Genomic DNA, 50,147 nt, shown 5'->3' with positions numbered 1-50,147 from the left:
AGCGATTGGCTTTGACACCTCCTCTCCTACTCGCGTCCGCGCCTGCACCCCTTCAGCAACACGCACCCCAAACGCAACATCCGCACCTATCCGTGCAACCTCTTAGCGAAGCCGGAGGCGGTCGGCGACGACCACCTCGACCGGCCTTTCGAAGCACACCAGAGCCTGCTCACCGAGCGGGGCACTGGCGCCCGCAGCCATCGGCGCCGGGACGATCTGAGAGGTGAAGCACGCCATGGCGCGAGTCTTGGCGGCCACCGCGGCGGGAGGCGGCTGATGCTGCCAGAGATCTGACCAGGGTAGGTCTTCCGGCGGAGCGGTTTGCCACAACTGAACGGGCATCTCCACGAGCAGGGCGCCGAGCCCAGCCGCGACTTTGGCCGCCGCCGCACCGACCGATTCCTGAGCGGGCGCGCCGTCGAGGCGATAGGGCGCGAAGACGAGTTGCGCCGGGGCGAGATCGGTCACGCTCGCGAGCCGGTCGGCGATTTCGCCCTCATTGCCGGCAAGTGCCTCGACGGGCAGTTTGAGGTAGATCAGCCGGGACGCCGGCAGCAGGATGTCAAGCGCCGACCGATGTTCACGCAGCCGGCGGGTTGCCAGACCGATCTCATCCTCGCCGTATGCCGCTGCGGCGCGCACATCGCCCGCGCTGAGGGTGACGACGTCCACCGCGCATCCGCGTTCAGTGAGGCCGGCCAACAGTCCACCGATGGCGAAAATGCCCTCGCCCGGCACGGTGTCCAGGACCAGCGCGCGGGCGGGCGTGCCGAGGCTCTGCCAGGTCAGTTCGGGCAACGCGGCGTTCGCGAGGGCGGCTCGCCACTCTGCCTCGCTGGTGCGGCCGGCAACCGGCCCGGGGATGGGGGGCAAAAGCGCCATCGTGGGCGATTCCTCCTCGCGGGTGTCCACACTGTCACCCGCGACTTACCCAGCAACCGCCTCGGCTATACCCCCCCGACAGGTCACGATCGGGACACGGTCAGACCCGCAGATAGCGCCACAAGGTGATCGTGGACGTCACGATGCCGAGCAACAGCGCGGTGCCGCCGAGGTAGGGGGCGATACTCCAGACATCGCCCGCGCCGATGGTCGCCTGGTTGAGGACGACATTGCGCGAGTTGCTGCCCACCAGGGCCTTGACGCAGGCGACGAGCAACCCGAGCGCCAGCCCGGCACCGACGAGAGCCGCGATCAGGGTCTCGGCGATGAAGGGCAGACGGATGGCCATATTCGACGCACCGACCAGCCGCATGATGCCGATCTCGCGCCGCCGACTGAACGCCGCCTGCCGGATCGTCGTGGCCATCAGCAAGGTGGCACAGACCACCATCAAGCCGGCGAGCAACACCGAATACCGGGTGAACCGGTTGAGGATCGTGAACAGCTTCTCCAGCACCTTCTTTTGGTCCTGGACCGAGGCGACCCCCGGAGCATTCTCGAAGGTGCTTGCGACGACCTCGAACTTCGCCGGATCGGACAACTGGACGCGATAGCTCTGCGGGATGTCGCCGACCTTGACATTGCCGACGAGCGGGGTGTCCTTGAATTGCTCGCTGAAGCGCTTGAAGGCGTCCTCTTCGGACTCGTAGAAGACGTCCTTGACCAGCGGACGCAACTGATCGAGCTGGGTCTTGATATTGGCCTTCTGGTCCTCGGTCACCGCGCCCGCACAATTGGGCTGTCGAGAGTCCTTGGTGCACAAGAAGATCGAGACCTGAACGCGGTCATACCAATAGCCCTTCATGACATCGGCCTGGCGCTGCGCGAGCAGACCGAGACCGAGCAGGAAGAGCGAGATCATCGTGACCAGGACCACCGAGATTGCCATAGACAGATTGCGGCGCAGGCCGACCCAGACGTCGCCGAGGAGAAAACGCAAGCGCATGGCCTAGTCCTCCCCACGCACGACGTCATCGGCCCAGGTCTCCGGGGGCGTCCACAGGTCGTTCTCGTCGAGTTCGGTGGGCACCGGCCGGGCGGGGACATCGGGTCGCGGGACATACGAACCCTGGGCTTCATCGCGCATGACCTTGCCGTCGGCGAGTTCGATGACGCGCCGGCGGAACTCATCGACGATGACATTGTCGTGGGTAGCCATCAGGACGGTCGTTCCGTTCGCATTGATCGAGGCGAGCAGGCGCACGATGTCGAGGCTGGTGACCGGATCGAGGTTGCCGGTCGGTTCGTCGGCGAGCAGGATCGCCGGCTTGTTGACCACGGCCCGCGCGATCGCGACCCGCTGTTGCTCACCGCCGCTGAGCTCGTGGGGCATCCGCCGTCCCTTGCCTTCGAGCCCGACCAACTCCAAGGTCTCGGGCACGACGTGCTTGATGACCCGATTGGGCTTGCCCAGCACCTGCAGGGCGAAGGCGACGTTCTGGCCGACCGTCTTGTTGGGCAGCAGGCGGAAGTCTTGGAAGACCGTGCCGATCTGCCGGCGCAGGCGCGGCACCTTGCGCGGCGCGAGCAGGCCGAGGTCGTGACCGGCCACGAGCACGCTGCCCGAGGTCGTCGGCTCCTCCCGGATGACCAGGCGCAGCATCGTCGACTTGCCGGACCCCGAGGGGCCCACGACGAAGACGAACTGGCCCCGCTCGACCTCCAGGCTGACGTCGTCGAGGGCGGGACGCGTTGAGCGCGGGTAGGTCTTGGTGACGTTCTCGAAGCGAATCATGAAGGCAGGAGGCGAGCTTTCGCATCAGTACAGGACGGTCGACGGATGCCGGCCGGGTGCTCAAGCATAAGTCGCGCGGTTGTGGTCACTTGGCGCGTCCCGGGCCGCGTGTCGCACCCTTCGGTCGGTTAGGTTGGCCCCTTGCCAGTGCCTGGCTGTTGTTGTGAAAGGTCCCCCCATGCCTCGTCCCCAGCCCGTATGCCGTTCGCTGATTTGGGCGTTCGCGCTCCTCGCCGGCGCCCTCACCCTCCCCGCCGCCGCATCCGCGCCGCTCGCCGGCGCGGCAGTCGCCGGTGCGGCAGGCGCCGACCCGGCCCTGCTGCGCGTCGCCGACCGGGCGGCGATGACCATCACCACGGACGCACTGAGCGTGTCGACGGTGAACGGTTCGACGACCTACTCCTATGACCCGGCGACGAGCGCCGTCGGCTCGGTCCTCGCCGACCGGCCGGGGTCGGCCTATGTGCGCTGGGCGCCCGGGGGGGATGTGTCCATCGAGGCAACCGCCACGGCGTGGATCACCCGGGATCGCACGGGCGCCCAAGTCGCGACCTATCCGCGCACGGCGGGCAGCCTCGCCCCGGCGTGGTTCCCGACCGGCGACGGCTTCATCGAGCAGGCCCCGAGGGCTACCACCGCGCAGTCGACGACGGCCGGGCGGGTGTGGCGCCAGCCGGTCGCGGGTGGGCGGACGGCATACGGCTCGTTCGCGATGAGCCCCTATGGCAGCGAAGCGGTCGTCCGCACGACCAATGGCACGATCTCGAATCTGCTCCTGGTCTCGGCGCGCGGGCCGATGACGTTGGCCGGGCAGCCGGAGCGCTTCCCCGCCAAGGATTATTTCGTCTCCTCCTATCGGCCCGGCGATCCGGACATCGCGCAGGAGCCGGGCAAGGGCGTGCGCGACGCCTCGGCCCGCACCTTTGTCGCCTTCCTGGGCGTCGAGCCGGGCACCACGAAGGCATCGCTATTCGTCGATTATCAGGACGGGCGGTTGCTGACCGCGCCGTTGCAGCCGACCGCGGTCGTCGAGGCCGGTATGCCGTGCACCACGGTCGCGCCCGCCTTCAGTCCCGATCGCCGCCAGATCGCCTATCTCGTCGGCGTGGCGCCGGGCACGGCCCCCTGCACGCAGATGGCGGTGCGGGTGGTCACCATGGGCGCCTCGGGGACCTATGACCCGGCCACGGCGAAGACGCTGGTGACCTCGCCGGCGGGCACGCCCTATACGTCCATCTCGTGGCGCGCCAAGACGGCGCCCGCGCAGGTGGTGCGCATCGGCGGCGCGGATCGCTACGAGGTCGGCGTCAACGTCAGCCGCAGCGTGTATGCCGCTGGCGCGGCCGGCGGAGTCGTGATCGCCGGCGGCGAGGCGTATGCGGATGCCCTCGCCGGATCACCGCTGGCGGCCGCCCTGCGCGGGCCACTGATGCTGAGCAAGCGCGACAGCCTCGACCCGCGGGTGCTTGAGGAGGCCATCCGCGTGTTGGCACCGAATGCGCCGATCTATGTGCTCGGCGGGCCGGCAACCATCTCCGAGGCTGTGCTGACCGCTCTCCGCGGCACCGGGCACCCGGTGACCCGGCTCGGCGGGGCGAACCGCTTCGCCGTGGCCACCGGCGTGGCCGACACCATCGGCGCGGTGCGCGGCACGAAGCCGGCGGCGGTGTTCGTCGCGAATGGGCGGGTCTTCCCCGACGCCCTCGTGGCGAGCCCGGCGGCAACGGCCACCAAGGGCGTGATTCTGCTCTCCGAGGACGGCTATCTCCCCACGGAGACCAAGGCCTGGCTGGACGCGGCGACGAGCACGCCGATCTACGGCATCGGTGGTGGCGGCAGCCGCGCGGTGGCGGGCTATCCCGGCGTCGAGGCGATCAGCGGCGCCGACCGGTATGAAGTCGCCCGCCGGGTGGCCGACCGCTTCTTCACCGGTGAGTGGATCGCGACGATCGTCTCGGGTCTGAACTGGCCGGACGCTACGACGGGCGGCGCGCTGATCAGCCAGTGGCAGCAGCCGATCCTGCTGACCAAGGGCACTAGCCTGCCGACCTGGACCAGCGGCCGGCTCAACCAGTCGCGCTCGGCGACCGACCTGGTCGCCGCCTTCGGCGGGCCTGCGTCCGTCGACCCCGCCGCCTTGAGCCAGGCCGCGAAGATCGCTGGCTACCAGACTCTCTACTTCGGCCCCGACGCCCCCCGCTGACCCGTCTGGGTCCCACGCTGCGTGGGAGAGGCCGGTTCAGCCCCGTCTGGGTCCCACGCTCTGCGTGGGAGAGGCCGGTCGGCCGGTCTGCCGGGACCGGCCGTCAATGCCTACTCGGCGTCCGCCCCACCGGCGCGTCGCCAGCGTACGCCGGCCTCGATGAAGTCGTCGATGTCGCCGTCGAAGACTGCTTGCGGGGTGCCGACTTCGTGACCGGTGCGCAGATCCTTGACCATTTGATACGGCTGCAGGACGTATGACCGCATCTGGTCGCCCCAACTCGCCTTGATGTCACCCGCCAGTTCCTTCTTGGCGGCGGCTTCCTCGGCCTTGCGCTGCAACAACAGGCGTGACTGCAGCACCCGTAGGGCCGCGGCGCGGTTCTGGATCTGGGACTTCTCGTCCTGCATCGAGACGACGATGCCGGTCGGGATGTGGGTCATCCGGACAGCCGAGTCGGTCGTGTTGACACTCTGTCCACCCGGGCCACTGGAGCGGAAGACGTCGACCTTGATCTCATTCTCGGGGATCTCGATGTGGTCGGTGCTCTCGATGATCGGGATGACCTCGACCGCGGCAAAGCTCGTTTGCCGCCGCCCCTGATTGTCGAAGGGACTGATCCGCACCAGGCGATGAGTGCCACCTTCCACCGAGAGGTTGCCATAGGCATACGGCACGTCGATCTCGAAGGTCGTGCTCTTCAGCCCGGCTTCTTCGGCGTAGGACGTGTCCAGGAACTTCACGGGGTAGCCGTGCCGCTCGGCCCAGCGGGCATACATCCGCGAGAGCATGTGGGCGAAGTCAGCGGCGTCGACACCACCGGCCCCGGAGCGGATGGTGATGACCGCGCCCCGCTCGTCATACTCCCCCGAGAGCAGCGTGCGCACCTCCAACTCGCCGACGGCCTTGGTGATCGAGGCGAGCTCGCGCTCGGCTTCGGCCATGGTCGCCTCATCGCCCTCCTCGGTGCCGAGCTCCACGAGCACCTCAAGGTCGTCGATCCGCGAGTCCATCTCCAGGATGCGGTCGCGCTCGGCGATCGACCGCGAAAGCGCCGACGTCACCTGCTGGGCCGCCTCGGGGTCGTCCCACAGATCGGGCGCGCCCGCCTTTCCCTCCAACTCGGTGATGCGGGCGGCCAACTTCTCCAAGTCGGTAACCTCGCGCACCGACGCCATCGTGGTGCGCAGGTGCGAGATCTCGGTCGAAAAGTCGGTGGCCACGAAGGGACAGCCTACGTCAGCGCCTACGGCGCACCTGCCCGATTCAGTGCGCCCGCCAAGGTGTTCGGACCCATCGCACGCGAGAACTAACCTTTCCGTATGCCGATCACCACCTCCCCCTCCTTCGTCGACTTGCTCAGGGCGCAGGTCCGCAACGAGTTCACGGCGAGCCACCAGTACGTCGCCATCGCGATCTGGTTCGACGATCACGACCTGCCGCGGCTGGCCGCAGACTTCTACCGGCAGGCGGTCGAGGAGCGCAATCACGCGATGATGTTCGTGCGCTATCTGCTCGATCGTGACCTCGAGGTCGGGATCAGCGGGGTCGATGACGTGGTGTCGGGTTTCAGCACGCCCGAGGAGCCCATCGCGCTCGCCCTGGAGCAGGAGAAGCAGGTCACCGCGCAGGTCGAGGCGCTGTTCCGCGCGGCGCGGGCTGAGGACGATGTGCTCGGCGAGCAGTTCATGATGTGGTTCCTCAAAGAGCAGGTCGAGGAGGTCGCCTCGATGAACAGCCTGCTGACGATCGCCAAGCGCGCCGGCACCGACTGGTTCCAGATCGAGGAGCACCTGGCCCGCGAGTCCGTGGCCGAAGGCGCCGACTCCACCGCCCCGCCGGCGGCGGGCGGCGCGCTCTGATGAGCACCACCACGATTCCGCCCGGCGGTCGAGTGGTCGGCTCACCGGCCACTCGACAGGGCTGAACCGGCCACTCGACGGGGCTGAACCGGCCACTCGACGTGGAGGGGGATCGATCAGGTGGTGAGGGCGGGGAGGAAGGTCAGGGTGGCGGCCAGGACCTCGGTCGGGGTGCGGCCGAAGGAGTGGGTGCCGGGCACGCCGGCCACCCAGCTGGGATCCGCGAGTTCGGCCCGCACTTCGTCGGGGCCACCGAAGGGATCACGCTCGCCCTGCACCACCCGGACCGGTAGGCCGTGATCCCCCGGCGCACGCAACTCCCCCGCGCGCGACGCCTCGGGCTTGCCCGGCGGGTGCAGCGGGAAAGACAGGCACAGCACCCCACTCGCCCCGACCTCGGCGGCGGTCCGACAGGCGACGCGCGCGCCGGCGCTGCGCCCGCCGACCGCCAGCGGGCCGACGATGCCCAAGGCGGCGATCATCGGCACCCAGGCCGCATCCAGGGTCGGTGGCCGGCCGGCGATCTTTCGGCCGGCGACCTTCCAGGGTTGCTCGATCAAGATCACCCGGTAGCCCCGCTCGGGCAAGGCCCGCGCGAGCAGCACCAAGTCGGACGCGCCGAGGCCACCGCCGGCCCCGTGGCCCAGGACCACCGTCGCGAGCGGATCCGGACCCGACGCGGCATACGTGAAGGCGCGGCCGGGACCGCCGGGCGTCTCTATCTGTCGGGCCTCGGGCATACCTGACCGTAACGCGCGGCGGCTCCAACGGTCCGCCCACGAGATCGTCCGTCCTGGCTGCCCGTCGCGGCCACGGCCGACCGGCTCGCCGCACTAGGCCGCTTTAGACAACGCCGTAAAGAGCGCGGACGGCGTCGCGATACCGGCCGACGATCTCGGCACCGGCATCGGGTGCGCCGGGCTCTGCGCGCACGTCCAGCGAGATCTCCCACGGCGGCGGCGCGTCCGCCCCGGAGAGAGTCCACGCCGCCTGGCGCGCGGCACCCAGACCGACATACTCCCCCGCGGCCGGCACCACGACCGGCAGCCCGAAGAGCTGGCACGCAATGTCTTGCACCGCCACGGAGGCAGAGGCCCCACCGATCAGCAGAATCCGCTCGACAGCGACGCCGTGGTCACGCAAAGCTCCTACTCCCGCAACGAGATTGAGCAGCATGCCCTCGACATGTGCCCGGGCGAGATTCTCGGGCGTGGCGTTGGCGCGGGTCAGCCCGAGGAGGGTGCCGGTCGACTGCGGAAGGTTCGGTGTGCGCTCCCCGTCGAGATAGGGAATCAGCGTCAGCCCGCCGGCCCCTGGTGCGGCTGCCAGCGCGAGCCGGTCGAACTCGGCATAGTCCACGCCCAGCATCGCCGCCCCCGCATTGAGGACGCGGGCCGCATTGAGGGTGCACAGCAGCGGCAGGTAGCCACCCTCAGCGTCGGCGAACGACTGCAAGGCGCCGCTGGCGTCGACAACGGCTTCGGTATGCCGCGCGAACACCGTCCCCGACGTCCCGAGCGACACCACGACGTCGCCAGGGAGCAAGCCGAGCCCGAGCGCCGCGCCCATATTGTCGCCGGTGCCCGGCGCGACGATCATCCCCGACGCGGTGCGTCCCGCGACCTCGTGGGGAGCCAGCACCGTCGGCACTTCGACGGTTCGGCCCATCGCCAGGTCCATCACATCGGCGCGATAGTCCTGGCTGTGCGCCGACCAGTAACCGGTCCCCGAGGCATCGCCGCGATCGGTGACCCAGCGCTGAAAACCGTTGCCGTCCTTAAGGATCTGGCCGGTGAGCCAGTCGTGCGGCAGGACGCAGGTCCGTGTCCGAGCCATGCTGTCGGGCTCGTTCCGTGCCAGCCACCGCAGCTTGGTCGCGGTGATCGCGGCCACCGGAACTACACCGATCTGCTCGGCCCAGGCCTGGGCTCCGCCGAACTCCTCGACCAGGTCCGCCGCGGCACCGGCGGAGCGGGTGTCATTCCACAACAGGGCCGGACGGACCACCTCGTCACCATCGTCGAGGGTGACCATGCCGTGCTGCTGGCCACCGACCGCGATGGCCGACACGCCGTCGAGCAAGCCATCCGCACCGGCCTGCTCATAGGCGGCCCACCAGTGCCGCGGGTCCACCTCGGTCCCGTCTGGGTGGGGGGCCCGGGCGGTTCGGACGATCGCCCCGGTCTCGGCATCGCAGACCACGATCTTGCATGACTGGGTCGAACTGTCGACCCCGGCCACGAGGGTCTGTGCGCTCATGGGCATCTCCTCACGACTCAACTGTTGCCATCCTGGCACGGGCGCACGAGCGCCGGGGCCAGGCTGATTTGCCCGACCCCGGTGCGCATGCGCCCTCGGGGGTACTTAGCCGGCGGCCGCGTTCTCCAAGGTGGTGCGGGCCCCCACGTCGTGCAGGCTCGCGAGATGGCGCCGGTAGGCGCCAGTGAATCGCTCGTCGTCGGCGAGGTCGCCGAAGAAGTCGCGATCCCGGATGAAGGCGAGGTCATCGCCGGCCTGCGCGGCCGCCGCGGCCATCACCTTCTCCTTGAACCGGTCCACGACCTCGATCGGCTCGCCTTGCTCGTCGCGCCCCTCGGCATACCGCGCCCAGGAGGCGACGATCAGCGCCGAGCGGTCGATCTGCCCGCCATTGGCGAGGTTGATCTTGATGACCGGGACCAGCCACTTCGGGATGCGGTCCGAACTCTCCGCGCATAGCCGCGCCAGCGTGTCGCGCACCTCGGGGTTGGCGAAGCGCTCGATGAGCTGATGGCGGTAGGCGTCCAGATCGACTCCGGGTACCGGCGGCAGCGTGGGACTGCCTTCGTTCTCCATGTAGTCGAGGAGGAACTCCACGAAGAGCGGATCCTGACAGACCTCGTGCGCGTAGCGATAACCGCTGAGGTAGCCCAGATAGCACAACGCCTGGTGGCTGGCGTTGAGCAGCCGGAGCTTCATCAGCTCGTACGGCACGACGTCCTCGACGATCTGGACGCCTACGTTGTCGTATGCCGGTCGGCCGGCGGCGAAGTGATCCTCCAGCACCCACTGCGTGAAGGGTTCGCAGACCACGGGCCATTGATCGGCCACGCCGAAGCGTTCGGCGAGATCGTCGATATCCGCGGGCGCGGTGACCGGGGTGATCCGGTCGACCATGCAGTTGGGAAAGGGGATGTTCGCGCGCATGTAGTCCGCCAGGTCGGCGTCCTTCATCGCGGCGAACGCGAGAATCATCTTCTTGGCGACATCGCCATTGCCCGGCAGGTTGTCGCAGGACATCACGGTGAAGGGCGGTATGCCGGCATCCCGCCGCATGCGCGCCGCCTCGGTGATGAACCCGAAGACGCTCTGCGGCGGACCGCCGCCCGCGAGATCGGCCTCGAGAGCCGCTCCCTTGGGGTCGAACTCCCCGGTCACCTGATTGACGTGATAGCCGCCCTCGGTCACCGTCAGCGAAACGATTCTGGTGGCCGGATCGGCGAGCCGGTCGAGTACGGCCTGCGGGTCGTCGGGCGCGAAGAGGTAGTCGATCATCGAGCCGATGACCGTCGCATCCCGCGAGCCGTCCGGATGCTTGACGACGAGTGTGTAGAGGCAGTCCTGCGCCTGCATGGCATCCCGCATCCGGGCATCGCCGGGCATGGTGCCCACGCCGACGATCCCGAAGTCGAGATTCTCGCCGTTGTTCATCAAAAGATCGAGATACATCGCCTGATGCGCACGGAAGAAGCCGCCGACGCCGAAGTGCACCATTCCCGGTGTGACGGCGGAACGGTCGTATGCCGGCCGGGCCACCTCGGCGGGCAGCCCGCCGAGGGTGGCCGCGGACAGCGGGGTGGGGTCTGACATCGTCAGCGCACCGCCCCCATCGACAGACCCTGGACCAGCTTGTCCTGCGCCGCGAACCCGGCCACCAGTACCGGCAGCGACACCACGAGCGAGGCCGCGCAAACCTTGGCCAGGAAGAGGCCCTGGCTGGTCACGAAGCCGGTCAGATAGACCGGAGCCGTCTGGCTGACCGTGCCGGTCAGGACCCGGGCAAAGAGCAACTCGTTCCAGCTGAAGATGAAGCAGATCAGCGCGGCCGAGGCCAGACCGGGCATGACGACCGGGGCGACGACCTTGCGCAGGGTCAAGATCAACCCGGCGCCGTCTACCTCGGCCGCCTCCAGCATCTCCGAGGGGACCTCGGCGAGGAAGGAGCGCAGCATCCAGATGGCGATCGGGAGGTTCATCACCGTGTAGAAGATGATGAGCAGCCAGATGTTGTCCAGCAGCCCGACCTTCTTGGCGAACAGGAAGATCGGCAGCAGGCCGGCCACGACCGGCAAGAACTTCGTCGACAGCAGGAAGAAGAGCACGTCCGACCACTTGCGCACCGGGCGGATCGAGAGCGCATAGGCGGCGGGGAAGGCGAGCGCCAACACCAGGAGGGTGGAGACGACACTGGCCATCACCGAGTTGATCAGCGAGGGCCACGGCCCCGACGCGAAGAACGACCGGTAGCCCCCCAGGGTCAACGGTGCCGTGAAAGACGGCGGGTTCGTTGCTGCCGCCGATTCGGAGTGGAAGCTCGTCAGGATCATCCAGAGAACCGGCGCGACGAACAGAAAGCCGACGATCCACGCGGCTGCCGAGAGCAGCAGGGAAGAACGCGGCGGCTTGCGGAAGTTGACCTGCTGCCCGTTGGACAGGGTCACCGTTTTCGTGCTCATCGCTGGTCCTCCCGGAAGATGCTGAAGACCGTCCGCAGGGCGATCGTCGAGACGATGATGGTCAAGATCACGACCACCACGCCGGCCGCCGACGCCAGGCCGTAGTCCTGTCCGGTGTAGAAGGTCTCGTAGATGTAGTACGGCAGGTTCGCCGTGCCCAGACCGCCACTGGTGATGGTGAAGACATGGTCGAAGTTCTGGACCACGTAGATCGTGCCGAGCAGGCCGGCGAGCTCGATGTACTGACGCAGGTGCGGCAGCGTCATAGTGGTGAAGATCTGCCATGGGCTGGCGCCATCGATGCGGGCAGCCTCGACGACATCCATGGGGCGAGACTGCAGGCCTGCCAGCAGGATCAGCATCATGAAGGGCGTCCACTGCCAGACGATCGCGAAGATGATGGACCACATCGGGTGCTCACTGATCCAGTCCGGTTGCGGGGCACCCTTGCCGAAGATCTTGGTCAGCATCCCGTTGAACAGGCCGTACTCGGGGTTGTACAACGCGTGCTTCCACAGCAGCGCCGCCGCGACCGGGACGACCAAGAAGGGAGTGATCATCATCGTGCGGACGATGCCCTGGCCGAGGAACTTCCGGTCCAGGAGCAGCGCGATGACCAGCCCGAGGAAGAGCGAGATCAACACGACCGACGCGGTCAGCAAGACGGTGACCCAGATGGCCTTGCGAGCCGCCGGGTCGGTGAGCACCGTCTTGAAGTTGGCGCCGGCATTGAAGCCGCGCTCATCGGGATAGTAGGCATTCCAGTTCATGAACGAGGCGCCGATCGTGAAGACGAACGGCAACTGCGTCACGAAGAAGACCAGGACCATCGCCGGGAGGAGAGGCATCCTGCGCGCCCAGTCACCTGAGCGCGCGAGGCTGCTCCTCTTCGGCATGGCTGCCCTGGCCCCCTTGGTGGGGGTGGCAGCCATGGGTCTACTTCTTGTACTTCGCGGCGACGTCCTCGGCGAGCTTCTGGCCCTGGTCGAGGGCCGCGCCGACGGTCGTCTGGCCGGCGATCGCGCTGCTCACCAGCTGGCTGACATCGGTGCCGAGCTTGGGGAACTCGGGGATGCCGATGAACTGGATGCCGGGCGCCGGGCGCTTCTGGACGCCGGGGTTGTTGGGGTCGGCACCTTCGATGGCGGCCTTGGTGGCCTCGGCGAACGCGCTGGCGTCCTTCAGGTAGTCGGCGTTGGCATAGGTCGAGGCGCGCTTGCCTGCGGGCACGCGGCTCCAGCCGAGCTCCTTACCGACCAACTCTTCGTACTCCTTCGAGGACGCCCAGGAGATGAACTTCCAGGCGTTGTCCTTGTTCTTGCTGGCCTCCTGAATCGACCAGGACCAGGTGTAGAGCCAGCCGGAGCTCGCGGTCTTGTTGACCGGCGCCGGGGCGTAGCCGAACTTGCCCTTGGTCGGGCTGTCCGCGGACTCCAGCGAGCCGGCGGCGGACGTGGCGTCGTACCACATGGCCGTCTTGCCCTGCATGGTGTTGTTCAGGCACTCGGTGAAGCCGGCCTGCGGGGCACCGGCCTCGCCGTGGGCCTTGACCAGGTCGACATAAAAGTTGACGGCTTCCTTGAACTCCGGCGCGTTGACGCCCGGGGTCCAGTCCTCGTTGAACCAGGTGCCGCCGAAGGTGTTCACGACGGTGGTCAGCGGGGCGAAGATCTGGCCCCAGCCGGGCTGGCCGCGCAGGCAGATGCCCTTCATCCCGGACTCGGCGCCGTCGAGCTTGGCGGCGAGGTCGGCGACCTCGGCCCAGGTGGGCTTGGCGGGCATGGTCAGGCCCTTGGCCTCGAGAACGTCCTTGCGGTACATCAGGAAGGAGGACTCGCCGTAGAAAGGCTCGCCGTAGACCTTGCCGTCGACGCTGAGCGAGTCGGTCATCGGCTTGAGAATGTCGCCCTGGTTGAAGGCGGTGTCTGAGGTCGTGTAGGATGTCAGGTCGGCGACCCACTTGTTCTTGGCATAGATCGGGATCTCGAAGTTCGAGAGCGAGGCCACGTCATACTGGCCGGCCTGGGAGGAGAACTCCTGCGAGATCTTGGCGCGGACGTCGTTCTCGGGAAGAACGGTGTAGTTGACCTTGATGCCGGTCTTCTTGGTGAAGTTGGCGTCGGTCAACTTCTGCAGATCCACCATCTGCGGGTTGTTGACCATCAGGACGTTGATGGCGCCACCACCGCTGCCCGTGCCGCCGCCGCCCCCGCCGCCACCTGCGCCGGAACAGCCCGCGAGCGCGGTCGCCACGAGCGCGGTCGCGCCCGTGATTGCCAGGAACTTCTTGCCTGCCATCTGCTCTCCTCGTTGAGATTTGCGCCTCGCGGGGCATCCGCGGCTCGCTCATTTGAGCGTTCATGGCGCACATCTGAGTAAAGTGGTTGCTCTGACCTCTTGTCAAGAGGCTCCCGGTTCCGATGAGATAACGTCGTGGCCGAATCGCTGGGACCCCATGAGCGTGCTCTCGCCGCCGCGGTCGCGAGACGCCACTACCTCGCCGGCGAGTCGAAGGTCGATATCGCATCGGCGCTGGGCATCAGCCGCTTCAAGGTGGCCCGGCTGCTCGATGCCGCCCATGAATTGGGCATGGTGCGCATCGAGGTCGTCGACGACGGGCTGGTCGACATGGAGCTGAGCCAGTGCCTCAAGGAGACCTACGGCCTGCACCATTGCTCGGTCGTCGTGGCGAGCCCGGATGCCGGGCGTGGGCGAGGCGATATCGGCCGGGCGGCGGCGGACCTGCTCACCGAGATCATCACGCCGTCGGACGTGCTGGGCCTGCCCTGGTCCCGGTCGGTCGCCGACCTGATCGCCGCGCTCACGGCGCTCCCCCCGATCCCCGTCGTCCAGTTGAGCGGATCACTGGTCGTTCCCGGCGAGACGCGCAGCCCAGTGGACATCGTCACTCGGGCCGCGCGGCTGGCCGGCGGCGAGGCGCACGTCTTCTTCGCCCCCTTGGTGCTGGACAGTGCGGCCTCGGCCGCGGCGATGCGACGCCAGCAGAGCGTGGCGGACGCCTTCGCCCAGGCCTACCGGGTGACGATCGCGGCGGCCGGTATGGGCGCGTGGAATCCCGAGTCGTCGACCATCTGCCGGGCCCTGTCGCCCGACGATCGTCAGGCTGCGGCCGACACGGGCGTGGTCGGGGAAATGATGGGGATCTGCTTCGACAGCGAGGGACGCCCGGTGGCCACCGCACTCGGGGAGCGCGTGCTCACCCTGACACCGGAGCAGCTTCGGGCCATTCCCGAAGTCATCGGCATCGTGCGAGGCGCAGCCAAGGCGGATGTGCTGCGTCCGGCCCTGGCCGGGCGCCTGGTGACCAGCCTGGTCGTGGACAGCGATCTGGCGAATGTCTTGCTGCATCCCTCGTCCGGCAGCGTCTCGGTCAGCCGATGATCTCGCTTGTCGTCGGGTCGACAACACCCACGAGTTCCGCTTCCGGGGCCGGATCGATCAGGTGCGGGCCGTTGTTGCGATTGGAACTGACATCCCGCGAGACGGGATAGGCCTCGAACCGCCCGGGTGCGGCATACGTCAAGAGGTCGGCGATCTCCTCGACGTCGGTGACTTCCGGCGCCAGCCAGCGCTCCCAGTCCGTCCGCTCCAGGATCAGCGGCTGACGGTCGTGGATGCGATCGAGTCCGGGCTCGGCCGCCGTGGTGAGCACGGCGAAGGAGACCAGCCACGCGTTCGGGTCATCGGGGTCGGTGACGCGCTTGTCGCGCCAGAACTCGTAGAGGCCGGCCATCGCCAGCGACGCCCCGTCGCCGCGCCGGACATAGAAGGGCTGCTTGCGCGGCTTGCCTTTGGCATCGGTCGCGGTCGGCGAGAGCTGCCACTCATACCACCCCGCGGCCGGGACGAGCGCGCGTCGCGCGCGCAGCGCCTTGCCGTATGCCGGCTTCTCGGCCACCGACTCCGCGCGCGCATTGATCATGCGCGCCCCGACCGAGGCATCCTCGGCCCAGGCCGGGACCAATCCCCAGGTCAGCAGCCGTAACTGGCGCACGGGCACGCCGTCGACCGCTCGCGTCAGGACGACCGGCCCTTGTTTGGTCGGCGCCATATTCCAGTCCGGCGTGCCCGCCGGCGGGTGCTGGGGATTGACGAGCACTGAGCGGCTCGGCTCCTCGTGCCGGTCGAGTTCGACGTCGAACTCCTCGATCAACTCATCGAGATCCGCGCTCGCGGCGTAGCGGCCACACATCGGTGATCAGTCCTTCCCGATCGTCTCGGGGACCCAGGACCGGAAGAAGTCACTGAGGCGGGTGTAGTCCGGCGGGGCTGGCCGGCGCTCGTGGCAGGTCGCGGCAGCGGCGAGCTGTGCACTGACAAACTCGCGCACGGGCAGTGGCGCGATGCCCTCGCCCATCTCCCGGCCGACGGCCTTCGCAGCTAGCAAGTCCTCGACCGGCTGCAGGAGGGCCGCAGGCGGGTCGCACTCGGCGAGCAGCTCGCGCAGGGTCATCGGCGGGATCGACGAGCCGGGGTGGACGAGCAGCCACCGGACGGCGGCGGCGGGGCGCAGGGCATAGAAGAGCTTCTTCAGCGGCACCGGCAGGCCGGCGGCCGCGTCGGCGGGCCAGTTCTTCATCGCAACGTGCGCGTAGTGCCGCACGATCGCGGCCGGGTCCGCCACGTCCGCAGCGAGCTCGGTAAGGGCGGTTCGGAAGGCGAGGTCACCGCCGTACACGATCGGAGACCGCGCCCATTCACCGAGGACCGCGTTGCCGTTGGCCAGCAGGCGGACGGCCTTGACCAGGTCCCAGCCGGCAATGTCCTGCACGGCGTCGACAGGAAGGCCAAGAACGTCCCGAGCAGGCCAGGGCGTCAGATAGTCGGCCACCGTGCGGACATAGACAAAGCGCAGGTCATAGTCGCTGTCGGGTGATGGGAAGCCCCACGCGCGACTGCCCGACTCCACCGCCAGCAGGACCTTGACACCCTCGGCGCGGGCCAGATTGGCGAGGGCGCCCTCCAGCGCCCCCACCACCCGCGCGTCCATGGTCTCGGGAATGGCGCGCACGCCTAGAGGTTACGGTGCCGGGCAGGCTGGATCGGTCGCCGACGGTGCCGTCGTCGGTATCGGCGTCTACGGTAGGACGTGAACCGCCTTCCCCCTCGAAAGAGAACCGATGACACTCGTTCGCCGCATCGCCCGGCCATTGCTCGCGTCCATTTTCGTCTACGGCGGCCTGGACGCCTTTCGCCACCCGAGCGCCAAGGCGCCCGCCGCCGACAAGGTCGTCAAGGCGCTCGCTGGCCCGCTCGGGTTGCCCGAGGACACCGAACTGCTGGTGCGGGCCAATGGCGCGACCATGATCGCCGGCGGTGGCCTGCTCGCGTCGGGCCGCTTCCCGCGCCTGGCCTCGCTCGCGTTGGCCGGCAGCCTGATCCCCACCACCGTCGCCGGCCATCCCTTCTGGAACGAGACCGACCCGGCCAAGCGCGCCCAGCAGCGGCTGCAGTTCGTCAAGAACCTCAGCATCCTCGGTGGCGTTCTGCTCGCGGCGGTCGACACCGCCGGCAAGCCCGGCCTCGCCTACCGTGCGCGGATGCTCGGGGATGCCGCCGGCCGCACCAAGGCGTCGGTCGCCAAGGACGCGCGGTATGCCGCCCGCACCGCCAAGCGGGAAGCTCGCCTGAAGGTGGCCCAGGCCTCCGATGCCCTCGGCTGATCCCGGCGACTGGGCCGCACCCGCGGCAGCGGGCCCGGTCGATGCCATCGTCACCCTGCCCGGCAGCAAGTCACTCACCAATCGCTATCTCGTGCTGGCCGCCCTCGCCGACGATGCCTCACGGCTGCGGCTGCCGCTGCGCTCTCGCGACACCCTGCTGATGACTCAGGCGCTGCGCGACCTCGGTATCGACATCGTCGACGCTGCGGACGACGCCCGCGACTGGATCGTCACGCCCGGCCCCTTGCGCGGCCCGGCCCAGATCGGTTGCGGCCTAGCGGGGACGGTCATGCGCTTTGTCCCGCCGGTTGCCGCGCTGGCGGACGGCCCGGTGACCTTCGACGGCGACGCTCAGGCTCGGATCCGACCGATGAGACCGGTGCTCGATGCGCTGCGCGCCGTGGGCGCCAGCGTCGATGACGGCGCTCGGGGCAGCCTGCCTTTCGTCATCGGCGGTCAGGGGCACGTCCCTGGCGGGTCGGTCACCATCGACGCGTCCGCGTCCTCGCAGTTCGTTTCCGGTCTGCTCCTCGCCGGCTCGCGATATGACGACGGGCTGACGGTGACGCATGTCGGCACGCCCTTGCCCAGCGAGCCGCATGTCGCGATGACGGTGGAGACCATCCGCGATGCCGGCGGCATCGTCGATGACAGCGAGAGCGACACCTGGCGCGTGGAACCCGGGCCGCTGTCGGGACTCGACGTCGTCGTCGAACCCGACCTGTCCAATGCCGCGCCCTTCCTCGCGGCCGCGCTGGTCACCGGCGGAAGCGTGCGGATCCCTGGCTGGCCGCACCATACGTCCCAGGCCGGCGACGCCTTGCGCGACATCCTCGACATCATGGGCGCGGAGGTCCGCCTCGAACGCGGCGGGTTGACCGTCAGCGGCACGGGCACCATCAATGGTCTCGACATCGATCTGCACGACGCCTCGGAGTTGACCCCGGTGGTGGCGGCCCTCGCCGCCTTCGCCGACGGGCCGAGCATCATCCGCGGGGTCGCCCATATCCGTGGGCACGAGACCGACCGCATTACGGCGCTGAGCCAGGAGTTGCAGCGTGCCGGTGTCGGCGTGCACGAGCGGGCGGACGGCCTGCGCATCACACCCGGACGACTCACCCCGTCGCCCTGGCGCACGTATGCCGATCACCGCATGGTGATGGCCGGTGCCGTCATCGCGCTCTCGGCTGCCGGCACGCGCATCGAGGATCCGGGCACGGTCGCCAAAACCCTCCCCACTTTCATCGCCTTGTGGGATGCCATGCTTGCCGGCAGCGGCCGGTGAGCCGGCGCGACCTCGACGAGGACGACGTCCGGGTCCGGCCGAATCGCCGTGGCTCGCGGCCCCGGTCGAAGGACCGGCCGCGCCACGAGGACGCCACGATCGGCTTCGTGACGGGCGTTGATCGCGGCCGCTACACCACCCTGGTCGATCAGGGCGGCTCGGATGAGCGGATCGTCCTGGCCATGAAGGCGCGCGAGTTGGGCCGCAAGGGCATCATCGTCGGCGACCGGGTCGCCCTCGTCGGCGACCTCGGGGGCGGGCCGGACGCCCTCGCCCGGATCGTGCGGATCGAGCCGCGGGCCAGTGTGTTGCGGCGCAGCGCCGACGACACCGACCCGGTCGAACGCGGCATCGTCGCGAATGTCGACCAACTCGTCGTCGTCGCCGCCCTGGCCGATCCGCCGCCACGACCGCGGCTGATCGATCGCTGCCTCGTCGCCGCGTATGACGCGGAACTTGACCCGCTGCTGGTGCTCACCAAGTCCGACCTCGTCGACCCGAGCGACTTCGTGGGTCAGTACGCGCCCCTGGAGGTGCCCTATGTCGTCACGTCCGACCGGGGCGCGCAGTTCGACGGGCTGGAGAACGTCCGCGCCCTGCTTGCCGGCCGGGTCAGCGTGCTGGTCGGTCACTCGGGCGTCGGCAAGTCGACCCTCGTCAATGCCCTGGTCCCGACGGCCGACCGCGCGACCGGGGCCGTCAACGACGTGACCGGACGCGGACGGCATACGTCCACGTCGGCGGTCGCCCTGCGGCTGCCGGGCGGCGGGTGGGTCATCGACACCCCCGGAATCCGGTCCTTCGGGCTCGCCCACGTCGACCCGCAGCGCATCATCGAGCACTTCCCCGACCTCGAGCCCGGCACCGCCGAGTGTCCACGCGGGTGCACCCACGACGAAGAGGAGTGCGCCCTGGACGCCTGGGTGGCCTCCGGTGCGGCCGGGCCGGCCGGCCCGGCACGCCTGGACAGCCTGCGCCGCCTCCTACGCACCCGAACCGCCCAACAGGGCGACTGATCCCGGCCCTGGGCACCGACAACGTCGGCCGCGACCGGGATCCGCTGAGATGATCAGGGCTCGGAGTCGCCGGGGACACCGGAGCCTTCCGCTTCGACCAGAGTGGCCACCGGGGCACCGGCCGGGTCGGCGACATCGCTGTGGTCGGTGACGCCCTTGTCGAAGAGCAGGCTGGTGTTGTCGGCGACCGTCGTCTCGACAATGGTCCGCACTTCGGCGAAATGACAGGCGGACCGGTGCTGCGAGACCCCGTCCGGGTGCTCGACCAGCTGCGGCTCCTCGACCTTGCACACTTCCTGCACCTTCCAGCACCGGGTGTGGAAGCGACAGCCCGAGGGCGGGTTCGCCGGCGACGGGACGTCGCCGACCAGCACGATCTGCTCGCGCTTGTGCCGAAGCGTCGGGTCGGGCACCAGGACGGCCGAGAGGAGGGCCTGGGTGTAGGGGTGGTGGGGCCGCTCGTAGACCTGGTCCTCATCGCCCAACTCGGCCATCTTGCCCAGGTACATCACGGCGACCCGGTCGGAGATGTGGCGGACCACGGACAGGTCATGTGCGATGAAGACATAGGACAGGCCGAGTTCGGTCTGCAGTTTCTCCATGAGATTGACGACCTGCGCCTGCACCGAGACATCCAGCGCCGAGACCGGCTCGTCGCAGATCAACACCTTGGGGTTGAGCGCGATGCCGCGGGCGATACCAATGCGCTGGCGCTGACCACCGGAGAACTGGTGGGGGAAGCGGTTGATGTGCTCGGGATTGAGCCCGACCTTTTCCAGCAACTCCTGGACCGCCCGCCGGTGGCCGCCCTTGGGCACCACGTCCGGGTGGATCTCGAAGGGCTCGGCGATGATGTCGCCGACCGTTTTGCGCGGATTGAGCGAGGTATAGGGGTCCTGGAAGACGATCTGGATGTCGCGCCGCAGCTTGCGCATATCGCGCGTGCTCTGCTTCTGCATCTCCACGCCTTGGAACTCCACGCTGCCCGAGGTGGGCTCCTCCAGGCGCATCAACAGCCGCCCGAGCGTCGACTTGCCGCAGCCGGACTCGCCCACCACGCCGAGCGTCTCGCCCTGGTAGAGCTCGAAGCTGACGCCGTCGACCGCCTTGACCTGGCCCACCGTGCGCCGCAGGATGCCGCCCTTGATGGGGTAATGCTTGACCAGGTCGGTTGCTTTGAGGATGACCTCAGGCACCGAGCACCTCCTTGGAGAAGTGGCAGGCGGACGACCGGTTGGGACCGACCTCGAGCAGGTGCGGCCGCTCCGTGCGGCAGATGTCCTGCGCCATCGCGCACCGCGGGTTGAAGGCGCAGCCAGGCGGGATTCGCATCAGGTTCGGTGGCAGGCCACCGATGGCCGCCAGCTCCTGACCCTTGAGGTCGAGGCGCGGGATCGACTCCAGCAGGCCCTTGGTATAGGGATGCGCCGGGCGGGAGTAGATGTCGAAGACATCGGCCTGCTCGACGATCCGGCCGGCATACATGACGGCGATCCGGTCGGCGACGTCGGCGACGACGCCGAGGTCGTGGGTGATCAGGATCAACCCCATCTGGCGTTCTTCCTGCAACTCCTGCAGCAAGCCCATGATCTGCGCCTGGACGGTCACATCGAGAGCGGTTGTGGGCTCATCTGCGATGAGCACGGCCGGGTCGAGCGCGATCGCCATCGCGATCATGATGCGCTGACGCATCCCGCCCGAGAACTGGTGCGGGTACGCCTTGACGCGCTGCTTCGCCGCCGGGATGGAGACCCGCTCCATCAGACGCACGGCCTGGGCATACGCATCGGACTTGTTCATCCCGCGGTGCTCGCGGAACATCTCGGCGATCTGCCAGCCCACCGGGAAGGTCGGGTTCAGCGAACTCAGCGCATCCTGGAAGATCATCGAGACCTCTGGGCCGCGCGTCTTGCGTCGCTGCTCCTCGGGCATCGTCAGCAGGTCCTGCCCGCAGTACTTGATGACGCCTTCGGGGATCTGCGCGGGCGGCATGTCAAGGATGCCCATGATCGCCTGCGCCGTGACCGACTTGCCCGACCCGGACTCACCGAGAATGGCGAGGGTCTGGCCCTGGTCGAGGGTGAAGTTGACGCCATTGATGACCGTCGCCGTGCCATAGCGCGTATGGAAGTGCACGTGGAGGTTCTCCACGTCGAGCAGGCGCCCGTCTTGCGGTTGGTACTGGGAGGTCGCGGCGGACGTTGCCGTTGCAGTCGCCATTGCTGTCACCGGCCCTTCGGGTCGAAGGCATCGCGGATCGCGTCACCGAGCATGATGAACGCGAGCACGGTCAGCGAGAGGAAGATGCTCGGGAAGACGAGGAACCACCAGGCCTGCCGGATGTAGGGCAGCGAATCCGAGATCGCGACACCCCAGCTGACCGCCGGGGCCACCAGCCCGATGCCGAGGAAGCTCAGCGTGGCCTCGGCGCCGATGTAGGCACCGAGGTTGATCATCGAGACCACCATGACCGGTGCCATCGCATTGGGCAGGATGTGGCTGCGGATGATGCGCCAGGGACTCGCCCCCAGCGCCTTGGCCGCCAGGACGTATTCATTCGGTTTGACCTGGAGCACCGCGCCCCGCATCAGCCGGGCAATGCCGGGCCACCCCAGGACCGACAGCGCCAGGACGACCTTGCCGACGATCGAGGCATAGCTGGAGTTCGCGGTGTTGGGGAAGGTCGACATGAACAGGATGCCGCCGAGCAGGAAGGGGATGGCGAAGAAGACATCCGTGATGCGCATGACGATGCTGTCGAGCCAGCCGCCGTAGTAGGCGGCCACGGTGCCGATCGCGACACCGAGGAGGCTGGTGAAGAAGGTGGCGAAGAGGCCGACCAGGATCGAGGCCCGAGCGCCGTAGATCGTGCGGGCATAGACGTCGTAGCCCTGCAGGTCGCGGCCGAACCATTGGTCGGACGACGGCGGGGTCAGGCTCTTGGCCAAGACCCCGTCGTTGGGATTGATGCGGGTGAACAGCTGCGGGAAGATCGCCATCACCACGAAAATGGTGATCAGGATCAGCGAGATCACGAAGAGCGGATTGCGCCGCAGTTCCTTCCAGGCCTCCTGGCTCAGGGACTGGGCCTCGCCGACACTCTGGTCGTCGGGAGAAGTGGTCTGGGCGTCGGCCGCGAGCGTCGCTTCAGTCATGGCTGATCCTTGGGTCGAGCACACCGTAGAGCAGGTCGACGATGAGGTTCATGAACAGATAGACGATGACCAGCATGGTGACCGCGCCGACCACGGCGACGCCGTCACGGTTGTGGATGCTGGTGAAGATGTAACCGCCCACGCCTCTGATGTTGAAGATGCGTTCGGTCACGATCGCCCCGCCGAGCAGGCCGCCGAAGTCGGCGCCGAGGAAGGTGACCACCGGAATCAGGCTGTTGCGCAGCGTATGGACGCCGATCACGCGTCTTCGCGTCAAGCCCTTGGCCACGGCTGTTCGGACGTAGTCGGCCCGGAGGTTCTCGGAGAGGTTCGTGCGGGTCAACCGCGCGGCATACGCCAAGGACAAGGAGCCGAGCACCAAGCCGGGTAACAACAGGTCGTACCAACCCGGCGGGTTCTTCACGGTGACGGGGAACCAGCCCAGCCGCAGGCCGAAGACGGTCTGCGAGAGCGAACCGATGACGAAGATCGGGATGGAGATGACGACCAGCGTGGAGATCAGGACGAGGTTGTCGATGAACTTGCCCTTGCGGATACCCGAGAGCACGCCGGCCGCGATGCCGACAACGGTCTCGAAGAGCAGGGCGATGATCGCCAACTTCAAAGTGATGACATAGCGCTTCTGCAACTCATCCAGGATGTTCAGGCCCTGGAAGGTGGTCCCGAAATCCCCGTGCAGCAGGTTCCCGAGGTACTTGAAGTAGCGGATGAACAGCGGGTCATCGAGGTTGTTGTCGGCCCGGAATTTCTCGGCGAAGGCGGCCGGGCAGGGCCGCTCACCACACTTGCCGGCCAGCGGATCGCCGGGCAGGGCGAAGACCATGGCAAAGATCAGGAAGGTCGATCCCAGGATCACCGGGATCATCTGCAGCAAGCGTCGGATGATGTATTTGGTCATCGGACCTCCGAGCCGTCGTTGGATGGAAGTGGCGGTTGCGTCGGGGAGACACTATCCCCACGTGGCGGGGAAACCGCTATGGGGCACATAAAACGGCCGTGGCCCGCCGACGGGGAACCGTCGGCGGGCCACTGCTTATGGCGATGCGGTGGAGCTGAATGCGCGCACCCGCACGGCCGTGGGAATGCTCAGGACTTGACGGTGACTGAGGCCAGGTCGATGGTCCCGAACGGGGTGATCTTGACGTTCTCGACCTTGTCGGACCAGCCGGCGATGGCCTTGCCGTACCACATCGGGATGGTCGGGAAGTCCTCGCCGAGAACTGCTTCGGCTTCCTGGTACTTCGCGTTGGCGGCAGCGGCCTCCGGAGCGGCAGCGGCTTCCTTGATCAGGGTGTCGAACTTGTCCGAGGAGTAGTCGCCGTCATTCGAGCCGGCGCCCGTGCCGTAGAGCGGGGCGAGGAAGTTCTCGATCGACGGGTAGTCCATCTGCCAACCGGTCCGGAACATGCCCTTCATCTTCCGGTCGGTGATGAGGGTGCGGAAGGTCGCGAAGTCGGGGTAAGCGACAGCCTTGCAGTCGACGCCCAGAGCGCTCTTGATCGTGTTGCAGGCGGCCTCGGTCCAACCCTTGTGGTCACCGTCGGCGTTGTAGCCGAGAGTTAACGTCCCCTTGTAGCCGCCGGACTCGTCGAAAAGGGCCTTGGCCTTGGCTGCGTCGTAGGTGCACGCCTCGCCACAGGCGTTGGCCTTGTAGCCGTCGACAACGGGCGAGACCCAGCCGGTGGCGGGCTCACGGGTGTTGGCGAGGATGGCCTTGATGATCGACGGCCGGTCGATGGCCATCGAGATGGCCTTGCGCAGCTTGGGGTTCTCGTAGCTCTTGTCGGCCTTGGGCGAGGGGAAGCTGATCGTGGCGATGTTGCCGGTGGCCTTCTCCGCGAAGCGGTCGGGCAGGTCGTTCTTGTAGGCCTCACCCTGCAGGGCGCTGACGGGGAGCGGGACCTGCAGGTCGGTCTGGCCGGCCTGGACGTCCTTGTAGGCGGCGTCCTGGTCCTGGTAGATCTTGAAGGTGATCTTGTCGACCTTGCCGGCGAAGGAGCCCGCGTAGTCGGGGTTCTTGACGAGCACGGCGCCCGTGGCGGGGTCGTAAGACTCCATCTTGTAGGGGCCCGCGCCGATCGGCATCTTGCCGTAGGCCTTGCCGTTGTCGGTGAAGAAGGAGTCGGGCAGCGGCGCGAAAGCGCTGTAGCCGAGGCGAACCGGGAGGTTCGAGACCTTCTCGGTGGTCTTGATGGTGAAGGTGTGGTCGTCGACGACCTTCAGGCCGGAGAGCTTGTCGGTCTTGGCCGGCTTCTTCTCACAGTCGGGCGCGTCGTTGCCGTCCTTGTCCTTGCTCAGGCCGCAGTCCATGTCGGCGGCGCCGTCGATGACGTCGAAGAAGTAGGAGTTCAGGGTGCCGTTGGCGCCGGCGCGGTTCCAGTTCCACGCGTCGACGAAGTTCTTGGCCTTGATCTCGGTGCCGTCGCTGAACTTGTAGCCCGGCTTGATCTTGACGGTGAAGTTCTGGTTGTCCGTGGTCTCGATCGACTCGGCCACATCCATCTCGGGGGCCGCGGTCTCGCTGTTGTAGTGGACCAGGCGCGCGAGGACCTCATCAAGCATGTCGCCGCCACAGGTCTCATTGGTCATCGCCGGGATGAACGGGTTCTGCGGGGTGCAACCGACGATGCTGATCTCGCCACCGGCGGCGGCCGCCGTGTTGCCGGTGTTCCCCGCGGAGCCCGAGGCGGTCGAGCCTCCGCCGCCGTTACAGGCCGCCGTGAGCAGCGCCAGCGCCGAGACACCGGCGAGCGCGATCGTGCGAGTTCCTCGCATGGATTTCCTCCTACTGAATTTAGGCCGCCTCTGGTCGAGACGGTGGCCCGAAGCCTGCATCCCCCGATCGGGGCCGACCTCGCGCGCGCCGCAATGCGCCGCGCTCCCCTATGTAAGTCCACGAATCCGACAATGGCGACACCGGCGCGTGCTCCGAGACAAAAATGTGACCCGCGAGGAGCTTCCGGTGACGATTCGGGGACATTCCGCGACGCGCACGGGAAAATTGTGACGGATGAGACCCACGCGGGTGCAGACAGTTACGGTTGCGATCATGCCGGCATACGATGATGACCTGCGCCTGGCCCATGTGCTCGCCGACGCTGCCGAGCGAGTGACCATGGCGCGCTTCAAGGCCGAGGATCTGGCCATCGAGGCCAAGCCGGATCTGAGCCTGGTCAGCGACGCGGACCGCACTGCGGAGGAAGTGCTGCGGACCCAGTTGTCACGCACCCGGCCGCGCGATGCGGTCCACGGCGAGGAGTTCGCGGACACCGGGCACGGGCCGCGGCGTTGGGTGATCGACCCGATCGACGGCACGCACAACTTCGTGCGCGGCGTGCCGGTCTGGGCCACCCTGATCGCCCTGCTCGACGGCGACGACCCGGTGATGGGGCTGGTGGCAGCGCCTGCGCTGGGCCGGCGCTGGTGGGCGGCCAAGGGCACCGGCGCCTGGACAGGGCGCAATATCACCGCGGCGAAGCGAATCGGCGTCTCGGGCGTCCGCGAGCTCTCGGATGCCTCCTTGTCCATCTCCAGCCTCAGCTCGTGGGCGACGGCCGGGCGGTTGCCGCAGATGACCGCGTTGATGGCGCGGTGCTGGCGCGATCGGGCATACGGCGATTTCTGGTCGTACATGCTGGTCGCGGAAGGCGCAGTCGATATCGCGAGCGAGCCGGAGCTCGCGCTCTACGACATGGCGGCCCTCGTGCCCATCGTCACCGAGGCGGGGGGCCGCTTCAGCGGCCTCGACGGCCGGGACGGCCCCTTCGGCGGCAACGCCGTCGCGACCAATGGTCATCTGCACGACGCGGTCCTGCGCGCCTTGGCTCACTGAGACACCCCTCGAAGTTCTCCGCTCCTTCGTCGCTCCGATACTTCGTGGGGACCCCGGTCCAAACGACTTTCGCAACACGGCCTACGCGCGGTCAGTTCGCGACGACCGTCACCTGGCCGCGCCCCAGGGTCCCCAACTGATCGGCGTATGCCGTGGCGTCGCCGACCACGATGATGGTCCACTCCCCCGTGACGAACCGGCCGTAGGCCTGCGTCAGGTCCTCGGGCGTCAGGGCCGCCATCCGGTCGAGATTGGTGGTGGTGAAGTCGAGGTCCAGGCCGTCGAGCACGAGTGCCGCCGCCTCCTCGGCGACGGCGTCGGCCGTGGCGTAGCGGCCCGGTGCCGTGTTGCGGATGAAGTCGACGCCATCTCGGCATTCGGCCTGGCTGAACCCCGCCCGGGCGTCGTCGAGGATGCCCAGCAGGAGCGTCAATGCATCGGCCGTCACCTCCGTGCGAACCGACCCAGCGGTCACGAAGAGTCCGCCCGCCCGGCGTGGCCGGAATGAGGCACGCATGCCGTAGGTGTAGCCCTTCTCCTCCCGCAGAACCGCGTCGACGCGGGCGTTGGGCGAGCCGCCGACGACAAAGCCGAGGACCGGATAGGCCGCCCAGGCGGGCTCGACATGGCGATCTGGCCCCGGGCCGGCAACCGTGATCTCGCTCTGCACCGAACCGGGCCGATCCACCAGCACAATGCGCACCGCGTCCGGCGCGCGGAGCGCCGGGCGTGGCTCGGGCTCGACCGGCCGCGGCAGCGGTGCCCACGCGCCGAAAGCGTCGGCGACGAGCGCCGAAACATCGGTGTCGCCGAAATCTCCGGCCAGCACCAGCGTCGCGTGGGTCGGCCCGATGTGGGCACGATGGAAGTCCGCGACGTCAGCGCGGGTCAGGCCCTTGACGGTCTCGATCGTGCCCGCCGTGGGCCGGCTGGCGCGCTCGCTCGCGTCGAAATAGGTCGCGGCGAGTTCTTTGGCGGCGCGGTGCGGTGCCGAGGCACGCTCCTGCTCGATCTCGGCGAGCCGGGTACGCACAAGCCGGCCGACCTGCTTCTCGGGGAAGCTGGGGGTGGCGATCGCCGCACACATCAGCTCCAAGGCCGCGGGCAGGTTGCGGGCCGGCACATCGAGATCGACATGCAGGCCCCCGTCGCTTAGGCCCGCGCCCAAAGCGATGCCGCGTCGCTCGAGCAGTTCGGTGAACTCCTCGGTCGTATGCTGCTCGGTCCCTTCGTCGAGCAGGCGCGAGAGCAGCGAGATCACTCCCTCCTTTTCGCGCGGCTCCCAACGCACACTGAGCGGGACGATGAGGCGGGCGGCCACGACATACTGGCCGGGCACGTCGTACATGTGGACGGTCAGGCCATTGGCCAGGCGCGTGGTGGTGGGCGTCGGAAACTCCCAGCGGCCCGGGGCCGTGACCTCGGGACGAGCGATCGGTGCGGTGGTCATCAGGCGGCCTGGGCCTTCTCGGGAGTCAGATAGGAGACGACGGCCCGCGCGGACGGGGCGAGCCATTGGCGGGCGACGCGCGTGACGTCGGCCGCGCTGACCGCGGCCAGGCGATCGAGCAGGGTGTTGACGAAGCCCGGGTCGTTGTGGAGCAGGCCGTAATGGCTGATCAGATCGGCGCGCTCGTCCTGGGCGGCGAGCGCGGTGAGCCAGGAGCGCTCGGACTGGGCGAGGGCGGCTTCCATTTCGGCCGGGCTCGGCCCGTCCTGAAGGAAGCGGCGCAACTCCTCCAGGAGGGCCTCCTCGACCTCGGTTGCGCGGGCGCCCTCGGCCACGTCGATGGCGATCAGCCCGAGGGAGACGCCGTCGACGAACCCCATCGCGTGCGCCTGGACCGAGTTGGCGACCTGGTCCTCGCGAACGAGCCGGCGCACGAGCCGGGAGATGGCCAGCCCGCCGAGGGCTTCGAGGGCGAGGTCGGCGGCCAGGAAGTCCTGGTCATTCTCGACCGGGAGCCGGAAGGCGAAGTGCAGGCGGTCGTTGGGGACCTCGCCGACCACATCAAGGCGCACCGGCTCAGCCAGGGGCGGCAGTTGCCCGAGCACGGGACGCGCCGCGCCGGGGCGCGCGGGGAGGGCGCCGAAGTAGCGCTCGACCTTGGCGAAACCGTCCTCGGGCGTGATGTCGCCGACGAGCGTGATCAGGGTGTTGTCGGGCCGGTAGTGGGCCTCGAAGAAGGCATGCACATCGGCCACGCTCGCGGCATCGAGATCGGCCATCGACCCGATGGTCGGGTGGTGGTAGGGATGGCCCTCGGGGAAGAGGGTGGCGTAGATGTCGCGCATGACATTGCCGTAGGGGACGTTGTCGTAGCGCTGGCGCTTCTCCTCCTTCACCACATCGCGTTGGTTGTCGAGATTGGCCTGGTTGACGGCGTCGAGCAGGTAGCCGTGGCGGTCCGCCTCGAGCCAGAGCGCGAGGTCGAGGGCGCCGACCGGGATGGTCTCGAAATAGTTGGTGCGGTCGAACCAGGTGGTGGCATTCAGCCGCCCGCCCTGGGCCATCAGGGCGGAGAAGTGCTCGCCACTGGCGACCTGGCGCGACCCCTGGAACATCAGGTGCTCGAAGAGATGCGCGAAGCCCGTGCGCCCGGCCACCTCGTGACGCGACCCGACACCGACCCAGAGGTTGACGGTGACGGTCGGCACGCTGTGATCCGGGGAGACCACGATGCGCAGGCCGTTGGCCAGGGTGCGTTCGTGGATCGGATAGTCCAGAGGCATGGGGGTCACCCTAAGCCGAAGCGATTACCTACTCGTGGGGGTGCCGGCCCGTGGACGTTTCACTACTCGGTCGCATCGACCAGGTCGGCCCGGGCCGCCACCAGGCCCAGTTGGAAGCGGGTCTGGACGCCATGGGAATCCAGCAGGGCGGACAGTTGCCGGCTCAGGCTCCGCGTGGACATGCCCAGGCGGCGGGCGATGGCGTCGTCGGTCCGGCCGGCGGCCAGTTCGCGCAGGAGGGCGACCTCGAGATCACCGGGCAACGTCCCCTCGTCCGCCGGGGCCGCAACCGGCCGGCCCCGCTCCCACAGGAAACCGAAGATGTCGTGCAGGAGCGCGACGACGGCCGGGTCGGTGATCAGGCCGGTCGCCAGGGACGCTTCGAGGCGCTCGGCGTTGCCGAGGGTCGGGTGGGCCGACGCCACGGTCGCCCGGACGAGCGGCAGGATTTCGCCGATCCGGGCATTGATCGCCTCCGAACCGGTGAGGATCTCGGTCGTGGAGGCGCGCACCATGCGGCGGTAGTGCGGCGCCAGATCGCGCAGTCGCTCCCGGATGGCGGCGCCTGCCGCAGCGTGGCGTATGCCGTTTGCTCCCCCGCCGCGACCGCGGCTTCGGCCGCTTCGCCCGGGCTGCGCACCTCGCAACGCTCCTCCTGCCCCGTCAGCCGGACGAGATGCAGAGCCACCAACTCATCGAGGGCGTCGGACCAGCCTGTTCCGGCCTCGCGTCGAGCCGGAGTGAAGTCGCCATCGTGCGCGACCAACGCCAGGTAGAGGCGCTCGGCATCGTCACTGAGGGCGACCGGCCCGATGCCGCGCTCACCGTCTCGGTGCTCGAGCCCCGCCGCCATGCGGTCAATCTACTTAACGGCACTCACTGGCTGTCACCGGACAGGCGCCGATGCGCCAGGCCCGAAGCCTTGTCTCGAGTATGCCGGCGTGGACACCCTGTGCTCACCCGGTGCGCACCACCACGGTGGAAGACCTTGACTGGCAGCGCTTTTCACGCAACAACGAAAGGACGACCGATGTCCACGCCGATCTCAGCACCTGTCCACACACCCCCTTCCAATCGGCGGGACGAGCCGCGCGGCATGCCGGCGATCTGGCGCACCAGCCATCCGACGGTCTGGGGTCTGGTCCTGAGTGTTGGCGGGCTGATCCTGACCGCCGTCGGCGCGGGGTTCGCCGCGCAACGCCGGCTCGGCGATGAGGCGACGATCTGGACCCTCACGGGCTTCGTCGCGGTCTCCGCCCTCGTGGGCCTGACGGTGATGGCGCGCTCGCGACCCGGCCTCGCGGCATACGGCTGGCGCGCGCCGATCGGTATGCGGCGCATCGGCTTCGGGCTGCCCCTGCTGATCGCGCCGATCGCCGTGGCCACGACCTCGGACTTCGAGGTGACGAGGGCCACGGCTCTCGCCTATCTCGTGCTCACTGTGTGCGTGGGCATCAACGAGGAGGTGTGGTTCCGCGGGCTGGTCCTTGCGGCGCTGCGCGGGCTCGGTGACCGGCGCGCGGTCGTCACGGGCGCCTGCCTCTTCGGCGCCCTGCACCTGGCCAATGCCGGCTCCGGCAAGTCCGGGCTCTATCTGCTCCTGCAGGCGGTCTTCGCCGCCGAGGTGGGAGTGGTGCTCGGCGCTCTCGTCGCGCTGACGCGCAGCCTGTGGATCGGCGTGGCCTGGCACCTGGTCTACGACCTGACGGCCTATTGCACCGGCGACCGCCTCGACGGCCGTGCGCTGGCCGGCGTGATCGTCATGATGATCGTGCTGGCCGGTTACGCCACCTGGCTGCTGCCGAAAGTGCCCCGTTAGCGTTCTGGCGCCGCGATCGGTTGACGTCAGCCGGCCCGCAACCCCGACGCTCCCGGCTCGCCCGAGCCGGGAGCGTCGGGCGCGCTGGGAGCGGGCGATGCGTCGGGGTATTTGTGGCCGATCTCGTCGATGATGTTGCGCGCGAGGACCTGCTGCATGGTGGCGACCCGCTCGGAGCGGCCACGGCCGACGAAGCTGATCGCCCAGTGCAGGAGGGTGGTGATCCGCGACTTGAAGCCGATGATGTAGACGAGGTGGATGGCCAGCCAGAGCACCCAGGCAATGAACCCGGAGAAGCGCAGGTTGCCGATGCTCGCCACCGCACTGAAGCGCGAGATGGTGGCCATCGAGCCCTTGTCCTTGTAGGCGAAGGGCGCCGGGTCCGCTGGTCCGGTGAGGCGCTCGCGGATGCGGGCCGCGGCATACCGTCCGCCCTGGATGGCCACCTGTGCGACACCCGGATAGCCCTTGAGGGTGGCCATATCGCCGACGACATAGATCTCGGGGTGGCCGGGCAGCGTCAGGTCGTCGCGCACGGCGATCCGGCCGGCGCGGTCGAGGTCGGCACCGGTCTGCTCCGCGAGGACTTTGGCCAGCGGCGACGCCTGGACACCTGCCGCCCAGACCTTGGTCGCCGCCTCGATGCGGCGGCGGCCGGCGGCGTCCTCGATGTCGACGCCGTCGGCGTCCACACCGACAACCTTAGTGCCGAGAAGGACCTCGACGCCCATGCCCTCGAGTCGGGATTGCGCGCGCCCACCGAGGTGACTGCCGAAGCTGGGCAGCACCTGAGGAGCCGCGTCGAGCAGGAGGATGCGCGAGGTCGCCGGGTCGATGCTGCGGAACTGGTGCTTGAGCGTGCGGCGTGACAGCTCGGAGATCTGGCCGGCCATCTCTACACCCGTGGGTCCGGCACCGACGACGACGAAGGTCTGCAGACGCTCGCGGACCGCCGGGTCGTCGGCGAGCTCGGCCAGTTCGAAAGCACCAAAGATGCGACCGCGCAGTTCGAGAGCGTCGTCGATGCTCTTCATACCCGGGGCGAACTCGGCGTACTGGTCGTTGCCGAAGTAGGACTGACCGGCGCCTGCCGCGACGATGAGGGAGTCGTACTCGGTGACCGTCTCTTCGCCGAGGACATAGGACGTCACGAGGCGGCGCTCGACGTCGATCCGGGCCACCCGGCCCAGGAGCACGCGGGCGTTCTTCTGGCGGGCCAGCACCTCACGGGTACTCGGGGCGATCTCGCCCTCGGACAGGATGCCGGTGGCGACCTGGTAAAGCAGGGGCTGGAAGAGGTGGGCGGTCGTGTCGCTGATCAGGGTGATCTGGACATCGGTGCGCTTCAGGGCGCGGGCCGCGAAGAGCCCACCGAAGCCGGAGCCAATGATGACGACACGATGTTGACGATCGGACACGAGGACAACCCTTCTGCCGGGACGGCGAACCGCCCGAAAATGCGTCAAGGCCCGGGAGAAGTCCGGGCCTTGACAGTGACGCTGTGGTAGCGGGGGCAGGATTTGAACCTGCGACCTCCGGGTTATGAGCCCGGCGAGCTACCGAGCTGCTCCACCCCGCGTCGGTGACACCACCATACGTGACCGGGGTGAGGCACTCCAAATCGCGATGCGCCTCACCTGCGTCATGAGGTGGCCGTGGGCGGCGGTGTGCTCGGGATGGTCACTGATCCGCCCTTGGGCGCGGCGGCGATGGCCTTGTCCAGTGCCGCCTTGAGCCGGTCCTGGGCCTCGCCGTATGCCGTGAAGTCGCCCTTGGCGAGAGCGCTCTGGCCCTCCTCGAAGGCCTTCTTCATGTCCGCGAGGGCGGCGGCAAGGGCGGCATCGTCGCCGCTGCCCGAGGGCGGCGGGGTCGGGCCGGAGCCCGGGTCGGAGTCACCGGGGCTCGCGCCGGACGTGCCGCCGAAGAGGCCGTCGAGCGCGCCGGTGAGGGTATCGGACCAGGCCAGCTTGTCGCCGAAGGCCGCCACCGTGACCCGCGAAAGCGGATAGGCCGACGTGGTGTTCGCCGAGACATAGATCGGCTGGACATAGAGCAGTCCGCCGCCGACGGGGAGGGTCAGCAGGTTGCCGAGCGTGACCCGCGAGCCCTGCTGTCGGTTGTTGTTGAGGAACTGGCTCAGCGTCAGGGAGAAGCCCGGGCTGTTGTCGTTGGAGGAGTTGATGTCGTTCTGGACCTGCCCCGGGCCCTTGATATTGGAATCACGGGGCAACTCCAGCAACCGCAGGGTGCCGAAGCCGGGGGCCTTCTGGCCGGCGACCGACCCGGCATCGGCGTCGACGGCAAGGAAGCCCGAGAGCACCTGCCGGTCACCCGTAGGCATGAAGGTCGTCGTCAAGGAGAAGCTCGGTTTGGGCTGCCCGGGCATCGCCAGCGTGAGGTAGTACGGCGGCTGGAATACCTTCTGATCGCTCTGCGCCGGGTCGTCCGGAACCCGCCAATAGTCCTGCTTGGAGTAGAAGGACAAGGCGTCGGTGACGTGATAGCGGCTGAGCACCAGGCGCTGGATCTTGAACAGGTCCTCGGGGTAGCGCAGGTGCGACATCAGCGATCCGCTGATCGCCGAGAGCGGTTCGACGGTGCCCGGGTAGGCCCGTGACCAGGTGCGCAGCAACGGATCGGCTTCGTCCCAGGCATACAGATGCACGGTGCCGTCATAGGCGTCCACGGTCGCCTTGACCGAGTTGCGGACGTAGTTGACCTGCCCGGCTCGGATGGCGGTGACGCTTCGGACATTGGCTGTCGTGGAATCCGAGGTGGCCGTGCTCAGGCTCTCCAGCGCGGAGTAGGGGTAGTTCGCCGTGGTCGTGTAGCCGTCGACGATCCACAACACCTTGCCGTCGACGACCGCCGGGTAGGGGTTGCCGTCGAGGGTGAGCCAGGGCGCGACCCGCTGGACCCGCTCGAGCGGCGTGCGGTGATCGAGGATCTTCGAGCCGGAGCCCACGGCGTCGGAAAGGAGGAAATTGAACTCGCGGTACTTGACGGCATACGCGGCCTGGCGCAGGAAGGAGCCGATCGGCACCCCGCCGGAGCCGGCATAGGTCGTGTTCGCCTGGCCCTGAGGGGAGGCGTCGTCGGGATAGTCGAGCTCACGCGGGGCCTTGCCGGGCAGCCCACCGACGATGGAGTAGTCGGGCGACTGCTCGCCGAAGTAGATCCGCGGCTCGAACTTGCCCAGTGTCTCGGTCGGCGGGATATTGCGGACGGCAAAGACCGGCTGGCCGTCCACGCCGCGGCGGTTGCCGTAGGCGGCCACCAGGCCGAAGCCGTGGGTGTAGACCGTGTGGTCGTTCAGCCAGTTGCCCGGCCCACCCGGGATGCCGCCGAGCGCGAGTTCGCGCACGCCGATGACGATGTCGGACTCCTTGCCGTCGATCTGGTAGCGATCGACGTCGAGGGCATCGGGGAAGGTGTAGAAGTTCTTCAGCGCCTGGAGTTGCCGGAAGGTCGGGGCAACGACGATCGGATCGACCAGACGGATGCCCGGCACGGTGGCGCTGTCATTGCGCAACTGCCCGGAGGAGGCTTCGGTCTTCGCGCGGTAGACCTGCGGCTCAACGCCGTCCAGTCCGTAGGCCATGCGGGTCGCGTCGATATTGCGTTGGAGGTATCTGGCCTCCAGGGACTTCTCGGACGGGTTGACGCGCACCGACTGGATGATCGCCGGATAGATCCCGCCGACGAGGACCGAGGTCACCACGAGCAGGCCGACACCGATGATCGGCAGCCGCCACGACTGGGTGAAGATCGCCGCCAGGAACAGGCCCGCGACGATCACGCACGCGACCGTGAGGATCAGCTTGGTGGGCAACACGGCATGCTCGTCGGTGTAGCCGATGCCGGTCATCAGCTTCGACTGCTTGGTCGCCAGGGCATAGCGGTCGACCCAATAGGCCCCCGCACGCACGAGGGCGAGGACGGCGCCGAGAACGGCGAGGTGCGCGATCGCGGCCCGCGTGGACTGGCCACGGCCAGGCAACTGCAGGCCGCCGTAGACATAGTGGGTGAAGGCGGCGGCGACGAAGGCGGCGATCAGCGACATCGTCAAGAAGCCGATCATCGCCTGCAGCCACGGCACCGTAAAGACGAAGAACGACAGGTCCCGCCCGAATTGCTCGTCGGTGGATCCGAAGGGCACCTGGTTGCGCCAAGCCAGGTAGGTGCGCCACTGCCCGGACGCCGCCAGTGCACCGAGGATGCCCAGCACGGCCGGAATGCCGAAGAGGGCGACGCGGCGAACCGGCTCGATCGCCTCGCGATACTGCTCCAGGCTCTCGTTGCTCGTCGTGACCGGGACATAAAAAGGCCGCTGCCGATAGGCGATGAGCAGACTGGCGAAGACCAGCCCCGCCACGAGGACGAAACCCAACACGCCCAAGACGATGCGGGTGAGCACGGTGGTGGTGAAGACGCCCGCGAACCCGACCGAGTCATACCAGAGGATGTCGGTCCACAGGCCGGCCAGCGAGGCGGCGAGCAGGACGATGACGCCCACAATGATCAGGGTCGGGATCAGCGGGCCACGGCGAGCGACCCGCGGCTGGGCCGGCCGTCGGGGGGCCGGGCGCGCGGGCTCCTCGGGTTGGTCGGCCGTCGGCCAATCGGAATCGCTCACGAGGGCAACTTACCTACCCGAACTGACAAGCCCGGAACTGCGGGGGCGCTCGCCTGCGGCACGATGTCGGTATGCCGTCCCCCGAAGCCCCCGATTCGCTGCAGGTCGTCGCCGTCGAAACCGAACGTTTCGTCGCCGGTGCGGGGTGGGATCAGCCGCCGCGGCTGTTCGCCCTGGTGCCTACCCGAGAGTTGACCGAGGCAGCGCCGCACCTGGGCCTGGCCGAGTCCGAGTCCGCCGCGGAGGCGGACCTGAGCGCCGTCGAACAGGAGGGCTTCGAGGCACCCGATCTCCAGCGGGCGCTGGCCGGTATCGCCTGGCCGGATGCCGTGGCCGGGGTCGCTCTGGCCGTGGAGCGCGTGGTGGTGCCGCCGGAGGCGGAACAGGATCTCCCGGGCGACCCGGACGCGGCCCTCGCCGCCCTGGCGGCCCATCCGGGGCGCCGCGATGTGCGCATCCTGGCCGCCGTCCATCGGGACGGGCGCTCGACCTGTGTGCTGCGGCAGCGGGCCTACGACTCGGACGACATGGTGGCCACCGGGCGGGACATCGCCGCTGGCCTGCTGGGCGCCCTGGCCGGCACGCTGCGCGACTGACCCCCGTCGAAGGGCCGGTTCAGCCCCTTCGAGAGGCCGGTTCAGCCCCGTCGAAGGGCCGGTTCAGCCGCAGCGCGGCAGATCGCTCCCGCCGGCAGCGATCTCATCGACGGCGTGCACGGCGTCGTCGAAGGTGGCGATCCGGACGACCGTGATGCCTTCGATCTGCTCCCCCGCGAGATCGCGGCAGTTGTCGGCTGGGGCGAGGAAGTACGTCGCGCCGGCCTCCTTGGCGCCGACGATCTTCTGCCGGATGCCGCCGATCGGGCCGACCTCACCGGCGTCGTCGATGGTGCCGGTGCCGGCGATCTTCTTGCCGCCCGTCATCGCTCCCGGCGTGAGGATGTCGCGGACAGCGAGCGCGAACATCGTGCCGGCCGAGGGACCGCCGACATCGCCCGCATCGATGGTGACCTCGAAGGGATAGTCGTAGACCGGCTGCATCCGCACCCCGAGCGCGGTGACGCCCTCGACCGTCGTCGTCCGGGCGCTGACATCCTGGTCCTTGCCGGCTCGGCGGATGGTCAGGCGCACCTCCTGACCGGACGTATGTGCGCGGACGAGCCGCTGGATGTCGGCCAGGCTGGCGATGGTCGTCCCGTCCACAGCGAGGACGATGTCGTCGGGCTTGAGCACCGCGGCAGCCGGGGTGCCCTCCGCGACCGAGGCAATGGCATACCGGGTGGTAACGGTCTTGCCGATGCTGCGCAGAGCGACGGCGGTCGCCTCCTCCTGGCTGGAGGTCATCTCGGCGGCGTTGCGCTCCTTGACCTGTTCGGACGTCGTCCCGGGAGCGAAGAGTTGGTCCTCGCGATAGATCTCCGCGCTCGAGCTCAGGTAGGCGCCGAGCAGGTCCCAGGCGTTGACGCGGCGGCCGGGGCCACCAGAGACCGACACGGTCGTGAAGTCGAGGGCGCCCGTCGTGGGATAGGTGGGTGCACCGACGACGGTCACCAGGGGTTTACCGTCGCTGCCCTTGCCGAGCGTGTTGGTCGCCGGACCGGGGCGAAGAACGGCATACGGCAAGGGGATCAGCGCGATGATCGCGGCGAGCGCGATGCCGAGGAAAGCCGCCCACAAGGCGGCGGCAGTGCGGCGGGTGATCCGCAGCGGGTCCGAGGTCACGGCAGGCCCACCCATTCGTCGCTGCCGTCGCTGAAGGCCTGGTGCTTCCAGATGGGCACGGTCGACTTCAGCGTGTCGATCAGGTCGCGGCCCGCGTCGAAGGCTGCCCCGCGATGCGGCGCCGCTACGCCGATGACGACGGCGATGTCGCCGATCGCCAGATCGCCCGCCCGGTGCACGGCAGCGACCGCCCGCACGTCGTATGCCGTGGCCACCCGCTCGCAGACGGCCGCCATTCGCTCGCGCGCGGCCGGGTGGGCCTCGTAGTGCAGCCCGTCGACGCCGCGACCGTGGTCGTGATCGCGCACCCGGCCGACGAAGAGCACCTGGCCGCCGCAGGCCGGATCGGCGATGGCGCTCAGCACCTCGTCCACCGAGAGCGGCGTCGAGCGGATCTCGCAGAGCGCGAGGCGGGCCGGCGGGCGCGCGGCGCCCTCGGACGCAACCTCATGGGGCATACGCGTGGACTCCTTGTCGGTGACGGGAACGCATCGCCCCATCCGCGTGGTTGTCTTGGGTGACAGCCATTCTCTCAGGGCAAATAGGAGTAGCCGTGCCCGACGATCTCGACCCCATCGACGACGCCACCCCGGACCCCGGTTCGGGCTTGCCGCCGGAGATGCTCGACGCCCTCAAACGGATGACCGGCAGTGCAGACCTGCCGCCGGAGATGGTGGAGCAGTTCGCCGCGATGGGGCTGGGCAGTATCCCGGTCGGCCAGTTCGAAGGGCTGATGACCCAGGTGCAGTCGATGTTCGCCGGTCCCGACGAGGGGCCGGTCTCGTCGACGGTGGCGACCGACGTGGCCCGCAAGGTCGTCGCGGCCGCAGGCGATCCGTCGATGGGGGCGCGGGAGGCCGACCTGGCGCGCGAGGCAGTCCATGTCGCCGATCTCTGGCTCGGTCAGGTCACCGAGTTGGAGGCACCGGGCCTGCGGGGAGTCGCCTGGTCACGCTCGGAGTGGATCGAGGACACCATGCCGGTCTGGCACGAGATGGTGGCCCCCGTCGCCCAGGGCGTCAGCCGCGCGCTCGCGTCGGCGCTGACGGCACAGCTGAGCGGGGACGGCTTCGAGGCGATCTCGGGGATGCTGCCTCGGGGCACCAACCCGGCTGCGGCGATGGGTCAGATCGCGCCCATGATGGAGCGCGTCGGGTCCTCGATGTTCTCGATGCAGCTGGGGCAGGGCCTTGGTGCGCTCGCAGGTGACATCCTCACCGGGACCGAGGTTTCTCTGCCGCTGACCAGCGATGATGTCGTCGCATTGGTCCCGGCCAATATCGCGGCCTTCGCCGAAGGCCTGGAGATCGAGGCGGACGAGGTCTGGCTCTATCTCGCGGTGCGCGAGACGGCGCGCATGCGGCTCTTCCGCGCCGTGCCGTGGCTGGAGGCGCAGCTGCTGGTCGCCGTGCAGGACTACGCCCGGGATATCGCCATCGATACCGACGCGATCGAATCGGCCCTGACCGGCATGGACCCCACCGACACCGAGGCGCTGCAGGCGCAACTCGCCGACAAGCTCTTCTCGCCCACGCCGACCGGGAGCCAGCAGGCGGCGCTGGTCCGGCTCGAGACGTGGCTCGCGCTCATCGAGGGCTGGGTCGACGTCGTCACCGATCAGGCGGCCGCAGCCCACCTGCCGCGCGCGGCGGCGCTCGGTGAGACGGTGCGGCGACGCCGGGCCACCGGCGGGCCGGCCGAGAAGACCTTTGCCAGCCTGGTCGGACTGCAGCTGCGGCCGCGCCGGCTGCGGGACGCGGCGAATCTCTTCGCCGCCCTCGAAGCGGCCGGTGGCGTGGCCATGCGCGACGGTGCCTGGGCGCACCCCGACCTCGCGCCCAGCGGGGCCGACCTGGACGATGTGCTCGGCTATGTCGAACGCCGGCAGACGGCGTCCGGAGGCGATGACGTCGACGCCGCCTTGGAGGCCCTGCTCAGAGAGGAGACGCTGTGAGGGGTGCCCCTCCGCCCGCCCTGCGTCACCTCTACGACGATGTGCTGGCCGTACTGCTGCGGTGGTCCGCCCCGAACCAGACCCAGGAGCAGTTGCGCCGCAGCTTCATGGCGACCCTGGCCCAGGACCCGAGCGCGGTCGCCAAGAGCGGACCGCCGGCCCATATCACCGCTTCGTGCCTGGTGCTCAGCGCCGACGGCAGCCGGGTCTTGCTCCATCTGCACGGCAAGGCGGGCATTTGGCTGCAGTTCGGCGGACACCTGGAGACCACGGACGCCAGCGTCTGGGACGCGGCCCGCCGCGAAGCCACCGAGGAGTCTGGCCTCTTCGGCCTCGACCCGTGGCCCGACCCGATCGACCTGGACCGGCACGCCTTGGGCAATCGCTTCGGCACGTGCAGCGAGCACCTTGACATCCGCTTCCTCGCCGTCGCGCCGGCGGGATCGGCGCCCCTGGCCAGCGACGAGTCCACCGACATCGGCTGGTTCCCGGTCGATGCGCTCCCGCCGGATGTGGCGCCGGACGTCCCTCGGCTGATTGCCGTATGCCGTGACCACCTCGCCGCGGCGGCCCGCCGCGGCTGAGGGAACGGCATACGCCTCGCTGCGATGTGGTGACGTCGCCCGACGCCGCGGGCGCCGCCGGGCGGTGCGGGGCGAGGGCGGGAACGGCATACGCCTGGCTGCGGCTGATGCGCAAACGGCCACACGGCTCGCTCGGCGTCGGCCCGTTCGCCTGACGCACGGCGGAAGACGAACCCGAGGTCGCACGGTCATTCGTTCACGACGTCATCGGCCTCCTCGCCCGGCTGCCAGCCGGCGCCGCGGCTGACTCCGTCGAGGTAGCCGCGGGCATAGTCCATCCGGGGGTAGCGCCCCACCAATGCCCAGAAGCGCGGACCGTGATTGGCCTCCAGCAGATGGGTGAGTTCGTGGACGACGACATAGTCGATCACCTCGGCCGGCATCCCCTCTAGTCGGGACGAGACCCGGATGGTGCCAGTGGTCGGTGTGCACGAGCCCCACCGGTGTTCTTGATTGTCGACCCAACGAACGCTGGTCGGCTGCGCCCGTCCGCCCAAGAACTGCTCGGACAGCCTCCGAGCCCGGTCCAGGAGAGCCTCGTCTGACAGGGCGGGCGCTCGGCCGGCCTTTTCCACCTTGGCCACCATCCGCGTGACCCATTCCTTCTCCTGCGCGCTGGATAGCCCGGCCGGCAGCAGCACGACGATCCGGTCGCCTTCCCGACGTGCCGACACGGTGCGGCGGCGGCGGGCGCTGCGGCGGATCTCGACGTGTCTCTGACTCATAGCGGCACTGTAAAGGCGGGGTCCGACAACGCCCGTCGATCCAGAAACCAGGCAGCGGCGCGCTCGTTCCTGGCACTCGCATGCGGGATCTGTGTTCTAAGGTGGAGCGATCCGCCTGGCGACCGAGCCCCGCGGAGCAAGCCATGATCCACCTAAGGAGTTACCCTGATGTCAGACGAGACTTACAAGGGCGAGTTCTACTGCGTCAAGTGCAAGGCCAAGCGTGAGGCCGAGGGCAAGATCGTCATCTCGGAGAACGGGCGCCGCATGGCCAAGGGCAAGTGCCCGGAGTGCGGGACCAATCTCAACCGCATCCTCGCGAAGGCCTGACCGCCCAAAACCTCGGAGGGGCGTTGTCCACATGCTGTGGACAAGGCCCCTTCTGTTGTGTGCGGGGTCTGCGAGAGTTGGCGAAGCGATGACTCACCCCGACCGGAAGGCGGCGGCATGCAGGCCTGGCCCCGACTCGTGTCGTCCTTGCCGCCGCTGACGCGGCTGGACGGAAGCATCCAGTTCGGACTGGATCCAAGCACCGGCATCCGGCTCACCGGCCTGACCGAGACTGAGGTCAGCTGGATCCGCGAGCTCGACGGCGGGCACGACCCCCTGCGGGAGGGGCGCCGCCTCGGCTTGCAGGAATCCCGGCTGACGGCGATTCTGCGAGCGCTGCGCGATCACGACCTACTCGCCGAGGCCGCCGGCGTGGGCGCGCGCAGCCACGATCACCGGGCCGAAGGTCGCCCCGCGCGCCGTGCCGCAGCGCGGGTCTGGGTGCAGGGACGTGGCCTGACCAGCGCCCGTCTTGCCGATCTGCTGCGGGCCGACGGCGTGGGCAAGGTGGAGCGTTTTGCCGAACCCGACGACACCCGCGGGCAGCGGCGCAACCCGTCGCTGGCCATCCTGGTGTCCGAGACTCCTGTCAGCGGCGCTCAGGCGCGTGCGTGGCTCGGGCGGCGCATCCCCCATCTGCCCGTGGTCGTCACCGCTCGTTCGGCCACGGTCGGCCCGTTGATCCTGGCTGACGGCAGTCCCTGCCTGCGGTGCGTCGAACTCGGGCGCACGGCGCGCGATCCCTCCTGGCGAACGCTGGCCGCTCAGTCCGAGATCCACGCTGCAGGCGAGATTTCCGCGGCCGACGACGGCCTCGGGGCGATCGCCGCGGGCCTCGCCGCCACCATCGCGCGCGCCTTTCTTGACGGCCGGCCGCCCGCTCGCGGTGTGGCGATCGATATCGGCTCGCCGTGGCCGAGCACGCGCCAGCACCGGTGGTCCGCGCACCCGGATTGCGCGGCGTGCTGCGCCAAAGCGTGAGCGCACCTGCACAATGAACACGTGAGTGAACTTCCGCGGCGCACGGCGCAACGCACGGCCAAGCTCGCCTCGCTCCCACTGGGGATGGCCGGGCGGGGCGCCATCGGCCTCGGCAAGCGCGTCGGCGGGCGGCCGGCGGAAGCCGTCGCCGCCGAGTTCCAGGCCCGGACGGCCGAGCAGCTCTTCACCGTGCTCGGTGAGCTCAAGGGCGGCGCGATGAAGGTCGGTCAGGCTCTCTCGGTCATGGAAGCCGCCATGCCCGAGGAATGGGCCGCCCCCTATCGCGCCACCTTGACCAAGCTGCAGGAGGCCGCTCCCCCGCTCCCGCCGGATCGGGTGCACGCCGTGTTGGCCGCCGAACTCGGACCGCGCTGGCGGACAGCGAATTTCCGCGAATTCGACGACATCCCCTCGGCGGCCGCCTCGATCGGGCAGGTGCACAAGGCCGTCGCCTTGGATGGTCGCGAGGTGGCCGTCAAGATCCAATATCCCGGGGCGCGCGAGGCCCTGCTCAGCGATCTGGCGCAGCTGTCGAGGGTCGCCCGGCTCGCCGCGGGGTGGATCCCCGGGCTCGACATCAAGCCGATCATGGCCGAGTTGCGCTCGCGGATGAGCGAGGAACTCGACTATCACCTCGAAGCCGAGCACCAGCGCGCCTTCGCGGCAGCCTTTCGCGACGACCCGGATTTCGCCATCCCCGACGTGGTCCTCGACACTCCGGCGGTGCTCGTGGGCGAGTGGCTGCACGGTGTGCCGCTCTCGCGCATCATCGCCGAAGGCGACCAGCAGACCAGAGACGCCGCCGCGCAGCTCTATCTGGAGTTCTTGCTGGTGGGGCCCGGGCGCGCAGGTCAGTTGCACGCCGACCCGCACCCGGGAAACTTCCGGATCACACCGGACGGCCGGCTCGGGATCCTGGACTTCGGCGCGGTCAACCGGCTGCCCGGCGGCCTGCCGACGTCCATCGGCCGGCTGCTCACCCTGGGGCTCGCGGGCGACGCCGAGGGGCTGGTCAACGGCCTGCGCGCCGAAGGTTTCATCAAGCCGACGATCGCGGTTGACCCGCAATCGGTGCTCTCCTACCTGGGCATGTTCATCGAACCGCTGACCTATGACCGCTTCACCTTCGACCGCGCGTGGCTGCGCTCGGTGACGCTGCGGATGAACGACGTGCGCCGGCCCGAGTGGGCGGTCGGTATGAAGCTCAACTTGCCACCCGAGTACCTCCTGATCCACCGCGTCTGGCTCGGCGGCATCGGGGTGCTGTGTCAGATCGGCGGCACTGTCTCTCCCCGAGCCGCACTCGCCGCCTATCTGCCCGGCTTCGACCTCGCCGCGCTCCCGCCCGGGCGGTAGAGCGCCCCCAACTCCGCCCGGGCCGACTCATGGCGCGTTGAACTCCTCAGCCGCGCGCGAATCGAATGCGTCCGGCGTGGGTAGCCTTGCCGGCATGCCCGAGATCAGGATCGCCCAGGATTCGCACGCCGACCAGGTGCTCAGCACCGATGCCTTCGGCCTCCTGGTGGGGATGCTCCTGGATCAGCAGTTCCCGATGGAGCGGGCATTCGCCGGACCGGCCAAGATTCTCGACCGCTTCGGCACCCTGGATCCGGCGGCGATCGCTGCGGCCGAGCCGGAAGCCTTCGCCGATCTGTGCGCGACGCCGCCCGCGATCCACCGCTACGGCCGCTCGATGGCCGGCCGGGTGCAGGCGCTCGCGCAAGTGGTCGTCACGGCATACGACGGCGATGCGGCCCGCATCTGGACCACGAGCAACGACACGCGTGACCTGCTGGCGCGCCTGAAGGCGCTGCCCGGCTTCGGGGAGCAGAAGGCGAAGATTTTCGCTGCCCTCCTCGGCAAACAACTCGGCGTCCAACCGCCTGGCTGGCGCGAGGCCATCGGCCCGTATGCCGAGCCCGGCAGCTTCCGCTCCGTCGCCGACGTCGTCGACGAAGAATCCCTGCTCAAGGTCCGCGAGTTCAAGCAGGCCGCCAAGGCCGCGGCGAAGAACACCTAGCCGGGCCAGCCGGCTCGCCGGTAGGGGGCGAGGGCCGGTCGGGCGAGCCTCGCAGCGGGAGTCGTCGGGGGTGGCGCACACTGGATGGGTCTGGCGGGAGCCTGACCGAGCGCCAGCGAGGGAGGGCGGATGGAAGGTGTGCGCCATCCCCGACTACGGTCGCGACCCGTGCCGCACTTCCGAGTTACCCCCACGACCAGCACAAGCGACGCCCGCCACCCCGCGAGGGGTGACGGGCGTCGAACACAACGGCGGTCAGCGCGCGGCCGACCCCTCGACGTAGTCGGTGTCGCGCGAGGTGTCGACCCAGGCCATCAGCTTGCGCAACTCCCGACCAGTCGCTTCGATCGGGTGGGCGGCGCCCTTGGCGCGCAACTCCTTGAACTCCGGCGCACCGGCGTCCTGATCGGCGATGAACCGGGCCGCAAAGGAGCCGTTCTTGATGTCGGCGAGAACGGCCTGCATGTTCGTCTTGACCGAGGGGTCGATGACCCGCGGGCCGGAGACGTAGTCGCCGTACTCCGCCGTGTCGGAGACCGACCAGCGTTGCTTGGCGATGCCGCCCTCGATCATCAGGTCGACTATCAGCTTCAGCTCGTGCAGGCACTCGAAGTAGGCCACCTCGGGCTGGTAGCCGGCCTCGACGAGCGTCTCGAACCCGTACATCACCAGCTGCGATGCGCCGCCGCAGAGCACGGCCTGCTCGCCGAAGAGGTCGGTCTCGCACTCCTCGGTGAAGGTCGTCTTGATGCCGCCGGCGCGTAGGCCGCCGATCGCCTTGGCGTAGGACGTGGCGAGCTCCCACGCCGCGCCCGACGCGTCCTGCTCGACCGCGACGAGGACGGGCACGCCACGGCCGTCGACGAATTCGCGGCGCACCAGGTGGCCGGGCCCCTTGGGCGCGACCATGACGACGTCGGCGCCGGCTTCAGGCATGATGTAGCCGAAGCGGATGTTGAAGCCGTGGCCGAAAAGCAGGGCGGCACCTTCGCGCAGGTTGGGCTGGATCTGCTCGGCGTAGACGGTGCGCTGGACCTGGTCCGGGGTCAAGATGACGACCAGGTCGGCTTCCTTGACGGCGTCGGCGACCGAGAGCACGCGCAGCCCCTCATCTTCCGCCTTGGCCCGCGACTTGCTGCCCTCGGCGAGCCCGACGCGGACGTCAACGCCGCTGTCGCGCAGATTCAGCGCGTGCGCGTGGCCCTGGCTGCCGTAGCCGATGACAGCCACCTTGCGGCCCTGGATCACCGACAGGTCGGCGTCGTCGTCGTAGAACATTTCGGCCATGAGGGCCACTCCTTGATTTCGTGTGGTTCCGAGGTTTACGAACAGCGTATGACGCACGCTCGCCACCCGCGGCGGCCGTCTCGCCGCCGCGGGTCGCCAGAGGTGTCCAGTGGTGAAACGTGGGCCGGAGTCAGGCCGAGCGCAGGGCGCGGTCGGTGATCGAGCGGGTGCCCCGGCCGATCGCGACGATGCCGGACTGGACGAGTTCCTTGACGCCGTAGGGCTCCAGGAGCGCGAGCAGGTCGTGGATCTTGTCGGCATTGCCGGTCACTTCGATCGACAACGCGTCGGGGGTGACATCGACGACGCGCCCGCGGAAGAGCTGGACGATCTCGATGACCTGGCTGCGGGTCGATGAGTCGGCGCGGATCTTGGCCAGGACGATCTGGCGCTGCACCGAGGACTCGCGGTCGAGTTCGACGACCTTGAGCACTTCGACCAGCTTGTTCAGTTGCTTGGTGACCTGCTCCAGCGGCAGGGCGTCGACGTCGACGACGACGGTGATGCGCGAGATCTCCGGGTGCTCGGTCGGTCCGACCGCGAGGGAGTCGATGTTGAAACCGCGCCGCGAGAAGAGCGCGGAGATGCGGGCGAGCACGCCGGGCTTGTCCTCGACGAGCACCGACAGGGTGTGCTTGGTCATGTTTTCTTCGATTCTCTTGGCTCTGCGTGATCAGCCGCGGGTGGTGCCGCTCGGGATGCCGTCGTGGTCGGCGTCGAGACCGCGCTCCTCGGCGTCGGACTCTTCGCGATCCCATTGCGGCGCAGTGTCTTTGGCGATCTGGATGAGGTCATTGCTGACGCCGGCGGCCACCATCGGCCACACCATGGCGTCGCGTTCGACAACGAAGTCGATGACCACCGGGACGTCGTTGATCTCCATGGCCTTGGTGATCACCGCATCCACATCCTCGGGGGATTCGCAGCGTAGGCCGACGCAGCCATACGCCTCGGCGAGCTTGACGAAGTCCGGCACGCGCATGCCGACGGATGTGTGCAGGTCGGTGTTGGAGTAGCGCTGGCCGTAGAAGAGCGACTGCCACTGGCGCACCATGCCGAGGCTGGAGTTGTTGATGATCGCGACCTTGATCGGGATCTTGTTGATCACGCAGGTGGCGAGTTCTTGGTTGGTCATCTGGAAGCAGCCGTCGCCGTCGATGGCCCACACGACCCGGTCCGGCGCGGCAACCTGCGCCCCCATCGCCGCCGGCACCGAATAGCCCATCGTCCCTAGGCCGCCGGAGTTGGCGAACGAGTCCGGGCGCTCGTAGCGGACGAACTGGGCCGCCCACATTTGGTGCTGGCCCACGCCCGGCACATAGATCGCCTCGGGACCGGCGATCGCGCCGAGCCGCTCGATGACGTATTGCGGCATCAGCGCATCGGAGCGCGGCGCGTTGTAGCCGACGGGGAAGGTGCGCTTCCAGCCCAGGGCCCGCTCGCGCCATGGCCCGTATGCCGTGGGGTCCACCGGGTGCGGGCCGGTCACCGCCTCGAGCAACTCGGCGAGAGTCGCCTTGCAGTCCCCCACGATGGGCACGTCGGCCACGCGGTTCTTGCCGATCTCGGCGGGATCGATGTCCGCGTGGATGACTTTGGCTTCTGGCGCAAAGGATTTCAGGTCACCGGTGACGCGGTCGTCGAAGCGGGCGCCGAGGGTGATCAGCAGGTCGGCCTTCTGCAGGGCGGTCACGGCAGCGACCGAGCCGTGCATACCGGGCATACCGAGGTGCAACTCGTGGCTGTCGGGGAAGGCGCCGCGGGCCATCAAGGTGGTGACCACGGGGATCCCGGTCGCCGCGACGAAGGCGGCGAGTTCCTCGCTCGCGCGGGCACGGATCACGCCGCCGCCGACATACAGCACCGGGCGCTTCGCGGCCGCGATCAGCTTCGCCGCCTCACGGATCTGCTTGGCGTGTGGCTTGAGAACCGGGTGATAACCAGGCAACGCGATCTTCGGTGGCCACGCGAAGGTGGTTTTTCCCTGGAGAGCGTCCTTGGAGATGTCGACGAGGACCGGGCCGGGACGTCCGGTGGCGGCGATGTGGAAGGCCTCCGCGATGACCTGCGGGATCTCGTCGGGGTTGGTCACGAGGTAGTTGTGCTTCGTGATCGGCATGGTGATGCCGCGGATATCGGCCTCCTGGAAGGCATCCGTGCCAATGGAGCCCGAGGAGACCTGACCGGTGATGGCCACGATCGGCACCGAATCCATATAGGCATCGGCGATCGGCGTCACGAGGTTGGTGGCCCCAGGGCCGCTCGTGGCCATGCACACACCGACCCGGCCGGTGGCGACGGCATACCCCTCTGCCGCATGTCCCGCGCCCTGCTCGTGGCGGACCAGGATGTGCCGGACCTTGGTGGAGTCCAGCAGAGGGTCGTATGCCGGCAGGATCGCCCCGCCGGGAATCCCGAAGACCGTGTCGGCGCCGACCGCTTCGAGGGAGAAGACGAGGGACTGCGCGCCCGTGCACTCGACGGGCTGGGCCTTCGGCGTGGCCTTGTGGGCCATCGTTGCCGGACTCGGGGCCGCGGGTCGCGCGGTCGAGCTATCTGTGGTTGTCATCTCGATCTTCCACTCTCGTTTCGGTTTTCGGTTGTGGCTGCCCAACAAAAAACCCCTCGGTCCGGTGGCGGACGTCGGGGTAGCGCGCTAGCTGCAGGAGCTATGCGCGCTTATCGAGTACGAGGAGGAAAGCCACGTCTGTCACTGTGCCTCTTCCCGTATGCCGCGTCAACGACTCCCCGAAGCCGTCTCACCTAACGGACGCGTGATCTCATCCACACCGCCTCGGGCGGGTGGCCCGGCTCACGGAACGAGCCGGACCGCACCGTCGGCAGCGGAGGTCGCCATCGAGGCATACGCCCGCAGAGCGGCGCTCACCGGGCGGTCACGATTGACCGGGGTGTACGGGCGCTCGCGCGCCACCTGCTTCGCAAGGCGTTCTGCCAGAACGTCATCCGGGACATCGAGGCCGATAGACCGCCCCGGGATGTCGATGGAGATCTGGTCCCCGTCCTCGACGAGCGCGATCAGCCCGCCACTGGCCGCCTCCGGTGAGATGTGACCGATCGAGAGTCCGGAGGTGCCGCCGGAGAAGCGCCCGTCGGTGATGAGCGCGCAGGCCTGGCCGAGGCCGCGGCCCTTGAGAAAGGACGTCGGGTAGAGCATCTCCTGCATCCCAGGCCCGCCCTTGGGACCTTCGTAGCGGATCACCACGACATCCCCGGCCTGCACCCGCTTGTTGAGGATGCCCTCGACGGCGTCGTCCTGGGACTCGAAGACGACCGCGGTGCCGGTGAAGCGCCATACGGCCTCGGGAACGCCCGCCGTCTTGACGACGCACCCGTCGGGGGCGACATTGCCGGTGAGCACCGCGAGGCCACCGTCCACGGTGTAGGCGTTGGCGCGGTCGCGGATGCACCCGCCGGCCGCGTCGGTGTCGAGACTCGCCCACCGGTTGGTGGTGGAGAAGGCCTCTGTGGTGCGAACGCCGCCGGGTGCCGCGTGGAAGAGTTCGAGCGCCTGATCCGACGCGCTACCACTGCGAATATCCCACTCCCCCAACCACTTATCGAGCGTCGGGCTGTGCACGGCGTGGACCTCGCGCTTGAGCAGACCAGCCCGGTCGAGCTCGCCGAGGATGGCCGGAATGCCCCCCGCCCGGTGCACATCCTCCATGTGGTACTTCGGGCTGTTGGGGGCGACCTTGGCCAGGCAGGGCACCCGCCGGCTGATCGCGTCGATGTCGGCCATGTGGAACTCGAGGTCGGCCTCGCGCGCCGCGGCCAGCAGATGCAGGACCGTGTTGGTCGACCCACCCATGGCGACGTCGAGGGCAAAGGCATTGGTGAAGGCGTCATGGCTCGCGACATTGCGCGGCAGCACCGACTCGTCATCGCCGTCGTAGTAGCGCCGGCACAGGTCGACAACGAGCGAGCCCGCGCGCAAGAAGAGGTCCTTGCGCGCCGCGTGCGTCGCGAGGGTGGAGCCGTTGCCGGGCAGCGAGAGCCCGATCGCCTCGGTGAGGCAGTTCATCGAGTTGGCCGTGAACATCCCGGAGCAGGAGCCACAGGTCGGGCAGGCGGAGCGTTCGATGACGCCGAGCTGGTCGTCGGTGACCGCGTCATTGGAGCTGGCGATCATGGCGTCGATCAGGTCGAGCTTCTCGTGGACGATGCCCTCGATGGCGACCGTCTTGCCGGCCTCCATCGGGCCACCGGAGACGAAGACGGTCGGGATGTTCAGGCGCAAAGCGGCCAGCAGCATCCCCGGCGTGATCTTGTCGCAGTTGGAGATGCAGACCAGGGCGTCCGCGCAGTGCGCGTTGACCATGTACTCGACGGCGTCGGCGATCAGCTCGCGCGAGGGCAGCGAATAGAGCATGCCCGCGTGGCCCATGGCGATGCCGTCGTCGACGGCGATGGTGTTGAACTCACGGCCTACCCCGCCGGCGTCGGCGACCGCGCCGGCGACGAGCTGGCCCATGTCCTTCAGGTGCACGTGTCCGGGCACGAACTGGGTGAAGCTGTTGGCGATCGCCACGATCGGCTTGCCGAAATCGTCATCGGTCATCCCGGTCGCACGCCACAGGGCGCGAGCGCCCGCCATCGTGCGGCCGTGGGTGGATGTGCGGGAGCGAAGCTGCGGCATACCGGCCATTCTCGCATCGCCGTATGCCGGGTGGGCCCGCGCGTCCGGCCGCCGGAAGCGCGCGCCTCCAACCCGTAACCGGCGCGCCTCAGCACAGGTTAGGCGTCCTCCAGCAGGGTCTACCGTGCTGGAGAACGCCTAACTGCTGCTAGGCCGTGTTACGAAAGTGACTAGCGGGATTGTCGGTGTGTCGCGAGGACGCGGTGAGGCCTCCGGGGTAACTCAGGTGGTGTCTACGCCATCGCGTTAC

Annotated in this window: 45 protein-coding genes and 1 tRNA gene; 16 read left to right on the top strand and 30 right to left on the bottom strand. The window is 68.6% G+C overall.

The genetic code is table 11. The annotated features are described in order from the left end of the window. Window positions 1-102: 102 nt before the first annotated feature. The 3 genes from ABD209_RS10970 to ftsE form a co-directional block, all read right to left on the bottom strand. On the bottom strand, window positions 103-882 hold the full coding sequence (locus tag ABD209_RS10970; protein ID WP_344066040.1) for a PIG-L deacetylase family protein: 780 nt from the start codon (window positions 880-882) through the stop codon (window positions 103-105). 100 nt (window positions 883-982) lie between these two features. Then, window positions 983-1,888 carry a permease-like cell division protein FtsX gene (gene ftsX / locus ABD209_RS10965; RefSeq protein WP_344066037.1) on the bottom strand — a complete coding sequence of 302 codons (906 nt, stop codon included), beginning with the start codon at window positions 1,886-1,888 and terminating at the stop codon, window positions 983-985. Window positions 1,889-1,891: 3 nt separating this feature from the next. After that, on the bottom strand, window positions 1,892-2,677 hold the full coding sequence (ftsE, locus tag ABD209_RS10960; RefSeq protein ID WP_344066034.1) for a cell division ATP-binding protein FtsE: 786 nt from the start codon (window positions 2,675-2,677) through the stop codon (window positions 1,892-1,894). Between the two features lie 178 nt (window positions 2,678-2,855). Between ftsE and ABD209_RS10955 the strand changes: the two genes are divergently transcribed. Continuing rightward, entirely contained in the window at window positions 2,856-4,880 is a 2,025-nt protein-coding gene (locus tag ABD209_RS10955; RefSeq protein ID WP_344066031.1) for a cell wall-binding repeat-containing protein, read from the top strand. Window positions 4,881-4,990: 110 nt separating this feature from the next. On the opposite strand, the gene prfB is transcribed toward ABD209_RS10955, so the two are convergent. Further along, the gene (prfB, locus tag ABD209_RS10950; RefSeq protein WP_344066029.1) at window positions 4,991-6,103 is read right to left on the bottom strand and encodes a peptide chain release factor 2; all 1,113 of its coding nucleotides are present in this window, start codon (window positions 6,101-6,103) and stop codon (window positions 4,991-4,993) included. A 99-nt stretch (window positions 6,104-6,202) separates the two neighbouring features. On the opposite strand from prfB, the gene ABD209_RS10945 reads away from it, so the two are divergent. Beyond that, entirely contained in the window at window positions 6,203-6,742 is a 540-nt protein-coding gene (locus ABD209_RS10945) for a ferritin (RefSeq protein WP_344066027.1), read from the top strand. A gap of 116 nt (window positions 6,743-6,858) precedes the next feature. On the opposite strand, the gene ABD209_RS10940 is transcribed toward ABD209_RS10945, so the two are convergent. The 6 genes from ABD209_RS10940 to ABD209_RS10915 all read right to left on the bottom strand — a co-directional run bounded on the left by ABD209_RS10940 (window position 6,859) and on the right by ABD209_RS10915 (window position 13,755). Continuing rightward, window positions 6,859-7,482 carry an alpha/beta hydrolase family protein gene (locus ABD209_RS10940; RefSeq protein WP_344066025.1) on the bottom strand — a complete coding sequence of 208 codons (624 nt, stop codon included), beginning with the start codon at window positions 7,480-7,482 and terminating at the stop codon, window positions 6,859-6,861. Between the two features lie 103 nt (window positions 7,483-7,585). Next, window positions 7,586-9,001 (bottom strand): xylulokinase, encoded by a 1,416-nt coding sequence (gene xylB, locus ABD209_RS10935; RefSeq protein ID WP_344066022.1) that lies wholly within the window; start codon window positions 8,999-9,001, stop codon window positions 7,586-7,588. A 105-nt stretch (window positions 9,002-9,106) separates the two neighbouring features. After that, a complete protein-coding gene (locus ABD209_RS10930) occupies window positions 9,107-10,591 on the bottom strand; it encodes a mannitol dehydrogenase family protein (RefSeq protein WP_344066019.1) in 1,485 nt (494 codons plus the stop codon). 2 nt (window positions 10,592-10,593) lie between these two features. Beyond that, on the bottom strand, window positions 10,594-11,457 hold the full coding sequence (locus ABD209_RS10925; protein ID WP_344066016.1) for a carbohydrate ABC transporter permease: 864 nt from the start codon (window positions 11,455-11,457) through the stop codon (window positions 10,594-10,596). Next, window positions 11,454-12,389 (bottom strand): carbohydrate ABC transporter permease, encoded by a 936-nt coding sequence (locus tag ABD209_RS10920; protein WP_344066014.1) that lies wholly within the window; start codon window positions 12,387-12,389, stop codon window positions 11,454-11,456. The genes ABD209_RS10925 and ABD209_RS10920 overlap by 4 nt, the downstream gene beginning before the upstream one ends. A 4-nt stretch (window positions 12,390-12,393) precedes the next feature. Further along, window positions 12,394-13,755, bottom strand: a complete 1,362-nt coding sequence (locus ABD209_RS10915; RefSeq protein ID WP_344066012.1) for an ABC transporter substrate-binding protein — start codon at window positions 13,753-13,755, stop codon at window positions 12,394-12,396. Between the two features lie 135 nt (window positions 13,756-13,890). Between ABD209_RS10915 and ABD209_RS10910 the strand changes: the two genes are divergently transcribed. Further along, entirely contained in the window at window positions 13,891-14,859 is a 969-nt protein-coding gene (locus ABD209_RS10910) for a sugar-binding transcriptional regulator (RefSeq protein WP_344066009.1), read from the top strand. Here ABD209_RS10910 and ABD209_RS10905 read toward each other — a convergent pair. Continuing rightward, window positions 14,849-15,670 carry an SOS response-associated peptidase gene (locus ABD209_RS10905; RefSeq protein WP_344066006.1) on the bottom strand — a complete coding sequence of 274 codons (822 nt, stop codon included), beginning with the start codon at window positions 15,668-15,670 and terminating at the stop codon, window positions 14,849-14,851. The genes ABD209_RS10910 and ABD209_RS10905 overlap by 11 nt on opposite strands. Window positions 15,671-15,676: 6 nt before the next feature. After that, window positions 15,677-16,489, bottom strand: a complete 813-nt coding sequence (locus ABD209_RS10900) for a nucleotidyltransferase domain-containing protein (protein WP_344066003.1) — start codon at window positions 16,487-16,489, stop codon at window positions 15,677-15,679. Between the two features lie 109 nt (window positions 16,490-16,598). Between ABD209_RS10900 and ABD209_RS10895 the strand changes: the two genes are divergently transcribed. From ABD209_RS10895 to rsgA, 3 genes are read left to right on the top strand one after another with little or no spacing between them, the layout of a single operon-like run. Then, entirely contained in the window at window positions 16,599-17,141 is a 543-nt protein-coding gene (locus ABD209_RS10895) for a DoxX family protein (RefSeq protein ID WP_324385637.1), read from the top strand. Beyond that, a complete protein-coding gene (gene aroA, locus ABD209_RS10890) occupies window positions 17,128-18,426 on the top strand; it encodes a 3-phosphoshikimate 1-carboxyvinyltransferase (RefSeq protein ID WP_344066000.1) in 1,299 nt (432 codons plus the stop codon). Before ABD209_RS10895 ends, aroA begins: the two co-directional genes overlap by 14 nt. After that, window positions 18,423-19,442, top strand: a complete 1,020-nt coding sequence (rsgA, locus tag ABD209_RS10885) for a ribosome small subunit-dependent GTPase A (RefSeq protein WP_344065997.1) — start codon at window positions 18,423-18,425, stop codon at window positions 19,440-19,442. Before aroA ends, rsgA begins: the two co-directional genes overlap by 4 nt. A 53-nt stretch (window positions 19,443-19,495) precedes the next feature. Here the strand turns inward: rsgA and ABD209_RS10880 are convergent, their stop codons facing one another. From ABD209_RS10880 to ABD209_RS10860, 5 genes are all read right to left on the bottom strand, one after another. After that, window positions 19,496-20,638 carry an ABC transporter ATP-binding protein gene (locus ABD209_RS10880; RefSeq protein WP_344065994.1) on the bottom strand — a complete coding sequence of 381 codons (1,143 nt, stop codon included), beginning with the start codon at window positions 20,636-20,638 and terminating at the stop codon, window positions 19,496-19,498. Next, a complete protein-coding gene (locus ABD209_RS10875) occupies window positions 20,631-21,662 on the bottom strand; it encodes an ABC transporter ATP-binding protein (protein ID WP_344065991.1) in 1,032 nt (343 codons plus the stop codon). The genes ABD209_RS10880 and ABD209_RS10875 overlap by 8 nt, the downstream gene beginning before the upstream one ends. Before the next feature lie 5 nt (window positions 21,663-21,667). Then, window positions 21,668-22,597 (bottom strand): ABC transporter permease, encoded by a 930-nt coding sequence (locus ABD209_RS10870; protein ID WP_324385632.1) that lies wholly within the window; start codon window positions 22,595-22,597, stop codon window positions 21,668-21,670. Further along, entirely contained in the window at window positions 22,590-23,516 is a 927-nt protein-coding gene (locus ABD209_RS10865) for an ABC transporter permease (RefSeq protein WP_344065988.1), read from the bottom strand. The genes ABD209_RS10870 and ABD209_RS10865 overlap by 8 nt, the downstream gene beginning before the upstream one ends. A gap of 188 nt (window positions 23,517-23,704) precedes the next feature. Beyond that, window positions 23,705-25,393, bottom strand: coding sequence for a peptide ABC transporter substrate-binding protein (locus tag ABD209_RS10860; protein ID WP_344065985.1), 1,689 nt, complete (start codon window positions 25,391-25,393; stop codon window positions 23,705-23,707). Window positions 25,394-25,667: 274 nt separating this feature from the next. Here ABD209_RS10860 and hisN point away from each other — a divergent pair, with 274 nt between their 5' ends. Next, on the top strand, window positions 25,668-26,450 hold the full coding sequence (gene hisN / locus ABD209_RS10855; RefSeq protein WP_344065982.1) for a histidinol-phosphatase: 783 nt from the start codon (window positions 25,668-25,670) through the stop codon (window positions 26,448-26,450). Window positions 26,451-26,541: 91 nt separating this feature from the next. On the opposite strand, the gene ABD209_RS10850 is transcribed toward hisN, so the two are convergent. From ABD209_RS10850 to ABD209_RS10840, 3 genes are all read right to left on the bottom strand, one after another. Continuing rightward, window positions 26,542-27,900 carry a M16 family metallopeptidase gene (locus tag ABD209_RS10850; RefSeq protein ID WP_344065979.1) on the bottom strand — a complete coding sequence of 453 codons (1,359 nt, stop codon included), beginning with the start codon at window positions 27,898-27,900 and terminating at the stop codon, window positions 26,542-26,544. After that, complete coding sequence (locus ABD209_RS10845; RefSeq protein WP_344065975.1) at window positions 27,900-29,183, bottom strand: M16 family metallopeptidase; 1,284 nt, start codon at window positions 29,181-29,183, stop codon at window positions 27,900-27,902. Before ABD209_RS10845 ends, ABD209_RS10850 begins: the two co-directional genes overlap by 1 nt. A 62-nt stretch (window positions 29,184-29,245) precedes the next feature. After that, window positions 29,246-29,830, bottom strand: a complete 585-nt coding sequence (locus ABD209_RS10840) for a hypothetical protein (protein WP_344065973.1) — start codon at window positions 29,828-29,830, stop codon at window positions 29,246-29,248. A 383-nt stretch (window positions 29,831-30,213) separates the two neighbouring features. Between ABD209_RS10840 and ABD209_RS10835 the strand changes: the two genes are divergently transcribed. Then, window positions 30,214-31,002 (top strand): CPBP family intramembrane glutamic endopeptidase, encoded by a 789-nt coding sequence (locus ABD209_RS10835; RefSeq protein WP_344065970.1) that lies wholly within the window; start codon window positions 30,214-30,216, stop codon window positions 31,000-31,002. A 26-nt stretch (window positions 31,003-31,028) separates the two neighbouring features. Here ABD209_RS10835 and ABD209_RS10830 read toward each other — a convergent pair whose 3' ends face one another. From ABD209_RS10830 to ABD209_RS10820, 3 genes are all read right to left on the bottom strand, one after another. Beyond that, window positions 31,029-32,420: an NAD(P)/FAD-dependent oxidoreductase gene (locus ABD209_RS10830; protein WP_324385624.1), complete on the bottom strand. Its 1,392-nt coding sequence runs from the start codon at window positions 32,418-32,420 to the stop codon at window positions 31,029-31,031. 84 nt (window positions 32,421-32,504) lie between these two features. Continuing rightward, window positions 32,505-32,581 (bottom strand) — tRNA-Met (locus ABD209_RS10825). Between the two features lie 63 nt (window positions 32,582-32,644). Next, window positions 32,645-35,638, bottom strand: coding sequence for a UPF0182 family membrane protein (locus tag ABD209_RS10820; RefSeq protein ID WP_344065966.1), 2,994 nt, complete (start codon window positions 35,636-35,638; stop codon window positions 32,645-32,647). A gap of 71 nt (window positions 35,639-35,709) precedes the next feature. Here ABD209_RS10820 and ABD209_RS10815 point away from each other — a divergent pair, with 71 nt between their 5' ends. Then, window positions 35,710-36,234: a PPA1309 family protein gene (locus ABD209_RS10815; protein ID WP_324385622.1), complete on the top strand. Its 525-nt coding sequence runs from the start codon at window positions 35,710-35,712 to the stop codon at window positions 36,232-36,234. 63 nt (window positions 36,235-36,297) lie between these two features. Here the strand turns inward: ABD209_RS10815 and ABD209_RS10810 are convergent, their stop codons facing one another. Together ABD209_RS10810 and ABD209_RS10805 are read right to left on the bottom strand one after the other, a co-directional pair. Further along, the gene (locus ABD209_RS10810; RefSeq protein WP_344065963.1) at window positions 36,298-37,359 is read right to left on the bottom strand and encodes a YlbL family protein; all 1,062 of its coding nucleotides are present in this window, start codon (window positions 37,357-37,359) and stop codon (window positions 36,298-36,300) included. Continuing rightward, window positions 37,356-37,817: a molybdenum cofactor biosynthesis protein MoaE gene (locus tag ABD209_RS10805; protein WP_324385620.1), complete on the bottom strand. Its 462-nt coding sequence runs from the start codon at window positions 37,815-37,817 to the stop codon at window positions 37,356-37,358. Before ABD209_RS10805 ends, ABD209_RS10810 begins: the two co-directional genes overlap by 4 nt. 95 nt (window positions 37,818-37,912) lie before the next feature. Between ABD209_RS10805 and ABD209_RS10800 the strand changes: the two genes are divergently transcribed. From ABD209_RS10800 to ABD209_RS10790, 3 genes are read left to right on the top strand one after another with little or no spacing between them, the layout of a single operon-like run. After that, window positions 37,913-39,313 (top strand): zinc-dependent metalloprotease, encoded by a 1,401-nt coding sequence (locus ABD209_RS10800; RefSeq protein ID WP_344065959.1) that lies wholly within the window; start codon window positions 37,913-37,915, stop codon window positions 39,311-39,313. Then, on the top strand, window positions 39,310-39,897 hold the full coding sequence (locus ABD209_RS10795; protein ID WP_344065956.1) for an NUDIX hydrolase: 588 nt from the start codon (window positions 39,310-39,312) through the stop codon (window positions 39,895-39,897). The genes ABD209_RS10800 and ABD209_RS10795 overlap by 4 nt, the downstream gene beginning before the upstream one ends. Window positions 39,898-39,926: 29 nt before the next feature. Further along, window positions 39,927-40,052, top strand: a complete 126-nt coding sequence (locus ABD209_RS10790; RefSeq protein ID WP_344065953.1) for a hypothetical protein — start codon at window positions 39,927-39,929, stop codon at window positions 40,050-40,052. Between the two features lie 33 nt (window positions 40,053-40,085). Here the strand turns inward: ABD209_RS10790 and ABD209_RS10785 are convergent, their stop codons facing one another. Beyond that, on the bottom strand, window positions 40,086-40,622 hold the full coding sequence (locus ABD209_RS10785) for a M48 metallopeptidase family protein (protein ID WP_344065950.1): 537 nt from the start codon (window positions 40,620-40,622) through the stop codon (window positions 40,086-40,088). Between the two features lie 168 nt (window positions 40,623-40,790). Here ABD209_RS10785 and ABD209_RS10780 point away from each other — a divergent pair, with 168 nt between their 5' ends. From ABD209_RS10780 to ABD209_RS10765, 4 genes are all read left to right on the top strand, one after another. Continuing rightward, window positions 40,791-40,952 carry a DUF5679 domain-containing protein gene (locus ABD209_RS10780; protein WP_324386036.1) on the top strand — a complete coding sequence of 54 codons (162 nt, stop codon included), beginning with the start codon at window positions 40,791-40,793 and terminating at the stop codon, window positions 40,950-40,952. 117 nt (window positions 40,953-41,069) lie between these two features. Further along, complete coding sequence (locus ABD209_RS10775; RefSeq protein ID WP_344065947.1) at window positions 41,070-41,933, top strand: hypothetical protein; 864 nt, start codon at window positions 41,070-41,072, stop codon at window positions 41,931-41,933. 21 nt (window positions 41,934-41,954) lie between these two features. Next, window positions 41,955-43,289: an ABC1 kinase family protein gene (locus ABD209_RS10770; RefSeq protein ID WP_344065943.1), complete on the top strand. Its 1,335-nt coding sequence runs from the start codon at window positions 41,955-41,957 to the stop codon at window positions 43,287-43,289. A gap of 94 nt (window positions 43,290-43,383) precedes the next feature. Continuing rightward, complete coding sequence (locus tag ABD209_RS10765) at window positions 43,384-43,953, top strand: HhH-GPD-type base excision DNA repair protein (RefSeq protein ID WP_324386039.1); 570 nt, start codon at window positions 43,384-43,386, stop codon at window positions 43,951-43,953. 255 nt (window positions 43,954-44,208) lie between these two features. Here the strand turns inward: ABD209_RS10765 and ilvC are convergent, their stop codons facing one another. The 4 genes from ilvC to ilvD all read right to left on the bottom strand — a co-directional run bounded on the left by ilvC (window position 44,209) and on the right by ilvD (window position 49,897). Beyond that, window positions 44,209-45,240, bottom strand: a complete 1,032-nt coding sequence (ilvC, locus tag ABD209_RS10760; RefSeq protein ID WP_344065940.1) for a ketol-acid reductoisomerase — start codon at window positions 45,238-45,240, stop codon at window positions 44,209-44,211. A 130-nt stretch (window positions 45,241-45,370) separates the two neighbouring features. After that, on the bottom strand, window positions 45,371-45,883 hold the full coding sequence (gene ilvN / locus ABD209_RS10755; protein WP_324386041.1) for an acetolactate synthase small subunit: 513 nt from the start codon (window positions 45,881-45,883) through the stop codon (window positions 45,371-45,373). A gap of 30 nt (window positions 45,884-45,913) precedes the next feature. Next, on the bottom strand, window positions 45,914-47,809 hold the full coding sequence (locus tag ABD209_RS10750; protein ID WP_344065936.1) for an acetolactate synthase large subunit: 1,896 nt from the start codon (window positions 47,807-47,809) through the stop codon (window positions 45,914-45,916). Between the two features lie 243 nt (window positions 47,810-48,052). Then, window positions 48,053-49,897, bottom strand: a complete 1,845-nt coding sequence (gene ilvD, locus ABD209_RS10745) for a dihydroxy-acid dehydratase (RefSeq protein ID WP_344065934.1) — start codon at window positions 49,895-49,897, stop codon at window positions 48,053-48,055. Between the last annotated feature and the right edge of the window lie 250 nt (window positions 49,898-50,147).

It is taken from the genome of Nostocoides vanveenii (assembly GCF_039531165.1).
In the GTDB taxonomy this organism is placed as follows: Bacteria; Actinomycetota; Actinomycetes; order Actinomycetales; family Dermatophilaceae; genus Nostocoides_A; species Nostocoides_A vanveenii.
This window is presented reverse-complemented; position numbering and strand designations above follow the sequence as displayed.

Coding starts and splice junctions, on each gene's coding strand:
- ABD209_RS10970 (WP_344066040.1), bottom strand. CDS start 882: ATGGCGCTTTTGCCCCCCATCCCCGGGCCGGTTGCCGGCCGCACCAGC.
- ftsX (WP_344066037.1), bottom strand. CDS start 1,888: ATGCGCTTGCGTTTTCTCCTCGGCGACGTCTGGGTCGGCCTGCGCCGC.
- ftsE (WP_344066034.1), bottom strand. CDS start 2,677: ATGATTCGCTTCGAGAACGTCACCAAGACCTACCCGCGCTCAACGCGT.
- ABD209_RS10955 (WP_344066031.1), top strand. CDS start 2,856: ATGCCTCGTCCCCAGCCCGTATGCCGTTCGCTGATTTGGGCGTTCGCG.
- ABD209_RS10945 (WP_344066027.1), top strand. CDS start 6,203: ATGCCGATCACCACCTCCCCCTCCTTCGTCGACTTGCTCAGGGCGCAG.
- ABD209_RS10940 (WP_344066025.1), bottom strand. CDS start 7,482: ATGCCCGAGGCCCGACAGATAGAGACGCCCGGCGGTCCCGGCCGCGCC.
- xylB (WP_344066022.1), bottom strand. CDS start 9,001: ATGAGCGCACAGACCCTCGTGGCCGGGGTCGACAGTTCGACCCAGTCA.
- ABD209_RS10930 (WP_344066019.1), bottom strand. CDS start 10,591: ATGTCAGACCCCACCCCGCTGTCCGCGGCCACCCTCGGCGGGCTGCCC.
- ABD209_RS10925 (WP_344066016.1), bottom strand. CDS start 11,457: ATGAGCACGAAAACGGTGACCCTGTCCAACGGGCAGCAGGTCAACTTC.
- ABD209_RS10920 (WP_344066014.1), bottom strand. CDS start 12,389: ATGGCTGCCACCCCCACCAAGGGGGCCAGGGCAGCCATGCCGAAGAGG.
- ABD209_RS10915 (WP_344066012.1), bottom strand. CDS start 13,755: ATGGCAGGCAAGAAGTTCCTGGCAATCACGGGCGCGACCGCGCTCGTG.
- ABD209_RS10905 (WP_344066006.1), bottom strand. CDS start 15,670: ATGTGTGGCCGCTACGCCGCGAGCGCGGATCTCGATGAGTTGATCGAG.
- ABD209_RS10895 (WP_324385637.1), top strand. CDS start 16,599: ATGACACTCGTTCGCCGCATCGCCCGGCCATTGCTCGCGTCCATTTTC.
- aroA (WP_344066000.1), top strand. CDS start 17,128: ATGCCCTCGGCTGATCCCGGCGACTGGGCCGCACCCGCGGCAGCGGGC.
- ABD209_RS10875 (WP_344065991.1), bottom strand. CDS start 21,662: ATGGCGACTGCAACGGCAACGTCCGCCGCGACCTCCCAGTACCAACCG.
- ABD209_RS10870 (WP_324385632.1), bottom strand. CDS start 22,597: ATGACTGAAGCGACGCTCGCGGCCGACGCCCAGACCACTTCTCCCGAC.
- ABD209_RS10865 (WP_344065988.1), bottom strand. CDS start 23,516: ATGACCAAATACATCATCCGACGCTTGCTGCAGATGATCCCGGTGATC.
- ABD209_RS10860 (WP_344065985.1), bottom strand. CDS start 25,393: ATGCGAGGAACTCGCACGATCGCGCTCGCCGGTGTCTCGGCGCTGGCG.
- hisN (WP_344065982.1), top strand. CDS start 25,668: ATGCCGGCATACGATGATGACCTGCGCCTGGCCCATGTGCTCGCCGAC.
- ABD209_RS10850 (WP_344065979.1), bottom strand. CDS start 27,900: ATGACCACCGCACCGATCGCTCGTCCCGAGGTCACGGCCCCGGGCCGC.
- ABD209_RS10845 (WP_344065975.1), bottom strand. CDS start 29,183: ATGCCTCTGGACTATCCGATCCACGAACGCACCCTGGCCAACGGCCTG.
- ABD209_RS10835 (WP_344065970.1), top strand. CDS start 30,214: ATGTCCACGCCGATCTCAGCACCTGTCCACACACCCCCTTCCAATCGG.
- ABD209_RS10815 (WP_324385622.1), top strand. CDS start 35,710: ATGCCGTCCCCCGAAGCCCCCGATTCGCTGCAGGTCGTCGCCGTCGAA.
- ABD209_RS10805 (WP_324385620.1), bottom strand. CDS start 37,817: ATGCCCCATGAGGTTGCGTCCGAGGGCGCCGCGCGCCCGCCGGCCCGC.
- ABD209_RS10785 (WP_344065950.1), bottom strand. CDS start 40,622: ATGAGTCAGAGACACGTCGAGATCCGCCGCAGCGCCCGCCGCCGCCGC.
- ABD209_RS10780 (WP_324386036.1), top strand. CDS start 40,791: ATGTCAGACGAGACTTACAAGGGCGAGTTCTACTGCGTCAAGTGCAAG.
- ABD209_RS10775 (WP_344065947.1), top strand. CDS start 41,070: ATGCAGGCCTGGCCCCGACTCGTGTCGTCCTTGCCGCCGCTGACGCGG.
- ABD209_RS10765 (WP_324386039.1), top strand. CDS start 43,384: ATGCCCGAGATCAGGATCGCCCAGGATTCGCACGCCGACCAGGTGCTC.
- ilvC (WP_344065940.1), bottom strand. CDS start 45,240: ATGGCCGAAATGTTCTACGACGACGACGCCGACCTGTCGGTGATCCAG.
- ilvN (WP_324386041.1), bottom strand. CDS start 45,883: ATGACCAAGCACACCCTGTCGGTGCTCGTCGAGGACAAGCCCGGCGTG.
- ABD209_RS10750 (WP_344065936.1), bottom strand. CDS start 47,809: ATGACAACCACAGATAGCTCGACCGCGCGACCCGCGGCCCCGAGTCCG.
- ilvD (WP_344065934.1), bottom strand. CDS start 49,897: ATGCCGCAGCTTCGCTCCCGCACATCCACCCACGGCCGCACGATGGCG.